This is a genomic window from Deltaproteobacteria bacterium, assembly GCA_016874735.1.
Lineage (GTDB): Bacteria > Bdellovibrionota_B > Oligoflexia > Oligoflexales > CAIYRB01 > CAIYRB01.
Genome location: VGTI01000005.1, coordinates 1 through 57,671, shown reverse-complemented (window position 1 = coordinate 57,671; position 57,671 = coordinate 1). Strand labels below are relative to the sequence as shown.

General features: G+C 53.3%; 51 protein-coding genes (1 of these 51 running past the window's edge). 23 read left to right on the top strand and 28 right to left on the bottom strand.

Translation table 11 applies throughout. The features are described 5' to 3' along the window. Positions 1-447 carry the 5' portion of a PDZ domain-containing protein gene (locus tag FJ146_05025; GenBank protein ID MBM4251310.1) on the bottom strand. It extends 2,148 nt beyond the left edge of the window, so only the first 447 of its 2,595 coding nucleotides appear in the window; the start codon lies at positions 445-447; the stop codon falls past the left edge of the window. 231 nt (positions 448-678) lie between these two features. Here FJ146_05025 and FJ146_05020 point away from each other — a divergent pair, with 231 nt between their 5' ends. Beyond that, positions 679-2,166, top strand: coding sequence for a tetratricopeptide repeat protein (locus FJ146_05020; GenBank protein MBM4251309.1), 1,488 nt, complete (start codon positions 679-681; stop codon positions 2,164-2,166). Here FJ146_05020 and FJ146_05015 read toward each other — a convergent pair. The 5 genes from FJ146_05015 to FJ146_04995 all read right to left on the bottom strand — a co-directional run bounded on the left by FJ146_05015 (position 2,163) and on the right by FJ146_04995 (position 5,734). Further along, entirely contained in the window at positions 2,163-3,365 is a 1,203-nt protein-coding gene (locus FJ146_05015) for a DUF1343 domain-containing protein (GenBank protein MBM4251308.1), read from the bottom strand. The two genes, FJ146_05020 and FJ146_05015, sit on opposite strands and share 4 nt — an antisense overlap. A 20-nt stretch (positions 3,366-3,385) precedes the next feature. Further along, a complete protein-coding gene (locus FJ146_05010) occupies positions 3,386-3,616 on the bottom strand; it encodes a hypothetical protein (GenBank protein MBM4251307.1) in 231 nt (76 codons plus the stop codon). A gap of 102 nt (positions 3,617-3,718) precedes the next feature. Further along, the gene (locus tag FJ146_05005) at positions 3,719-3,973 is read right to left on the bottom strand and encodes a hypothetical protein (GenBank protein MBM4251306.1); all 255 of its coding nucleotides are present in this window, start codon (positions 3,971-3,973) and stop codon (positions 3,719-3,721) included. Positions 3,974-4,110: 137 nt separating this feature from the next. Continuing rightward, positions 4,111-4,557 (bottom strand): PilZ domain-containing protein, encoded by a 447-nt coding sequence (locus FJ146_05000; GenBank protein MBM4251305.1) that lies wholly within the window; start codon positions 4,555-4,557, stop codon positions 4,111-4,113. A gap of 58 nt (positions 4,558-4,615) precedes the next feature. After that, positions 4,616-5,734: a DsbA family protein gene (locus FJ146_04995; GenBank protein ID MBM4251304.1), complete on the bottom strand. Its 1,119-nt coding sequence runs from the start codon at positions 5,732-5,734 to the stop codon at positions 4,616-4,618. 237 nt (positions 5,735-5,971) lie between these two features. On the opposite strand from FJ146_04995, the gene FJ146_04990 reads away from it, so the two are divergent. The 4 genes from FJ146_04990 to FJ146_04975 all read left to right on the top strand — a co-directional run bounded on the left by FJ146_04990 (position 5,972) and on the right by FJ146_04975 (position 9,706). Then, on the top strand, positions 5,972-6,694 hold the full coding sequence (locus tag FJ146_04990; protein ID MBM4251303.1) for a hypothetical protein: 723 nt from the start codon (positions 5,972-5,974) through the stop codon (positions 6,692-6,694). 84 nt (positions 6,695-6,778) lie between these two features. Continuing rightward, the gene (locus tag FJ146_04985; GenBank protein MBM4251302.1) at positions 6,779-7,303 is read left to right on the top strand and encodes an oligoribonuclease; all 525 of its coding nucleotides are present in this window, start codon (positions 6,779-6,781) and stop codon (positions 7,301-7,303) included. Then, entirely contained in the window at positions 7,233-8,015 is a 783-nt protein-coding gene (locus FJ146_04980; protein MBM4251301.1) for a 4'-phosphopantetheinyl transferase superfamily protein, read from the top strand. Before FJ146_04985 ends, FJ146_04980 begins: the two co-directional genes overlap by 71 nt. A 758-nt stretch (positions 8,016-8,773) precedes the next feature. Next, positions 8,774-9,706, top strand: coding sequence for a hypothetical protein (locus FJ146_04975; protein ID MBM4251300.1), 933 nt, complete (start codon positions 8,774-8,776; stop codon positions 9,704-9,706). Positions 9,707-9,727: 21 nt separating this feature from the next. Here the strand turns inward: FJ146_04975 and FJ146_04970 are convergent, their stop codons facing one another. Then, complete coding sequence (locus FJ146_04970) at positions 9,728-10,288, bottom strand: hypothetical protein (GenBank protein MBM4251299.1); 561 nt, start codon at positions 10,286-10,288, stop codon at positions 9,728-9,730. A 176-nt stretch (positions 10,289-10,464) separates the two neighbouring features. Between FJ146_04970 and FJ146_04965 the strand changes: the two genes are divergently transcribed. Genes FJ146_04965 through FJ146_04955 form a run of 3 tightly spaced genes read left to right on the top strand, consistent with a single transcriptional unit; the run spans position 10,465 to position 13,731 of the window. Continuing rightward, positions 10,465-11,994 carry an ABC transporter substrate-binding protein gene (locus FJ146_04965; protein MBM4251298.1) on the top strand — a complete coding sequence of 510 codons (1,530 nt, stop codon included), beginning with the start codon at positions 10,465-10,467 and terminating at the stop codon, positions 11,992-11,994. 17 nt (positions 11,995-12,011) lie between these two features. After that, entirely contained in the window at positions 12,012-12,935 is a 924-nt protein-coding gene (locus tag FJ146_04960; protein MBM4251297.1) for an ABC transporter permease, read from the top strand. Continuing rightward, positions 12,898-13,731, top strand: a complete 834-nt coding sequence (locus FJ146_04955) for an ABC transporter permease (protein ID MBM4251296.1) — start codon at positions 12,898-12,900, stop codon at positions 13,729-13,731. Before FJ146_04960 ends, FJ146_04955 begins: the two co-directional genes overlap by 38 nt. Positions 13,732-13,820: 89 nt before the next feature. On the opposite strand, the gene FJ146_04950 is transcribed toward FJ146_04955, so the two are convergent. From FJ146_04950 to FJ146_04925, 6 genes are all read right to left on the bottom strand, one after another. Next, complete coding sequence (locus FJ146_04950) at positions 13,821-14,249, bottom strand: integration host factor (GenBank protein ID MBM4251295.1); 429 nt, start codon at positions 14,247-14,249, stop codon at positions 13,821-13,823. 128 nt (positions 14,250-14,377) lie between these two features. After that, positions 14,378-16,165 (bottom strand): hypothetical protein, encoded by a 1,788-nt coding sequence (locus FJ146_04945; protein ID MBM4251294.1) that lies wholly within the window; start codon positions 16,163-16,165, stop codon positions 14,378-14,380. A gap of 64 nt (positions 16,166-16,229) precedes the next feature. Continuing rightward, positions 16,230-16,829 (bottom strand): hypothetical protein, encoded by a 600-nt coding sequence (locus tag FJ146_04940; protein MBM4251293.1) that lies wholly within the window; start codon positions 16,827-16,829, stop codon positions 16,230-16,232. 31 nt (positions 16,830-16,860) lie between these two features. Continuing rightward, positions 16,861-17,088: a hypothetical protein gene (locus tag FJ146_04935; protein MBM4251292.1), complete on the bottom strand. Its 228-nt coding sequence runs from the start codon at positions 17,086-17,088 to the stop codon at positions 16,861-16,863. 122 nt (positions 17,089-17,210) lie between these two features. Next, complete coding sequence (locus tag FJ146_04930) at positions 17,211-17,978, bottom strand: hypothetical protein (GenBank protein MBM4251291.1); 768 nt, start codon at positions 17,976-17,978, stop codon at positions 17,211-17,213. After that, positions 17,972-18,667 carry a phosphoribosylanthranilate isomerase gene (locus FJ146_04925; protein MBM4251290.1) on the bottom strand — a complete coding sequence of 232 codons (696 nt, stop codon included), beginning with the start codon at positions 18,665-18,667 and terminating at the stop codon, positions 17,972-17,974. The genes FJ146_04930 and FJ146_04925 overlap by 7 nt, the downstream gene beginning before the upstream one ends. A gap of 214 nt (positions 18,668-18,881) precedes the next feature. Here FJ146_04925 and ftsY point away from each other — a divergent pair, with 214 nt between their 5' ends. The 4 genes from ftsY to FJ146_04905 are packed head-to-tail and all read left to right on the top strand — an operon-like array spanning position 18,882 to position 22,525. After that, positions 18,882-20,000 carry a signal recognition particle-docking protein FtsY gene (gene ftsY, locus FJ146_04920; GenBank protein ID MBM4251289.1) on the top strand — a complete coding sequence of 373 codons (1,119 nt, stop codon included), beginning with the start codon at positions 18,882-18,884 and terminating at the stop codon, positions 19,998-20,000. Between the two features lie 11 nt (positions 20,001-20,011). After that, on the top strand, positions 20,012-20,737 hold the full coding sequence (gene mtnC / locus FJ146_04915) for an acireductone synthase (protein ID MBM4251288.1): 726 nt from the start codon (positions 20,012-20,014) through the stop codon (positions 20,735-20,737). Then, positions 20,734-21,744, top strand: a complete 1,011-nt coding sequence (gene galE, locus FJ146_04910) for a UDP-glucose 4-epimerase GalE (GenBank protein ID MBM4251287.1) — start codon at positions 20,734-20,736, stop codon at positions 21,742-21,744. The genes mtnC and galE overlap by 4 nt, the downstream gene beginning before the upstream one ends. Beyond that, complete coding sequence (locus FJ146_04905) at positions 21,737-22,525, top strand: SDR family oxidoreductase (GenBank protein MBM4251286.1); 789 nt, start codon at positions 21,737-21,739, stop codon at positions 22,523-22,525. Before galE ends, FJ146_04905 begins: the two co-directional genes overlap by 8 nt. Before the next feature lie 7 nt (positions 22,526-22,532). Here the strand turns inward: FJ146_04905 and FJ146_04900 are convergent, their stop codons facing one another. From FJ146_04900 to raiA, 7 genes are all read right to left on the bottom strand, one after another. Next, entirely contained in the window at positions 22,533-24,479 is a 1,947-nt protein-coding gene (locus FJ146_04900) for a tetratricopeptide repeat protein (GenBank protein MBM4251285.1), read from the bottom strand. 1 nt (position 24,480) lies between these two features. Next, positions 24,481-24,666, bottom strand: coding sequence for a hypothetical protein (locus FJ146_04895; protein ID MBM4251284.1), 186 nt, complete (start codon positions 24,664-24,666; stop codon positions 24,481-24,483). 15 nt (positions 24,667-24,681) lie between these two features. Continuing rightward, the gene (locus FJ146_04890) at positions 24,682-25,314 is read right to left on the bottom strand and encodes a hypothetical protein (GenBank protein ID MBM4251283.1); all 633 of its coding nucleotides are present in this window, start codon (positions 25,312-25,314) and stop codon (positions 24,682-24,684) included. Further along, positions 25,295-26,794 carry a hypothetical protein gene (locus FJ146_04885; protein MBM4251282.1) on the bottom strand — a complete coding sequence of 500 codons (1,500 nt, stop codon included), beginning with the start codon at positions 26,792-26,794 and terminating at the stop codon, positions 25,295-25,297. Before FJ146_04885 ends, FJ146_04890 begins: the two co-directional genes overlap by 20 nt. A 4-nt stretch (positions 26,795-26,798) precedes the next feature. Next, positions 26,799-28,760: a hypothetical protein gene (locus tag FJ146_04880; protein ID MBM4251281.1), complete on the bottom strand. Its 1,962-nt coding sequence runs from the start codon at positions 28,758-28,760 to the stop codon at positions 26,799-26,801. 202 nt (positions 28,761-28,962) lie between these two features. Further along, positions 28,963-31,101, bottom strand: coding sequence for a hypothetical protein (locus FJ146_04875; protein ID MBM4251280.1), 2,139 nt, complete (start codon positions 31,099-31,101; stop codon positions 28,963-28,965). Positions 31,102-31,258: 157 nt separating this feature from the next. Beyond that, a complete protein-coding gene (raiA, locus tag FJ146_04870; GenBank protein ID MBM4251279.1) occupies positions 31,259-31,669 on the bottom strand; it encodes a ribosome-associated translation inhibitor RaiA in 411 nt (136 codons plus the stop codon). Between the two features lie 380 nt (positions 31,670-32,049). Between raiA and FJ146_04865 the strand changes: the two genes are divergently transcribed. Genes FJ146_04865 through FJ146_04855 form a run of 3 tightly spaced genes read left to right on the top strand, consistent with a single transcriptional unit; the run spans position 32,050 to position 36,431 of the window. Further along, complete coding sequence (locus tag FJ146_04865; protein MBM4251278.1) at positions 32,050-34,284, top strand: ATP-dependent RecD-like DNA helicase; 2,235 nt, start codon at positions 32,050-32,052, stop codon at positions 34,282-34,284. After that, positions 34,281-35,936: a glycosyltransferase family 39 protein gene (locus FJ146_04860; protein MBM4251277.1), complete on the top strand. Its 1,656-nt coding sequence runs from the start codon at positions 34,281-34,283 to the stop codon at positions 35,934-35,936. The genes FJ146_04865 and FJ146_04860 overlap by 4 nt, the downstream gene beginning before the upstream one ends. An 18-nt stretch (positions 35,937-35,954) precedes the next feature. Next, entirely contained in the window at positions 35,955-36,431 is a 477-nt protein-coding gene (locus FJ146_04855) for a hypothetical protein (GenBank protein ID MBM4251276.1), read from the top strand. A gap of 153 nt (positions 36,432-36,584) precedes the next feature. Here FJ146_04855 and FJ146_04850 read toward each other — a convergent pair whose 3' ends face one another. From FJ146_04850 to FJ146_04830, 5 genes are all read right to left on the bottom strand, one after another. Beyond that, positions 36,585-37,538, bottom strand: a complete 954-nt coding sequence (locus FJ146_04850) for a serine/threonine protein kinase (protein MBM4251275.1) — start codon at positions 37,536-37,538, stop codon at positions 36,585-36,587. Positions 37,539-37,686: 148 nt separating this feature from the next. Next, positions 37,687-38,124, bottom strand: coding sequence for a hypothetical protein (locus FJ146_04845; protein ID MBM4251274.1), 438 nt, complete (start codon positions 38,122-38,124; stop codon positions 37,687-37,689). An 84-nt stretch (positions 38,125-38,208) separates the two neighbouring features. Beyond that, positions 38,209-39,237: a hypothetical protein gene (locus FJ146_04840; GenBank protein ID MBM4251273.1), complete on the bottom strand. Its 1,029-nt coding sequence runs from the start codon at positions 39,235-39,237 to the stop codon at positions 38,209-38,211. A 36-nt stretch (positions 39,238-39,273) separates the two neighbouring features. Continuing rightward, on the bottom strand, positions 39,274-39,711 hold the full coding sequence (locus tag FJ146_04835) for a hypothetical protein (GenBank protein MBM4251272.1): 438 nt from the start codon (positions 39,709-39,711) through the stop codon (positions 39,274-39,276). After that, positions 39,708-41,501: a hypothetical protein gene (locus FJ146_04830; protein MBM4251271.1), complete on the bottom strand. Its 1,794-nt coding sequence runs from the start codon at positions 41,499-41,501 to the stop codon at positions 39,708-39,710. The genes FJ146_04835 and FJ146_04830 overlap by 4 nt, the downstream gene beginning before the upstream one ends. A 74-nt stretch (positions 41,502-41,575) precedes the next feature. Here FJ146_04830 and FJ146_04825 point away from each other — a divergent pair, with 74 nt between their 5' ends. The 4 genes from FJ146_04825 to FJ146_04810 all read left to right on the top strand — a co-directional run bounded on the left by FJ146_04825 (position 41,576) and on the right by FJ146_04810 (position 45,530). Further along, a complete protein-coding gene (locus FJ146_04825; GenBank protein MBM4251270.1) occupies positions 41,576-41,920 on the top strand; it encodes a hypothetical protein in 345 nt (114 codons plus the stop codon). Positions 41,921-42,059: 139 nt separating this feature from the next. Continuing rightward, positions 42,060-42,740, top strand: coding sequence for a guanylate kinase (locus FJ146_04820; GenBank protein ID MBM4251269.1), 681 nt, complete (start codon positions 42,060-42,062; stop codon positions 42,738-42,740). Between the two features lie 98 nt (positions 42,741-42,838). After that, positions 42,839-45,124, top strand: coding sequence for a bifunctional (p)ppGpp synthetase/guanosine-3',5'-bis(diphosphate) 3'-pyrophosphohydrolase (locus FJ146_04815; GenBank protein ID MBM4251268.1), 2,286 nt, complete (start codon positions 42,839-42,841; stop codon positions 45,122-45,124). 10 nt (positions 45,125-45,134) lie between these two features. Next, on the top strand, positions 45,135-45,530 hold the full coding sequence (locus FJ146_04810) for a hypothetical protein (protein ID MBM4251267.1): 396 nt from the start codon (positions 45,135-45,137) through the stop codon (positions 45,528-45,530). 34 nt (positions 45,531-45,564) lie between these two features. Here the strand turns inward: FJ146_04810 and ligA are convergent, their stop codons facing one another. The 3 genes from ligA to FJ146_04795 form a co-directional block, all read right to left on the bottom strand. Beyond that, on the bottom strand, positions 45,565-47,490 hold the full coding sequence (ligA, locus tag FJ146_04805; GenBank protein MBM4251266.1) for a DNA ligase (NAD(+)) LigA: 1,926 nt from the start codon (positions 47,488-47,490) through the stop codon (positions 45,565-45,567). Positions 47,491-47,531: 41 nt separating this feature from the next. After that, on the bottom strand, positions 47,532-49,388 hold the full coding sequence (locus tag FJ146_04800; protein ID MBM4251265.1) for a S9 family peptidase: 1,857 nt from the start codon (positions 49,386-49,388) through the stop codon (positions 47,532-47,534). Between the two features lie 231 nt (positions 49,389-49,619). Beyond that, entirely contained in the window at positions 49,620-49,946 is a 327-nt protein-coding gene (locus tag FJ146_04795; GenBank protein MBM4251264.1) for a rhodanese-like domain-containing protein, read from the bottom strand. A 333-nt stretch (positions 49,947-50,279) separates the two neighbouring features. Here FJ146_04795 and FJ146_04790 point away from each other — a divergent pair, with 333 nt between their 5' ends. The 4 genes from FJ146_04790 to FJ146_04775 all read left to right on the top strand — a co-directional run bounded on the left by FJ146_04790 (position 50,280) and on the right by FJ146_04775 (position 54,836). Then, positions 50,280-51,146 (top strand): MBL fold metallo-hydrolase, encoded by an 867-nt coding sequence (locus FJ146_04790; protein ID MBM4251263.1) that lies wholly within the window; start codon positions 50,280-50,282, stop codon positions 51,144-51,146. Positions 51,147-51,155: 9 nt separating this feature from the next. Beyond that, positions 51,156-52,364: an NAD(P)/FAD-dependent oxidoreductase gene (locus tag FJ146_04785; protein ID MBM4251262.1), complete on the top strand. Its 1,209-nt coding sequence runs from the start codon at positions 51,156-51,158 to the stop codon at positions 52,362-52,364. Continuing rightward, the gene (locus tag FJ146_04780) at positions 52,364-53,332 is read left to right on the top strand and encodes an AAA family ATPase (GenBank protein ID MBM4251261.1); all 969 of its coding nucleotides are present in this window, start codon (positions 52,364-52,366) and stop codon (positions 53,330-53,332) included. Before FJ146_04785 ends, FJ146_04780 begins: the two co-directional genes overlap by 1 nt. A 79-nt stretch (positions 53,333-53,411) precedes the next feature. Further along, positions 53,412-54,836, top strand: coding sequence for a class I SAM-dependent methyltransferase (locus tag FJ146_04775; GenBank protein MBM4251260.1), 1,425 nt, complete (start codon positions 53,412-53,414; stop codon positions 54,834-54,836). The last annotated feature ends 2,835 nt before the right edge of the window (positions 54,837-57,671 follow it).

Below are 57,671 nucleotides of genomic sequence, written 5' to 3'. Positions count from 1 at the left end.
GGTCGCTCTCTTAAGCGGGAAGAACTGTTTCTCGCCATCATCGACCTGCAACCAGACGGCACCCGGGCTGCTACCGACTTTGACTCGCGGACTTGAAGCTATAGCGCTAAGGGCGCGCTCGATGATCTCCCGATTTTCGACGCGTTCAGGGTCGACGTAATAACCCTGAATGATGGATAGGATGGAATCGGTAATGATGCTTTGATTTTTGTCGCCGGCCGAGGGCAACCGCGGCGACTGCTGATAAGCGCGCTCGGTATTTGTCTGCAGGCGCGCCCCAAATTGGCCTAGGCCAAGACGCAGGCTTAAACTCGCTACGCCAGCAAAAATCGCAGCAGTTACGGTGACAAGCACAATTGGTGCCCGACGTTTGCGGCGGCTTTGATCGTTTAGTTGTGGTGGTTTGGTAAGCATAGTTTGCCTATCGACAGAATGGGTGGGCAGCATTAGCGCGGCAAAAAATTCATCGTTGGCAGGTTTGCGTTTTCAGATATTGGTAAACTCATAAAGGTTTTGCATTGCTCTGATATAATTGACAATTGTTTGGTTTATTGTCCCCGCCTGAGGAAACATTTTTTAAATTTTTAAATTTTTTTGCCGAAAAGCATACAAAGGGCGCGCACACGGCGCCGTTTGAAGTCACGAAACCATTGGGCTTCATGGTCTACGGGGTGATCAGTGCAAATCAGTCGCAGCTGGAAATCGCTACTTCTCGGGCTAGGTCTTCTGGCGGGCTATGCTCGTTCCCCGGTTGTGGCCGCACCTGCAGAGATAGTGGATATAAGAGATCTAGAGGTCCGGGTCTGGACTGCTGACGAATCAAAAATACCAGGATTAGAGCGCGAAGTTACCCACCTGATGCAGGTCAATGCTAAGTCAGTTCCTGCGCATCACATGTTGAGCCACATCTTTGTCCGCATCTTTAGCAACGATCCGAGTGATATTTACATGTTGAGACAGGCTGCCGACCTCGCGCAGCAGGCGGTGGATTTAGCGCCTCAGGATCCGGCTGGTTATACGGCGCTCGCCGATATTTTAGATCTGATGGGGAATACTGACGGCGCTCTGAAACTACTGAAAAACGCGGAATCGCGAGGTATCAAACCTAACTGGCGCTTTGCGTTCACGAGAGCGAGGCTGAGTGCTGACAGCGGCACGACAACCAAAGTACTCGATCTACTCGGCCAGGCTTTATCCTATCAAGACGCGTTGCCGGATATCGTCGTACCTTATGTAGTTGCCGTATTGCATGCTGACGCACAGCCGGACGAACTGATTGCGCAGTTAAAATCCTGGAATAAGCATTATCCTTCACAGCTTTTCGATCTCACTTTAGCGATAACTTATTCCGAACAGGGTGCCGTGAAGCAAGCGCATGCCATCTACGAGGCTATGCTGAAGACCAATCCGAAAAACATTGAGGCCAGAATTAACAACGCCATCCTACTGTACCGTGATCTTCAGCAGCCTAGGAAAGCTGTAGTTCAGCTGGAGCAGTTGCTCAGCGATCCCTTGGCAGATCTCACACCGTCCCTACGATCGACAGTAGTCAGTCATCTTGGCGCAGCTTTTGTTGGTGCCAAGAGCTGGGACAAAGCACGCCGCTCCTTTATCGGCGCGATGGATTTGGAGACTGAGCGTCAACAACAGCTGACAGAATTCATAGGTAAAACCTACAAGAGCGCTAACGCTCACGCTAATCTGGCGTCGCTTCTTGCGGAGCTAAGCGAGCATGCCGGTGGCGCAGGTCCACTCTACGCCATGCTAGGCGAGACTTTATCTGAGAGATTGAGTAAGCACGATGCAGCCATTAAAGCCTACACTGATGCCATAACGCTAGACCCAAGCCGCTCCGACTACTACACGGGGATGGGGCTTGCGCTGTACCGCAAGAAGTCCTATCTGGCGGCACTAAAAGTTTTCACGACGGCGTCAGAACTAGATCCTGGTGACGCGGTGCCGCGCTACAACCAAGCCTGTGTTCTTGCTCTTCTGGGGCGTGCTGAGGAGTCGCTGCAAATTCTAGCTGAGGCCATAGCATTAGATCCGCGGCTGGCCATGAGTGCTAAGACCGACCATGACTTTATCAGCATCGCGCATTCAGACAAGTTTCATCACGTTGTCGATACGACAACGCCAGGTCCGACATTCGATGTAGCTCACTAATCAGCGACGCGTAAAGTACGGCGGTATAGTAGGTGTTTCTCAGCCCGCTTTATATAATTTGGGATACCGTGGCTCCAGAACGAATCTGAGGGGTCAAACCGATCGGCGCTGAGGTGTTCAGTGACTTGATGCGATCCTACAATGAGTTTAATCGGTGTTGTCACATGATCGTACTCGTAAGGGGGCTTTTGCCAAGCGAAGCCACCACCGCCCACGTCCCAAGCAGCCTTGATGATCGCTAAGGTTAGCTCATAACTGCGTACTTTGCTTGGATCGATCACGTGAATCTGTAGGCCCTGGCATTCTTTGCCCTGCCATTTTTGTGAGGTGGGCTGGAAGCTGGCCTCGCGCAGATAAACGCCCGGAGGGTTACCAATCAGATCATGAACCCTATTGATAAAACCGATGCTGCTTGAAATGTACGGGGCTCCAATCAATTGGAACGGCAGTCCAGTCCCCCGTCCCTCGGACAAATTCGTCCCCTCAAGCATCACCGTGCCCGGATAGACATAAACCGGATCGGGTGTAGGAAGATTGGGTGATGTGAGCACCCAAGGTCGGGTGAGATGACACCAGTAAGTATGGGGTTCCCACTGTGTCATGGGCACCACGTCTAAAGATGCACCAATTTCATCATTGAAAAAACGGGCAGCCTCGGCCGCCGTCAGGCCGTGCCGCATGGGGATAGGAAACTCGCCGACGAATGAATGCGCATCATCATCGAGCACGCGGCCTTCTACGAGTTCGCCACCCACTGGGTTGGGGCGATCCAGAATGACGATATGTTTGCCGTCACGTTTAGCGGCGCGCAAGCACGCGGCGATCGTCGATTTCCACGTATAAATGCGACATCCAACGATCTGTAGGTCGATGATCAACGTGTCAAGGTCCCGCATCATGTCTGCGGTGGGTTGCCTGGTTTCAGAGTACAGACTATAAATGGGCAGTCCTGTAGGCTGATGACGGGCGTGTCCAGTTTCAATCATATTGTCCTGAACCACGCCTGCGAAGCCGTGTTGAGGCCCAAATAGAGCGACGAGGCGTCGCTGCAAAAGGTCACTTAGGACACGCCAGGCAGGTACAAAAGCCGTCGTCACTGAAGCCTGATTTGAAAGTAAGCCGCAACGGCCCCAGGAGGCCGCTAGCTTGGGATTACTAGCTATTACCTCGAGACCCGAGGATATCCCGCCAAGCGTCATGTGTGGTCACCCGTTCAGATTCACATCTTGATGTTCTTGATGAGTGCCGACAAACAACCTTCGATGTTGTTAGCCGAAACTGAGGCAAGTACCGTGTTCTTGTCAGTCGAGTGTTCACCGTGTCCAGTACAAGTGCCGTCGGCAAATTCGTCAACTTCAAGGTGATAATTAGATCCCTTGTAGACGTAGGTAAAGGTGTGGACCTTGAATAGTTTCGACCCTTCAGGACGGACGACAGCTTTCCAGTTCATCTTCGCGCGCTCCCTCGCAATGATCGCCAACAAGTAAAACCATGTTTCGTACCAGTATGCCAGATCGCGGCAAATTTGCCTGCTAACAAATGTAACTGGTGTTTACTTCACGACCCTAAGGCGTTGCTGGAGGCGTCTGTAATGGTCGGAAGCATCACCGGCGGCGTGTTTGCTAACCAAGAGGCTGTGCAAGCGTCGCACCTGCACTTCAGTCTGAGCTCGGGAGGCAGGGTTAGTGGTAACCGATACTTCTGCAGCTCTCGCCCGCGTCACACCACTCACCGGGGTGACTCCGGCAGCTATCGAGGAACTCATCAGAGCTAGAAAGGCGGTAAGCAAGGCAAAGACAGTGCGCATCGTGTGGTCTCCCGTTACGGACGCCCGCTGTGGGCAAGCTAACCACTACGACACGCTTGCGTTGCTTGAAGCTTTTCGTCAAATCCTCAAAAAACTTGAGATAAAAATTTAAAGCTATGAAATTAATGGTAAATTGGCTAGGCGACGCTGCTATGAGGATCTTTCTTGGCGTCTCTTTCACGCTGCCGGCGTTCGATAAACTCATAAAGAGCCCGCTCGTTTTTGTTATCAATCTGCACAATGCGCACGGCGATGCCCGGGCCAGTTTCGCTGGCCTGAGGGTCACCTGGAAACACGACCCGTGCCATTTTGCCATTAAAAAATATAGTGTTGCCGGGCTCGAGTTCGATCCAGATTTCCATGATACTGGCTGGAGTGAACGGAAAGCGTCCAGGCTTGTCGAAATCTAGGAAAAACCCCGTGTGCGAGATGTTACGCGTTGACATGTCGTACTTAACTTCAGCCCCAATGGATCCCATCACCACCTTCAGTGGTTCAGAAAATTTGATGCGTCCGTTTTTACGACTTTCTTTGCGAGCGGTCATTGAAACAACTCCGGCGCTAGTGCCCATCCGATGAGTCATCGGAAAGTCTAGCGCCGGAGTTGAGGGAGTGAATAAATTAACTAATAATATTGATTGCTTATGATTTAGCTTTACGCTTCTTTCCAGCCAATTCTTCGTCGATCACGCGCTTAAATTCAGCATAAGGCATGGCACCAGATAGGCGTCTACCGTTGATGAAGTAAGCTGGTGTCCCAGATACACCCAGAGCTACACCCGATTGGAAGTTGCGCTCGATCTTGGACTCGACGGCAGCTGGGTTGGCGACACATTTGTCGTATTTACCCTTATCTAGGCCGATCTTTTCGGCATAGGACTTAAGGTCAGCATCGGCAAGATTGCGCTGATTATCGAACAACATGGCATACATGTTCCAATACTTGCCCTGCTCTGCAGCGCATTTAGCACTGATGGCGGCGGGGCGTGCGCGGTCGTGGAAGCTGAGGGGAAAGTCGCGAACCGTCCAGCGAATCTTACCCTTGAACTCAGTGAGAATGCGCTTCATGTCGGGCTGCACGCGACTGCAGAATGGGCATTGAAACTCAGAGTATTCAACGATGGTGATAGCGCAGTCGTCTGCCTTGCAGCTAATCGGCTTGGTGTCACTAATCTCCGGGCCGTAACGCATGACATCATCGGCGGTCACTGGCACTGAGTAAATGGGCTCTTCGGGCTGAGGTGTGACGATCACCAAGTCACCCTTTTTGATGCCGGTCTCAATGATGGTATCGAGTAATTCACGGCGCCCCCGATCCATTAAATACTCACGCACCTGACGCTCTTGTTCCTTGCGGTCTAGCTTGGCCAGTGACGGGTGATCTTTGAATTTCTCTAGCGTCTCCTGTAGCTCACGTTCACTTACCTTGAGGTTCTTGTCCTCATAGGCCTTTTTAGATTCGGCAACCGACTTGCCCGTCTCCTTGGCGCGTTGCTGCCAGAAGTGGTCGATGTACTGCTCTTTAGCCAAGCGCTCGACTAGGTCGTAGCGCTTCTTGTCGAGGTCGTAAAAGGAGGCCTGATCCTGTTTATATAGCTCATCCAGCGTCGTAACCTTGCCATTGATTTTGAAAGCCGCTTGGCCCTTGTCATCCGCGCGAGCAGCCGATCCGGCCAGTAGAAGCCCAGCCAGAAAATACGTCGCGACGGTCCGACCCGCTCTCTCTACGCGTCCTGCCTTGATCTTGATCAACATTAGCATCCTACTCCCGTCGAAAAAGTGCAGCCAAATTAGGCTTGTGCTTGGAAAGATCCATCATAGGTCACATTTTTTACCTTTGTCCACCATTCAGCCGGTGCAGCAAGGGCAACCATCAGCTCAGCCTTAACCAGCTGATGTTATGGCAAACTACAACTTTTTGATGAATTTTTCCTAAACTTCGCTGGGCATCCGCCGATGACTCGTTTGGTCGATACAATTGGCAGGGAGCCAAGACGCATGAAAAAAATTAAGTTGTTCGTGAGCTTAGCTGTGATCACCTTCAGTCTCGGTAGCGGTCACGCAAAGGCGACCGGCGGTTGCGTTCAGTTCCCCGAGCAGGCAGAGGCGCCGGTTGTCCAAGCCTGCGAAGGTGAGACCCACTACACTTTCAATGTGGCCGGTCGTGAGACCAGTTATGCCAAGGACAGTTATCGTGCGCGTCTCGCGCGGGTGCTGAACGACTGGTTCGCGTCTAAAGGATTGGCGCTGCCGCCCGAGGGTGAGGTCGAATTTTGGCTGGCTGTTCCAGAGACCAATCCCGCAGCCACCCAAGCTCGGGCTGCTTTTTATTGGAGCGGTGGAGCTGTTGTAGCCTATCTGCCTTTAGTTCCGGACAGCTGGAAGCTCACGGACAGGCAGGTGGCAGTACTGGACAGTGAGCAGCGCTATCCTGGCAGCTATGGTCACCGACCTGGTACTCTGCTTGTCCACGTGCAAGAAGATGTTCCGCATGCCGCGGTGGTGGACTTTCTCGCAGAACACGGTGTCGATGACCCACGCGCCCTAGGCAAAGATCGCTACGTTTATGAAGTGGATCCATTTTTAGAGCTTCATGCTAAAAGCGCGGTTGAAACCCACCCGCAAGCCAAGCAGCTGATTAAAAACATTAGCGTCAACTCGGTTGTTGAATGGGTGGCGATGCGCCAAAGGGCATTTGCATTTTCCCTGCCAAGCTCTTAAAAATATAGGGAACCCACGGAGCATACTTTGGCAGATTCAAACAATACCGACGCGCATCCGAAAACTAGCAATCGCCTGGTCTGGATGGACATGGAGATGACCGGTCTCGATCCAGACACCGATAGTATCATCGAGATTGCTACTCTAATCACCGATAGCGAACTCAACGTCATTGCTGAGGGACCTGAACTGGCCATTCACCAACCGGCGGACCGGTTTGCCCGGATGGATGCATGGAATCAGGAACACCATACTAAGTCCGGACTTTGGGCCAAGGTGCAAGCATCCACGGTGACTATCGCTCAGGCGGAAGTCGCAACGCTCGATTTTATTCGCAAGCACTGTGGTGAGCGCGAGAGTCCCCTGTGCGGTAACTCCATTTGGCAGGATCGCCGCTTTCTCGTACGCTACATGCCCAAGTTAGATGCTTACTTGCATTACCGTATCCTCGACGTCAGTACGATCAAAGAGCTAGCCAGCCGTTGGTATCCAGGCAGCAAGTTCAAAAAACCCAAGGGAGCTCACAGAGCTCTGGACGATGTCAAAGAGAGCCTCGACGAGCTTCGCTACTACAGGACTCATCTTTTTAAACCCAAGGTCGAGGGCTGATTCTGTGACGATCATCTCCTGTGGCACCACTGAAGTTCACTGGTTGCCACCGGATTTTGCACTCACTGATGCCACACTGGGCCAATGGCTGATCGCGGATGAATGGGCGCGGGCTCAAGGATTCAAATCTGAGAGACGACGATCGGAGTTTCTGCGTAGTCGTTATCTCGTGCGCAAACTTACTGGCAGTCGCGATCCTCTGCCGGCCGATGGGCACGGTAATCCGTCGTGGCCAGAGCCATGGGTTGGGTCTATCACGCATAAGGATGGCTTTGTTGGAGTGGCTATAGTGCCGCGCACTCAATGGCTTAGCGTCGGCATCGATGTTGAAGATCCCAAACGTATGAAAGCGGAATTTGCTGGCAAGATCCTTAGCGCGAGTGAGAATCAGTGGCTACGAGAGCGATGCGACGCAACTCAAGTAGCGTTTAACCTCGCGCTAACTTGCTGCTTTAGTTTTAAAGAGTCTATTTACAAGGCGATCTACCCGCTTGGACTTAAGCCATTCTATTTTCACGATGCCAGGATCGAAGATTTGACGGCAGCCAATGCAACTGGTGATCTTTGGTCAGGTCGCATCACGGCGGAGTTAATGATTGACGCATCACCGGGCACGCCGCGGGGCACGCGGCTGCAAGGTGATTTTTGCCTACTGCAGGAGCGTGATCGTCACTTCATCTTAACGGCATTGAGCATCGGTCGCGGTAATTGAGTTTTACCAAGCTCAGGTGGTGGTACTGGTAACGACATGACCGGATGTCTTCCCTGTAATAGTAAGACTGAATAGTACCAGGGCAGATAACGGCGGCAGCTAGCAAACGGCCAACTATGGGCGTCCCAAAGTGGTACAAGTTTGCGAGCACCGCAATGGGCGGAACTGGGATCTCTGTCGCGGAAGTAGGCCATACTTTTGCGCTCCTTCTCTGACGCGGATTCATACAAACGATATGTTTTGGCTGCTATTTTAAGCATATGTAAACTAGGCGACCGAGGCAAGACACAGCCTAAAAGTTCACCGAATCTTTAAAAATATTCTGCGACCCAAATGCAAATTCTGTTAGAATAGAGTTACAGAACCGGCCAAGTGGCAGTTCTGATGGGCTAGATGCCTAGGAAAGGAGGTGATGCTGTTGGATACGTTAAGTCATTATCCCAGTAGCACGGAGGTAAGTGTCTGTTAGCAATTGCTGACGGAGCATTTATCTTCATGCGGACCGGCACCTCCTTTCGACACAATGTGATTAAGGGTGCCGGTTTTTTTGCGCCCAAAACCTGTCAAAACTTTTGACAGTCATCGCTGCTATGCGCAACTAATCATTTTATGTTTATCTTAAAAAACCAAAGATATTCGGCGTCTCGCGACTTCTCGTAGCTTCTTAAGTCATGGAGCGAAGATTGCAGCGTCCCAAGTAGTAGCGACGACTCGTGGTCGTGCTTCCTGCTGCTACTGTCCCTGCGGAGTTGTAGTTGATGTCGCTGAAGCTGTCGTATCCGGCTGTTATTGCCTTTATCTCAATTGCGTTCACTGCCAATCTAGCGCGTGCCGAGACGTTGTCTCTGCCGGTGGTTGAAGTGACAACTCTAGCTAAAGCCGTTGGTGATCCTCGCGCGAAAAGCCTTGAGAGTCGTGATATCTCGTTAATCTCCGTTCGTGCTCATGCCCCGCGGCAGCATACACCGACACGTGTACTGATCGAAGGTGGCCTGCATGGCAACGAGACTGCGACGACGGAATTTGTGCAATGGATCACAAGGCGGCTAGCACGTGGCGAAGGGCCATTGATCCCTTTTCTGACTAACGGTGTGCAATTTGATCTGTTGCCAGCGGCAAATCCCGATGGTGGCGTTCAGGGACAACGGAGTAACAGTCGCGGTGTTAATTTAAATCGTAATTTTGGCGTGCTTTGGGGCCTGAGTCGGGAAAATCCTGGTAGTGCAAGCTTTAGCGAGCCAGAGACTAGGGCAATACGCAAGCTATTCCAGAACCGTTCTTATACTGTTGCTATCGATGTGCACGGGTATATCAATTGGGTAGTCACTCCCTCGGCACCGAGTCAGCTGAAGGCAACCGGTTACGAGCCCAATCAGGCTAAACTTGCAGCCTACGCTGGTTGGCGCCAGGCCCTGCTCGCACAAAGCGTGCTTTTACCAGGCTATGAGGTAAAAACCGGTGCGGAGCTAGGTGATGGCGGAGCCTTTGAAGACTGGGCATTTTGGGGCCAAGGTACGCTTGCTTATTGTCTGGAGATCGAAGATCCCGATGCCGTAACGACGACCCAAACCGCCCGGGAAGAGCTTTTCAAACGCTATGAAAGATTCATAGCTAAAAGTGTGAAAGCCGCTGTGGTCATCGCTCGTGAATCAGGTTTGACCACGACACTCGCAGCCAAACAAGGGCGATAACGGATCAGGAGCTTTCGTGCCTTAACGGCGCCGCTTCTCTTGATTGCGTACGTATTCAAGGAAGGCAGCCTTGTCATCCATCCAGGCAGTCCCAGTCTGCAGTCTGCCACCGCCTTGTCCACGGCCGTTTCCGCCTCCGGGGCGGCCACCACCATGAGCACCATTGCGCCCCCCGCCCTGACCATGTCTGGGGTTGGAGAACTGGGCGTTAAAGTTGCGATGACCGCCGTTACCGTTGTTACTACTATTGGGCGAAGCCTGACCGCGCATAGCGGATTTGCGCTCGATAATTTCCCAGGCTCGTAAAGTCGCCCCTTCTGCCAGGAGCTCTTGAACCAGGGCCTCTAGCGGCACACCTTCGTCTTGAGCTGAATGCAGGAGCTTCGAATGAAGCTGGCGCGAAAGTTTCACGGTTAAGGTCAGATCGCGTGGCACTAACGGGGCGCCCTGGGCTAGGGCAACGGCCTGTTCATCGGCTAATTGATCCGGGTCAACCGTGGGTTGTTCGCTCACAGGGGCTTCGCTAGTGTCTTTGCGCGCAGCTACCGAAGTGCTGCGGCGCGGCTTCTTCACTCGTTCCATGAATGCCGATCTCTCGTGCGGTTAGGTCAGACGATTAAACGTGACTACGCGGGTGTGTAGTTTGAAGAGATGATCTGCCTCAACTCCCCCATGAGAGTCAAGGCGATTTGCAGCGTGGACTCTCCCCGGTTAGACTGCTATTCTCGTTAAAAACGCACCAATATTAAGAGGTTCGCGTGGTTCCTCGGGATACTGGCAAAGCTCTCCAGTGGCTGCTAGCAGCGGTAATTTCCGGCCTTGGCACCCATGCCCGCGCCGGGACGGAGCTCGTGCTGGCCTGGGAAGCTGAACCCCGCAGTCTAGACCCAAGGTATGCGGTCGATGCTAATAGCCAGTATTTAGAGGACCTACTCCATTGTGCGCTCATAAACTTTGACCGCGATGGGCAAATCACCCCAGGATTAGCCGCGTCCTGGCAGTGGACGACCCCTACGACTTTGCAGTTGCATTTGCGCGAACACATCCGATTTGCCGATGGTCAGGAGGTTGGCCCCAAAGATGTGGTGGCTACGTTTCAGCATTTTTTGAAGCATGACAGCAAGGCTCCGCGACGCGCCGCGTTTAAGAATCTACAGAGCGTTACAGCCACCTCGGAGCGGACTGTGACGATGACGCTGGACAGTCCAGACGCGAGTTTTGTCGCAAACCTAGCGGTCGGTGTGTTGCCGGCCGCCTTTGCCGATGGGCCAGTGATCACAGAGAAAACTCCCGTGGGTGGATGCGGTCCCTTTCAGCTAGTGAGCGCCAACTCACAGGCTACCGTGCTCAAGCCAAATCCGCACTGGGGCTTTGGACCGCCACCCAGCCTCTCAGCTGTCGTGATCAAAATCGTCAAGGACGAAAATACGCGGTACGCCAAGCTTATCGCGGGCGAGCTAGACTTAGTCCAAAACAGTATCAGTCGCGACAAATTAAAAGTTCTGGCGCGGGAGCGACCAGATCTAAAGGTCTACCATCGGCCAGGTCTCAGTACCTCTTATTTAGGTTTCAATGTGAGGAACGCGACGCTCGCAAATCGGCTAGTCAGACGCGCCATTGCTCATGCGATCGATAAGGAGAAAATCATAAAATACGTACTAAACGGCATGGCGCTGAATGCTGACACCTTGATTACCGACTCGAGTCCCTTTCATGCATCAGGTCTCTCAGTCCCGTCTTACGATCCAGTCCAGGCGCGACTCCTACTGGATCAAGCGGGTTTTACCCAAACGGGGGAAAAACCACGCCTAACGCTCAGCTACAAAACCACAACGGATCAGACGCGGATTGTTGTGGCTAAGGCGATAGCCGCCGATCTGCGCCGCGTTGGTATTGCTACTAAAGTGGAGACCCTGGAGTGGGGCCGATTCAAGGCTGACGTGGACCATGGGCGTGTGGAGTTGTGGGGGCTTTCTTGGGTGGGCTTCAAAGATCCCGATATTTACAGGTTTGCCTTCGCTACGAGCAGTATCCCGCCAAATGGAGGCAACCGAGGGTGGTTCTCCTTGCCACCGCTAGACGCGCTTTTGACGGCTGGCATGATAGAGACGGAACAAGCTAAGCGGCAGTCTATTTATAATGAAGTTCAGAAGATCGTTGGTGAGCAATCGCCGTATGTGTTTCTCTGGCATGAAGATGTTTTTGCCGTTGTCAGTAACAAGGTGTCCGGATTCGAGCTTTACGCTGATGGTCGCTTGAGTTCATTAGCTCATGTGCAGAAGCATTAGTATCTAGGGCCAACAGAATGATCGTATTTATCGCAAGACGACTACTCTCACTACTACCAGTGGCGCTGGGCGTGCTGACTATCGTGGCGCTACTGATTCATGTTGTGCCTGGAGATCCGGCGGATGCCATATTGGGCCCTTATGCGACGGCCGCAGATAAGGCTCAGTTACACGCATCTCTTGGTCTTGATAAACCTTTTTTGGAGCAGCTCCTGGATTACTTTAAAGGAGTCTTGCGCGGAGACTTGGGGACATCGCTGATATACACAAAGCCCGTGACCGCGCTCATAGCTGACCGTTGGCTGGCGACGGCGCAACTAGCTGTATTGGCCCTCATCGTTGCCATGATGGTGAGTTTACCCCTAGGTACTATCAGTGCGGTTAAGGCTGGACGACCGCTAGATTATGCGGCAATGGCGCTCGCTATGACCGGTATTGCAATTCCAAACTTCTGGCTCGGTCCGATGATGGTTCTACTATTTTCGCTGCATCTAGGATGGCTACCCGTATCGGAGCGCAGTGGTCTCAGCTCTTACGTCCTACCAGCCCTGACACTTGGGATAGCGCTCGCAGCCATACTTAGTCGCATGACCCGTAACTCGATGCTCGATCATTTGCGCGAGGACTACGCGCGCACAGCTAGGGCCAAAGGCGTTAGCGCATCGGCCGTAGTGCTCAAACATGTGTTACGCAACGCAGCGCTACCACTGATCACAGTTGTTGGTTTACAATTTGGGGTACTCCTTACAGGTGCTATTATCACGGAGCGCATTTTTGACTGGCCAGGCCTCGGTACCCTCATCCTCGACGGCATCAACAACCGGGACTACCCCTTGGTCCAAGGATGTGTCCTGGTATTCTCCTGCACGTATCTACTGGTTAATTTACTTACGGACCTTACCTATGCGCTCGTCGATCCGCGGATCCAAGTGGGTGACTAATCCACGTTTGCTATTTGGTATGGCCGTGATCGTGACGTTCACGGTAGCAGCGTTGCTAGCGCCGTGGCTGGCGCCGACAGCCCCAGATGAGATTGATATCGCCATGCGCCTCATGCCGCCAGGACCCGGCGGCCTTTTGGGCCGGGATTTGACAGGAGGTAGCGTCCTGACAGCGATGCTGTACGGAGGTCGGACCTCCTTATATATCTCTGTGCTTACGGTAGCTCTTTCGGTCAGCGTGGGCACCTGGGTGGGACTTGTGGCTGGGTACAAGCGCGGATGGATCGACACCATGCTCATGAGGTTAGTAGACCTACTCATGGCATTCCCAGGGATACTCCTTGCTATGGCTCTAGCCGCCATGCTCGGTCCCAGTCGCAGCAACGTGATCTTGGCTATTTCAGCAACCGGTTGGACTAGTGCTGCACGGCTGATGCGCGCCCAAACATTGTCGATTAGGGAGCGCGAGTACGTCACCGCCAGCCGGGCGCTTGGGGCCAAAGATGCCCGTTTGCTTTGGCGCCACATCTTCCCTGCTACCTTAACACCGCTTTTGGTCCATGCCACATTTTCCCTATCGGGCGTGATTGTGGTTGAGGCAAGTCTCAGCTTCCTCGGACTAGGTGCTCAGGACGGCGCTCCGTCATGGGGGGCTCTACTCGCCCAGGGGCGAACGGTGCTGGTTGAAGCACCTTATTTAAGTATAGTCCCAGGCATCGCCATAGCGCTTTTAGTGTTGGCACTGAACTTCGTGGGAGACGCGATGCGCGATCTACTAGATCCCAGGAAGCAGTGAAAAAGCGCCCAAAAACAAAAAACCGGATCCAAAATGGATCCGGCTAAGGTGTCATAACACCATCAAAGCGACTGGATTAGACCAATGGATTAGACCATGTCTTTCAGAGCTTTGAGGGGGCGGACTTTGACAACGTTACGAGCTGGTTTAGCTTTGAACGTGGTCTCTTCGCCAGTAAAGGGGTTGATGCCTTTACGAGCTTTGGTAGCTGGCTTGTTGATGCGGCGGATTTTGAGCAGGCCAGGGACGGTGAAAAGACCGCAGCCTTTTTTGCCCACATCTTTGCCGATGAGGTCACTCAAGGAAGCGAAAACCGAGCTGACGTCTTTTTTGCTAAGACCAGTGGTCTCAGCCAAAACGCCGAGGATTTCGCTCTTGGTGCGAGGGGTGCCAGCTGGTTGGATCTTGCTCAGTGGAACTACCACTTTTGCAGGCTTAGCAACTTTTGCAGCGCTAGCAGCGACGTTGGTTTTCTTCTTCGCATGTGCCTTGGTAGGCTTCTTCGTCTTCTTTGCCATGTGAGATGGCCCTCCGTAATGTCAGGAAATCAACAACTCCGTCATTTCACATTAGGCGGCGTCATACTAAAAATCAAGCCTCAAACGGAAAAATCATCCGTATTTTGCTTTGCTCACGGCTTAATTTTTCAATTGTTGCTAGTCCTGCTCACATCTGCGGATCGCCAAGAACCCGGGTTTTCCACCATAAAACGCACAAGACGCTGGCGTAGTTGCTCATCAAACAAGTTTGGCTGAATGCGTTTTTGCACATCTAGTAGAAGTTTGCGACTGGTGTCGTCCAGGCTTGCAAAAAAGGCTTTTTTGAGTTGCTCGTATCGGGTGAGATCGCTGGCACGCATTTTGGCAAGCTCCTCCGATGCTGTTTTCATCATGCGCGCAGCGAGGGCGCCGGACACCGCCGCTGGACGCAGCGGCTTGTCGTTGACCTGCGCGGTCGGTTCCCTTGACGACGCTGCGGGAACCTGTGCGATAAGCCGTGGTTTTGCCTCAGACGGCGATACCATCATGGTGGTGGTATCAGGCCTGGTAGTCAGCCGCTGCCTTAATGCGGTGGCGACCTCGATGACCCCTCTTGTCGCCGCAGATGACAGAGTCATCATCGGCTCGTCATTTAAGGCTTGTTGGAGTTCAAGATCGCTTTCCACATAGGCCCAAAACTTTTCAAAGCGCACAACAAGATCAGGCGCACGGGGATCGCGAATGAGCTCGCCCAGCGGCCCTCCGGCGACTCCTGATGGCAAAGGCCATAGGCAGGCGGGATGGGAACGCAGGCAGTATTCATAAAAGAGGGCCTGTGGCAGCAATATTTGGCCTGGTTGCACGTCGAGTGGCATGGGCTGTCTATCAGCAGGGATTTTGGCTAACTCGCGCCACATCCCTGAGGCAATGGGGGCAACACTGCCAACCGTGGCATCGTCAAAGCAAAGTTGAAGCAATAATGGTTCGCTATCGCCAAACCAACCTTGCACGATGGCATGCGCTGCAGCACGCCGGTAGGCATGCGTGGCATCGGAGGCTAAACGCTCACGCGAGGCCTGCCAAACCATCATGGGACCCGTAGGTCTATGCTCACTCGGTCCACCAAACGCTAAGTACTGATCCTGGACGGTCGAGGCCATAAATCCTTGATCGACGAGTTTGCGCCCGAGTTTGTTAATAACGCGCAAGCGCTTTGCCAGCTCGCTAGCAAGCTCGACGCCCCGCTGTTCTGGAATGCTCATGGAGGCAAAAAGTTCGCCCAGCGGGATACCGAAAATACCTTCAAGTTGTAACCACCGGAACTCCCACTGCATGCCACGCTCTAGGCGCAAGTAAAGGAGCTGCTCCATGCCAGCGAGTTCGAGCCAGATACTCCGCCAGACGGTCAGTGGCGCCAGCCCGCGGAGCAAGGTATGCGCCTCAGTTTGACCTGAGGCAAAGCGCACCAGGTCACTATGTGCATCTGACAGGCCAAGGAGAAGTTCGGCTCCAAGTGGGTTTAGAGATACCCCAAGCTCAAATGCGTCATCGTCGCTAAGCCGGCGCCAGCGATCGGCCGCAACTGGGGAAAAAGATCGCATACTCGCATCACTTGTGGGAGTGAGCAGGCGCAGGCCGACAAGTAGCTGTACGATCTTTTCGAAGATGAAGCGTCGGGTGCGCATGATCGTGCCGGCATGTTTCAGATGCTCCTCGGCCCGAACCCACAAGTTTTGGTAGTCACCGCGTAAAATCTGCTCTTGTAAACTGGCCAGTACCATGGCGAGGGAATTTAATTCGAGCGACCCCAGTGCTGGAGCTAAGCCGGCTGCATAAGCTTGCTGCATCGCAGATAAGCTCTCACCCTCGGCCCGATGAGCTACCTCAAAGGCGTGCACCCACCAACCTGGCAGGTGTAAATGCGTTGCGTTGAAATTTAGGCTATGGTCGCTCACGGCTGGTGAAATACTATAGTCGTAAGCCCCAGGTCGACGACTTAATCGGACCGACCATCGGTATTCATTTTGTTCCTAGTGCCAACACCTGCTTTAGGCGGGCGACTAGGGCCTGCCAATCGGACTCAGGCTCATTGACTAGGCGACGCGCGAGATCGTTATAAATCCCCGTAATTGTTTCCTTTGGTAGGCTAACCAGAACGGCAACTAGGTAATATTGCCGTATGGGGTCTTGAGCGTTTGCCACCTGCCGGGTGATGCCTTCGTAGTAGATGTCACTAACTTTGATCACCGATGTCGCTACCTTGGCCGTGCTCTCGAGCACCATTCTCTGCCACCGCTGTTTGAGTAGTGGTGTCGAATTGGGAGTGAAATCGATTAATTGAGCCTGAATTCTGGTGGCAACAGCCAGCTTTGTCGCATCCAGTGCGGCAATTTCTGTTTGGTTGAGTCCCAAGATGAGATTGCTGAGCCGACTGCGCGTGGTCAGCATCCTAATCTCGCCCCCGGCTGCGAACAGCTGCCCTGGGCTTGCCGTCATCCATTGAGGGCGCACAGCCTTGCTGCGCTCGACGACAACCTCAAGAGGCTCTTCCGCAGTAGCGGGCTGATTGGACATTTGCTGCGTGCAGCTTGTCAGGCTAAGTACTAACGTCGTCGCCACGAAGCACGTGCTTAAAGCACGCTGCGCGATGCTATTTACTCTTGTTTGCCGCCAATTTTGCACCAGGGCTTTTTGCCTCTTTGTCTATACGAGTCTTGGCCTGCTGCAGTTTGTCCATGACGACATTCCTTAGCGATGGAGACTCCTGAATGATCATCCGCAGCAATTCGAGATCGTCACTGACTGATCTGTCTGCGTTTTTCAGTTTGCCCTTAGCGCCGGTATTTTCTCCAGCATTAGTTGCGGATTTTGCTGTCATGGTTACACCCCCATGACCAGACTATCGTCACAAAGCCGCAAATACCTTAGCCTCTCGGGTCCTGTGCTTGGATTAAATGCCAGTATTTTTAGGCGCTTGACCCCTGTTGTTTGGCTCAGGGGTCAGAGCAGGTGGTAAACAACGCCAATGCCGTACCACCGATCCTCGAGGCGAAATAGCGCATCTGCGGCGTAGACGGCAGTATCGCCCGGCTGCTGTAGGGGACGGTAATAATAAACAGCACGCTGATGAGCCTCCAAACGCAGACCCCAATTGAGATCATAAAAGTAGTCGATGGCAACGAGGCTATCGTAGGCCACTAAAGTCACCGAGATATGCTCTGTTTTCGTCGCATCTACGGCATCGTAATAGGTGATGCCGTTAGCGCGGGCCATGTAGACGTCGGCGGCGACGACTGTGCGCCACAGCGGGTTTAGGTTGAGCACGAGGCCGGCAAGGATACCCGGAAACATCACCATCGGCACCGGTTGAAACGGGCGGAGAGCCTCTCGCGGTGAGTACTGGTATCCCAGGGATGATCCAAGTATGTAGCCAAAGCCACGGTAAAGTGGCACGTGGTAGCTGTATTGTAGCTTGGCCCAAGCTGAGCCTGAATCAATTCTGGCACCCTTGAGTGCACCGAAACTTTCGATCAAATAAGTGCCTCTGCCCCCACCGGCTACCAGAGCAAAATTATGATCGGCGCGAAAACGACGCACGTATCTGATCCATGGGTGCTGGCGCAGCTGTTCGTTAGTTTCGCTGTCATCAGTGATTTCGAGTTCGTCGCTGGGCAGGCGCGCCATCGTGTCAGCCGATGCGATACCAGTTGTCATGAGCCATGGCGCCACAGCCAGGGCCGGATAGACCCTTCTCAATATCCTCACCATTGGGACCTCATTGTTTGTATGAGTGTGGCAATTTTGGTGGGATCTTTTTTCCCAGGTGCGGTCTCAACGCCTGAGCAAACGTCCAATAATTGCGGGTTACAAATAGCCGCTAATGCCGGCAGATTTGAATCGTTGAGGCCGCCAGCTATACCGAACCTAGGCAACTTACCCAACGCCGCAGTCTTCGCCAGCAGACTCCAGTCAAAAGTATGACCGCTTCCTCCTGCGACCGTACTTCCCATAGGGATCACCGCCGCATCGAGCAGCACCAGAGCGGCATGTGTTTGCAGTGCAGCGGCCAGGTCCATATCTTGCGCCTCGTGAACGGCCACGCCAGCCCACAGCTCGCGGTCGCCAATGACGGCACGCAGGGACCCTAGCTGCGTAGTGGTTCTTACGTTGTGCACCTGGACGACGCGAGCCTCGGGGAAATCAACTAATGCGGTCGCTAGTTGTTCGGGTGTATGGTCCACAATAACTAGAGTGGCCAATGTCGAGGCTTGGTGTTGATCTCTGGCTTGCAGCCAGATGAGCCTCGCCTGGGCCGGAGCGATGTAGCGCTTTGAGCCCGAGTAAAGGTTGAAGCCAACATAGTCGACGCCTAGTTGTAAGCAGGTGGCGACGTCGCTAGCGACTGTGACCCCACAGATTTTTAAGAGTGGTTTTTTGGTTTTTAATTGCTGGGTCATAGTAGTATCTGTTTTACCGTAAATTGAATCATCGGCCAATGCGCAGACGTGGTAAACCTTTATGGACCCGACGCAACCTATGGATAGCACCACCACTAAAGACCCCTATGACATCCTGATGCATGCGGGCAGTGATCCAGATACGTGGATTCTGATCGGCGGCCCCCTCCTCGTTGTATTGGCGTTTGTCGCCTTCTACGCGGTAGTGGTATGGATGCGCAATCGCCGCGAGGAGCAGGAACTCCGCCAGGAGGCTGACCTTCTCTCTAAGGGACTACCGGAAGTTCCGGAGGACGAGTTTCCACTAGGGGAGCAGGAGGGCGAGGTCACCCTTAACGAGGTGGTAGAGGTCACTGCCGTTGAGGCGAGCGAAACTGCAGCTGAAGCAGCTGAAGTTAAGGCAGTGCGCGCCACGGACCGGGCCTCGTGGCTCGAGCGTTTAAAGGCAGGACTTAGTCGCAGTCGGCAGAGTCTGCAGCAGAATCTTGGTCAAATTTTCGGTGGTCGCGCTAAGATTGACGAGCAGTTGCTGGAAGAGCTTCATGCTGCCCTCTATCGTGCCGACATTGGTGTCGCCGCTGCTGATTCCTTGGTCGATCACGTGCGACGCAGCTTAGCCAATCAGCAGGCTGCAGACCCTGAGGCTGTCACTAGGGCCCTGAAGGAGCGTGCTGCTGCCATATTGTCGCAGAGTGCTACTCATCCGCTCAATCAACCAACTAGTGGTCCCTGGGTCATTTTGGTGGTCGGTGTCAATGGAGTAGGCAAGACAACTACGATTGGTAAACTTGCGGCGCATTTTCTCGCCGCCGAGAAGAAAGTGCTCCTTGCCGCAGCTGATACGTTCCGCGCCGCTGCGATTGAGCAACTATCGGTATGGGGCGAGCGTCTCGGTGTCGATGTGGTCAAGCACAAGCAGGGTGCAGATCCTGCGGCAGTCGCCTATGACGGGGTCAAAGCTGCCGTGGCGCGAGGCATCGATGTGTTGATGATCGACACCGCAGGTCGATTACACGCCAAGCAAGAATTGATGGACGAGCTCGGTAAGATCAATCGGATTATCGGCCGTGATTTGCCAGGAGCGCCGCACGAGACTTGGCTAGTGATAGACGCCACGACGGGACAGAATGCGCTGCAGCAGGTTAAGGCATTCAGTCAAGTGGTCAAGCTGAGCGGTCTCATAGTCACCAAGTTAGACGGCACGGCCAAGGGCGGCGTGCTCCTGAGCATTGCCGAGCAGTTTAAATTGCCAATCCGTTACGTCGGGGTTGGAGAATCAGCCGCGGACTTGCGGCCTTTTAATCCAGCTGATTTTGCCGATTCTTTGTTCTAGTGCGGGGTAATATGCAGAGCGGGGATTGTCCTTTTATACTACTCGATATCGAAGGCACTACGACTCCTGTCAGCTTCGTCCATGAGGTGCTATTTCCCTACGCCAGGCAATATTTGACCGAGTTTCTGGCCACAAACCAAGGCCACCCTGAGGTGGCAGAGGCTTTGGATGTGGTGCGCCGGGAAATTTCTCAGCAGCAGTCGCGCGCAGTCGTCACTGATGATCTCGTTGTATGTCTCCAGAGTTGGATCGACGAGGATCGCAAGCATCCTGCATTAAAGACTATCCAAGGCATCATGTGGGAGGCCGGTTACCGCCGGGGGGATTACTGTGGTGCGGTCTACGACGATGTGCCGCCGCAGCTCAAAGGCTGGGTCCAGCGGGGGCATCCCTTAGGAATTTATTCATCTGGTTCCGTCCAGGCGCAGCGTTTACTTTTTGAGCACACGAATCACGGTGATTTGCGGCATTATTTTAGCCACCACTTCGACACCGGCGTCGGAGGCAAAAAATTGCCAGAGTCCTATGCTGTCATCGCGAATACATTGCAAGTGAAGCCAGCGCAAATGTGGTTTCTCTCGGATGTTGCGGCAGAGCTACACGCAGCCTCCGAGGCCGGTCTCAATACACTTCAAGTCGTGCGACACGGCACCGAGCCAGCCCCTGGTATATCCCATGCCACCGATTTTTACGCTGCTGACGCGATCATTAGCACCAAGAGTAGGAGAATCTCATGAGTCTTACTGGCACCAAGCCCAATATCCTGGTTACCGGAGCCTGTGGTTACATCGGCAGCCATGTGGCTCGCATGCTGTCAGAGCGGGACTTTCAGGTCATAGTGATCGACAACCTTTCCACGGGATTTCGTGATGCCTTAGTCCATAACGAGATCTTTTATCAGGGCGATGTCGGTGACACTGCCTTACTCAAGCAGATCTTTGGTAAGCACAAGATATCCGCGATCATTCATTTTGCGGCGGCGATCCGTGTTGATGAGTCGGTGGCGCAACCGGAAAAGTATTACAGCAACAACACCGTCAATACGCTGCGTCTTGTCACTACGGCCGCTGAGCTGGGCGTTAAAAATATCATCTTTTCCTCCACGGCAGCTGCCTACGGCCAACCGCGCATGGTGCCTGTGGATGAGACGGCTCCCACATCCCCCGAAAGTCCGTATGGATGGTCCAAGTTGATGAGTGAGCAGATGCTGCGGGATATGAGTGCAGCTCACGCCTTACGTCATGTCATACTCCGCTATTTTAATGTTGCAGGAGCCGATCCGGAACTACGCATGGGCCAAAGGACGCCCGAAGCATCGCATTTAATCAAGGTGGCCTGCGAGGTTGCCGTAGGTAAACGCGAGCGGCTTAAGGTGTTTGGTACCGACTACCCAACTCCCGATGGCACTTGTGTGCGCGATTATATTCATGTCGAAGATTTAGCCAGTGCCCATATCTTGGCACTTGAACATTTGCTGCGTGGCGGAGATAGCCAACTACTCAATTGTGGCTACGGTCATGGCTCGTCGGTACTCGATGTCGTGGCGGCCGTCAAACGTGTGAGCGGTAGAGACTTTCCCGTAGATTTAGCGCCGCGGCGTCCAGGTGATGTCGCCAGTATCGTCGCCGACGCCAGTAAAATTCGACGCCTACTCTCTTGGCAGCCACGCTACGATCATCTCGATACGATTGTGAAGCATGCCTACGAATGGGAGCGGAAGCTGCGTGGGCAAAAGCATGCTTGAGGGCTGGCGACTCGACGGCAAGAGGGCGCTGGTCACTGGCGGCAGTAAAGGCATAGGCCGTGCCACGGCCTTGCTTTTGGCAGAGTTTGGTGCCGCTGTGCACGCCGTAGCTAGAGGTGCCGCGGATCTGGCAACTTTAGAGGCAGAGGCCGCAAATCTTGGATTACAGATCACGACACTGCAGGCGGATCTTACAGAAGCTCAAGGCATCGAGTATGTCAGAGCTCAAGTTGGGGACAGCGATGCGCCTTTAGATATCCTGATCAATAATGTGGGTACCAATCTGCGCAAACCTTTCACAGACTACACACGCACAGAAATTGACACCATATTCCGCACCAATCTGATGGCAGCAGTAGAACTTTGCCGCGCGTTATACCCACAACTCAAGGCATCGGGTGCTGGTGCGGTAGTCAATGTGTCGTCGGTGGCAGGACAAACATCTCTGGGGACTGGTGCTCCGTACGCTATGACGAAGGCCGCCCTCGGTCAATTAACGCAAAATTTGGCTTGCGATTGGGCTAGGGATGGTATCCGGGTGAACTGCGTTGCGCCGTGGTACATCACCACTCCGTTAACCGCCGCATTACTCTCTAATCCAGTAAAAACTAATGCCATCGTTGCACGTACACCCATGCGTCGCGTCGGTGACGCCCAAGAGGTGGCGGCAGCGATTGCCTTCTTTTGCCTGCCTGCGGCTTCCTATATTACCGGCCAATGTCTCGCTGTTGACGGTGGCTTCCTGGTGAACGGGTTTGAGTCAGATCCAACGAATTGGTAGGTGGTCTCTAGGGATTCCCGCCGATCGCGCGGCGAGCTTTGGCATGGTTGGGATCGATCTTGAGAGCCGTCCGGTACTTGTCCTGGGCGCCCCCTGGGTCACCCATCATCACTAGAATGTCGGCTAAGTTGACGATAGGTTCAACAAACTCTGGTCTCACCGCGATAGCACGTTCGAATGATATTTTGGCTTGATCGAATTGCCCGACCATCATTTGAATCGCGCCTAGAGTATTGAGTAGCGAGGCGTGATTCGGTTCAAATGCGAGGCCGCGCTTGGCTGTTTCAAGAGCTAGATCAAAATGTCCACGCCGGCTCTCGAGTTGAGCTTTCAGTTCTAAGTTACTCAGGTCGCTCGGGCGCAGGCTGAGAGCTATGTCGTTTAGCTTGGCCGCATCGGCGAGATCGTTTTGGAGGAATTTGATATAGGCGAGGCCATTCAGCGCCTCGTTAGCTTCGGGATCAAGTTCGATGGCAGTAGCAAAATGCCTCGACGCATCGTCAAATTTAGCCTGCTTCACATATAGAATGCCCAAGTTGGTATGCGCTAGGCCATACGCAGGATTGATCGCTACGGCGCGTTTATAGGCAGTCTCAGCCTCTGCGGCGTTGCCGCTTTCGTCAAGGGCCAGGCCCAAATTGTTGTGTACATCTTCGGCTACGTCGCCACCCTTGGCGAGCGCATGGCGCCAGAGCGTGATGGAGTCGCGCCAAATTTGGCTCTGCGATCTTGCAGCCCACGTGAGTGCGAGCAAAATTGGTAGAATCAATATGGTTCTGAAACGACGTTGCGCCGATACCTGAGTGCCGCAGGCAAGGACGCAAATCGCTGCTGCAGTCGCAACATAAGTATAGCGGTCAGAAGCCACTGTGGATCCGATCTGAAAGATACCGAGATTTGCCGCCAAGGCTGCCGTGAATACACCAAAGGCAAGCATTAGGGCAGGGGCACTTTTGCGCTTCCGAACAACGACCATCAGGCAGACTAGCGGCAGGAGAGCCACTACCATGTTCGATGGTTGGAGCAAATCAGGCGGAGGATAGTAGTGGGAAATATTCACGGGAAGGCAAGTTTTGCTAAGGTAAACACCCATCGCATAAGAGCTCATGGCCAGTCTATTTATTAGCGGCAACCGCAATACATAAGGACTCTGATGAATTTCTGATCGTGCCCAGATGGCAAATCCAGCAGTGAGCATCGACACCAAAAAATAAGGGGTCCGGCGCAACAGAACTTCTGGAACTTTAAAAGTCTGCGACTGGGACTTATGCCAGAGATAATCTACGGTGATCAAAAGCACCGGGAAAAAAACAGCAGTAGCTTTGCTGAGGCAGGCTGCGACGTAAAACACCAGCGTGCCTCCAGACCACGCAGCATGCGAGCCTACGGACCACTTGCGCGAGATCGACGCGGCATTGTGCTGTCCTTGATGCTTCTGGCATCGCTTGCTCTCCATAAAACAAACAAGGCTTGCCAGAAGGAAGAAGAGGCAGACCAGATAGGGTTGGCAGGAGGCCCAGGCCACTGCCTCTACGCGTAGGGGATGCAAAGCGAAAAATAACGTGCCAGCGCCAATGTATGAGACCTCAACTGGGGTCAATTCCCGTGCCCGGAATAGAGTCTGGACTCTGAGGGCAAATAATCCGAGGAGCAGCGTATTTGTCCCATGTATGACCAAACTGACGAGATGAAAAGCTTCAGCCTTAAGACCAAACATTACATACTCTAGTTCAAGCATGAGCCACGCAATTGGCTGATAAACACCTAAATGCCGCGTGCTCAATGCCCAAACCAAATGTTCCTGGTTTAGGCCCCGAAAGAAGTAGTTGTTGATGAAATTATAGGGATCGTCCCAGTTAACAAAACCGTTCCCGAGCACAGGCCAAAAGCCGACGAGCATCATGAGGGCGCCGCCCACCAATAGTAGCCATAGAACTGTGGATTGGCGCTGCATGTTATAACCGTGGCTCAATCCACTCTGGGACTAGGCGTAAAAAATATGCGAGCGCCACAAAGCTCAGGAAGAAATAGCTGCCCACTTTGAGGCATGTTGTCCCTGAAATGGTGCTTTGCCGCTGTCCAAGATAGATTCCTGTGACGATGATATTCCCAAGTATTATGAGTGCAATCAGCTTTGCCATAGTAGTAACCTCTCGTCACTCGACGTGGATATAGTCACCGCGTTCGAGCAGAAAGCGATCTAATTGATCTTTGCCGCTAAGTAGTTTGTAAAAGGTCGTTGCATAGCGCTGGACTACGCCATTGCTACTTGATCTCAGCAAAACCACGCGCCCACTGGCAAAGCGTGTTAGACCCCCAGCGATGGCTAAGCCTTGAAGTAACGTGGTGCTGCGCTGCAAATTTATCTCGCCGGGGCGCCCAACTTCGCCCGAAAAATAAACTTGGAAACTGTCACGGCCAGCAACATTGACCGTGACGATTGGATTTTTAACAAATGGCTTGAGAGCTTTCTGTAAAGAGTCTGTAAGCTGCATGCTGGTCCGGCCGGCTGCAGTGACAAACCCCACTAACGGCATGGTCAGCATGCCCGTGGGCGAGACGACATAGGTTCCGGTGAGATTATCCTGGCCAAAGACCTTTACATTAATCTGGTCATTGGCGCTGATGACGTAATCTCCGACGCGATTGAATGTAGATCCCGACAGCGCCTTAGAGAGATCCTGGGCTGGCACTGCGGCAGTGCAACTAACTATGAGTTGTACTGCGATGCCTAGAACCAGCAAGCCTAAATTGCACGAGGTCCGATGCCTAGGTTTTAAGCTGCGCATGGCTTACCCCTCTCTCCGTTTGAGACAATGCTCGTATCGACATGCCTATGATGAGTCCGGTGATTGCTGGCAGGCGAAAGAATGCTAGCCCTAAGTCCGCCCAGCAATAGATTAACCAGCGTACGATCATCCCCCAGCCAATAAACCCCAGGAGACGCGCGCCGTAGGCTTGCCCCTTCCGACTGAGGCGCAGACACACCCCAATCCCGATGGCTGCAGTGGTTGCAAAAGCTGCAAGAGTCAGGGGACCGCCATGGGACCATAAAAACAAAATATTGTTATGAGGCACGATTTCGTAGAGAGGATAGACGGTAGAAATATCGAGTAACGGCATGTAGCGAGCCAACGACACGCCGAAGCCCCGTCCTAATAGCGGTTGATCCATAATCGAGCGATAATTGTTATAGTTTTCGACGTCACGATAGTCAAACTCCCCCGGGGGCGGAGGATTTATAAAGCGCTTCACTGGCCGTGAGAGAGCACCTAGTGGTCCAGGTGTATCCCAGGTAACGAACACCACACTAGCTGCGGCAGCGCCGAGAGCTATGGCTACCACTAAGTGACGAAACTTCACTGCTTTCCGATATAAAAGCGGAATCAGCAGAACAGTCAAGCCAAGTCCGATATATGAGGTCCTTCGTAAATTTAAGACATAGGGACCGATCATCATCAGAGCGGTTAGGAGTGCCACCATGTCATCACCGAGGTGGCGCCTCTTGTGCCACCATGTATAACTGATAAAAACCATGGCCATGGCTATGGACTCGGAGGTGATGTGTTCCATCAAATATTCGCGTGTTTCCAGTTTAAGTCCAAAGTCGAAAATAAATACGTACCAGGCCTCAAGACATTTAAAGACCACGGCAACGGTAAGTAATGTAAAAAGACGCGTCGCCTGTTCAGGAAGGTCATAGACGCAGTAGCCTAGATAAAGCCATGCCCCCAGTACTGGTATGAATCTGTTTTGGGTGAGAGCCATAGACAGGTCTTGGCTATGCCAAAGTCCATAGCTAACGGACGCCAGGCAAGTGAGTGGGAGCATGAAAACCATTGCGGGCATGAGCCCAGCATGTTTTACGGTCGCATGGTCTGCTTTAGTCATCCGTCGATAGACAAAGAGGACGCCAGCCGTCGCAATAGTCAGTATCTCAAAGGTCGTAAACTGGAGCCCTGGAATCTCAAGTAGACTTTGCCACCGGTCAAAGAGTAGAGGACCGAGGAGCTCACTTAAAGGCGCGCCCTCGTAAAAGGGATTATTGTAGCTTTCATCAAAAAAAATAGTGCACACAGCAAAGGCACTGATGACGGCAAAAGACCTCAGCTGCAAAAGATTGGGCAACAGAGAAAAAATGAGAAGCAGCAAGAGCGGAATGCATGCCTGAGCGGTGCCCATGGGACCAAAACTATAGCTAATCATCGACACCGCTGCGGTTAAGACAGCTGCCAATGCTAGAACTAGGTCTCGTCCAAAAATTGCCATGGTTTCAGCTGCCAACCAAAATGAGGCCGCGTAGTCGCGATAGATCCGTAGCGTTCATTAAGGTTCGTAAGGAGGTATATGTGGTCAGATTGCAGTCAACACAGATAAACACGTCAGACGCTTCGTAAATGAGGGAATTGTTGATGACTACCTGCTCTGGCTCACGGCCGCGGACCAAAATGTGTGGGTAGTTTTTGCCTAGTGCTGCAAAGAATCGTGAGAGCTGCTCCCCGGTGTAGGGGCCATTGGTTTTGTCGTCACTTAATACGAGATCGAAAAGACGCTGTGAATTTCGTGAAATGCGCACATCCTTCCAGGCAACCTTGCCGTTCAGGAAATCGCTAAGTTTGCAAGTCGGTAACGACTCGCGCATGACATCTCCGATAGGTTTAGTTTGATTGCAGTCAAAAAACAGGGTGGGTACGGCTGAGTCTGATGCCTGCACGTTAGCAAGATTGAGATGAAATTTATTGAGTGAATCACTTATTGAAGCGTCAAGTAAAAGGACCGTCCTGCCGTGCAGCAACTTTTGCATTGAGCCCACGGCATAGCGGCAGTCAGAAATCTCTACCCCATCTTTTTTTACCGTGATCTCAGCTACAACAGGTACACCGGTCGCTATGAATGCGCGCCACCCGTCACGCACCAAAGGGCTTGAAAGTTCTCGGATGATTCCTGCGCAGAGCGCAAAAATTAGAGCGATCACAAAAAATACGGCGGCGTATTGACGCAGCTTGCGCAGGTCAGATGTGAGATCATAACTAGCTGGCAGGACCGTGCGCAGGCGAGTCCTTAGTGCTGGTGATTCAGCCTGTCGCGACAAGTCCATTTCTTGAAGATTCAGTTCGTTGACGCGATCAGAAAGGTTAGGAACAAAGACACCACCCCGTAGGCCCATCTCGTCCTCTTTACCCTCGCCGATGTCTACCTTCATGCCTAGTTTGCGTTGCGCAGAGCGCACGTCACTGAGTTGTTGACGAAGTGCGACCAGCCGTGAGCGCAGCACGCGATCGTCAAGGCCACGTCCTAGAGCTCGTATCTCTTCTTGCTTTGCGATCACATCAGGGTGCGATGGTTGGAGTCGCGTAATAAGACGTGCCAGCTCTGACTCCAGTGTCGCTCTTGATGCAGATACACGTGCCTTTTCCTGGTCAATCTCTGCCTTTACGATCTGAATTTTGTCGATGATCTCCGCCTCTTGGTCGCGCAGCAGATCTTGTTCAGACCTGGTCTGAGCATTTTCTGTGGCTTTTTTCTCGACATCAATACGCATGTTGTCATCAAGGGCTCGACTGACATCATGGAGATAACTTGCAAAAAGCTCATGCTGACGTCTGTATGACTCGGCTTCAAAGCGTAATTGGCTCTGTATAAACTCTTCCATCAGAGTGTCGGCTAGCTGCCGCGCATGTAAGGGATCGCGAGCAGTTGTAGTGATTTGGAGGAAATTCTTGCGATCATCAACCGTTATTTTGGCCGTTTCTTTGAGTCGGTGCACTACTTCTTCGCGGAGCGTCATGTCGTCGGTTGGTACAGCCACTGGCTCTGGCGTTAACATCCGTCCGAGTGGTGGTACTAAATCGGCTAGCGTTTTTCGCCACGGAGCCGGTGCCATGAGGCGCGCTGGCAGGCCAACCTCCTGCGCTACTTGCCAGAGGAAATCGCTATCAGCGAGCCTGGTGCGGAATGCTTCAGCAACCTGACCAAATCGTGGGAACAGAGGATCCCTTTGTCCCCCCTCAAAGCTCCCGCGATCGTCATAAAATGCCACAACACTTGATGTATAGCTCGCTGATTGAACCCATGCGATAAAGATGGCTATGGGTAGTAAGATAGCGACGATCAGCATCATGAAGGAACGCTGGCGTTGCCAAAATTTTCGCGCATAGTCACTGCGATTGGGGGCGACACTATTTAGTTTTTGAGGGCTCGGGTGGAGAATTCCCTGGGCGTCTTCTTGGCTCATGTTGTGATCCAAAGGAGTGGAGATACTGGCGGATTCATACTGGGGCTAAAGATCGGCTATGGCTAGTTCTTCCAATTATACTGGATTCATGTTCCGGAAAGGATGGGCAAGTTTTGCCCTATTCTGATTGTAAAAAATGCCGTGATCCCATTCAGAGGATCACGGCAACTGATAGCTAAACTTCGATTCTAAATGCAGTCGATCAGTCCAGAGTCGCTTGTGGCGCGTATACGGCAATCTGATCTAGACGCCATCCGGCGGCATTGACGGAGTAATCTGAAACCAGACGGAAGCGCACTTGTAGCGATTCGCCTCCGGCAAGGAACTCAGACACGTCGTACATCTTGGTGGTCCAAGCGCTTTGACCTGAGATCTTATCGACAAGCTGCCAGGTGGAGCCGTCTTTACTTACCTCGACGTAGCCAAAGTCAAAGCCCTTCTCGATTTCGTTCCAGGTGTCGAAGGTTAGGAGGGCTTTGCCGCCTTTGACTACCACTGGATCTAACGTCAATGCAGCGTTGGTGTTTTCTTTGTATTTACTGTCGATGCTGTTCGAGGCAAAAACTTTCTTGTTTTTGCTAGGGTCAGTTGCCAGATTCCAATTACCCTCTGTTTTGACCTTGTCTAGGTTTTTGGCGTCGTTGAAGTAGACAGCTTTGACCGGCTGTGTAGCGTAGGCAATCGACTCAGATATAGGACCGACGATACCGATCAGGTTAACCGCTTTAACTGCTGCGTAACCGTGGCTGTTGAGGCCTAGTCCACTGATCTCCGCTGTTACTACTGAGCTGCTGGTCATGTTTTGGCGGTGGCTGACGCGGCGGGCCGCCTTCCAGTCGTCTTCTGTCAGGATGGGACGATCGGAGAACCTTACTTCGTAGCGTTTGGCCGGTGCTTTGGTGCCCTCGTCTTGGGCTGCGATCCACGTTAGTTTAACGGTGGTGATACCAGCCGCGTTAACGGCTAGGTCGTCGACGGCTGTGGGCGGGTATGGATCGTCAACTAAAGCAGCTGCAACATTAAGGCGGCCGCCGCTTATGGTTTTGCCCGTGAGTGCGGGAACTAGATCGGCGGTATTCACTAGACGCGACTTGATCTCAGCGGCTGTTGCGTTGGGATATGCTGCTTTGATCAGAGCAGCGGCGCCAGAGACATGGGGTGTGGCCATGGAGGTTCCGCTCAAGCGAGTGTAACCACCGCTTGGTATGGAGGACACGATATTGACGCCGGGTGCCGCTAGATGGACCGAGCTTAGGCCGTAGCACGAGAATCCAGCAAGTTGATCGCGGTTATCAGTAGCTGCTACGGCGATGACGTTGTCGAGGTTGTAGGAAGACGGGTAGTGGGGAGAGTTATCGTTATTGACGCCGTCGTTGCCGGCAGCGGCGATGAATAGCACGCCTTTAGCGTTAGCAGCTTGGATGGCCGCTTTCATCGTCTCAGAAAAGCCGCCTCCGCCCCAGCTGTTGCTGGTCATCGTGACACCTAGAGCTGTGCCGTATTCGATCGCTTTCGTGGCGTCAGCTAGTGAGCCCGAGCCGCTGGCATCAAGGAACTTAATGCCTACTATGGATACGTTCCAGTTCACACCGACGACACCGACACCGTCGTTGCCACGAGCGCCAATGGTCCCTGCTACATGGGTACCGTGCTCGTTGTCGTCCATGGGGTTATTGTTACCGTCAACGAAGTTCCAGCCGCGGAAGTCGTCGATATAGCCGTTGTGATCATCGTCGATGCCGTTACTAGCTTTGTCTTTGCCGTTAGCGTCGACACCGGTTTCACCCGAATTTGTCCAATAATTGGGCTTGATGTCGGGATGATTGTAATCGACCCCCGTGTCGATGATACCAACGAGGACCTTCGATGAGCCGGTGGTCTTTTCCCAAGCTTCCGTGGCTTTAATGTCAGCTCCGGCGATGCCGCCACCGCTGCCGGTGTTTTTCAAGCCATAAAGATCACCAAAGCGGGGATCGTTTGGTAGGACCTCATAAGCACGCAGGATTGTATTGGCTTCCACGTACTCGACCTCAGGGCTCTCGAGCAGCGACGCGGCGCGGTCGATGAGCATAGCCTCTGTGGGCTCCTCGTAGAACTCTATGAGTTGGGCACCGTTAGACTTGAAGGTGTGCAGTGCGTGGGCGCCCATGGAGCCAAGAAACTGCGATTGAGCTGTGAAGTCAAAGCTGGGTTTAAACTTGACGATGAGTTGTCCGGGTATATGTTCTTTATCGAGGTTGGCCGGCTTTGCCATGCTAATGGTTGCGTTCAGGATGCAACCAACCAAAACGAATAAGCCGCGACTGACCCATCGTGCCATAGTCATCCCCTTAATAAACATCTTTAGGTGTAGCTAAAGTATAAACCGCTCATGGCCGCATGGCCACCTTGGCACGCCCGAAATTGGGGTCGAGATGTTTTGTATTTAAGCGCTAAGAAAACAAAAAGCCGGCTGTAACGCCGGCTTCTAAAAAACGCATTAAGGGAAAAAAACTTTGTTACCGTGCCATCCGGCGGCGTGCCGCCTCATACTTAAGGATGTCGTCTGCATCAACGCTCTCACCGTCACCATCGGCCTCGGCAATCAGCGTTAAGCTGCGGAACATCCGGTCACCCTTATGATCTTTCAGCTTCTCTTTGTGTTTTTTCAACTGTGTGGCCAGCTTGTCGGACAGTTGATCGATCGAGGCATACATGTCAATCGAAGTGTGTTCGACCTCGATGCCAAAGCCATCGCCCGCATCCAGACTCACGTGCACTGTGTGCTGGTGGCGGATTACTGAAAAGGTCACATGGGCTGCGATAGGCTTGGTCACGAACTTGTGAATGCGCTCCGTCAGTTTCTGCTCGGTGTAGTTCTGTAATGCCTCTGAAGTTTCCATGTGCTTGAAAGAATAGAGAAATTGCATCGTTCAACCTCCGATCGGGTTCAAGAAACAAAATACCCGGTCGCACCGCGCCGGGTATTTCTCGCATAGGATTTAATTTTGACTACTGATCTTGACATGTTAGAGCTCGCCATGCACAGCACCACTTGCACTTCCATCTCAGTCATCGGCTGAATCAGCCGGGGCCTTTAATAAAAAATTTACTCCGCCTTTGATGAGAGCCATCTAAATGTCGCGACCATCACGTTAATTTGATACAAATCAGTGCGTTACGATTTTTCATGCGGACATCTAAGGTGGCTGCCTAGGCTTCAGCGTGTTGGTCTGCTATTTGAGGGGATGCCAATTTTCGGTGGGATGAGAAGCCGCATCGGCGCGTTGTCTGTGAGTGAGTTGAGAGGATGAATCTGGAGCCTAGTCGCGACAAGTCTACACAGCTGCGGGCCGAGATCGAGCACATCTCTTATCGTAACGATGAGAACGGCTGGACGGTGCTCCGCATCCGTAATTGCAATGACCAATCTCAGGTCACGGCTACGGGGTTTTTTGCCGCTGCCCACCCTGGGGCTCAGTTTGAGTTTGTCGGTAATTGGTCGCGGCATCCCCAGTACGGGTTGCAGTTTAAGATTGAGCGCATGGTCCCAGTGCGACCTGATACTGCGGAGGCGCTCGAGCGCTATTTAGCTTCCGGATTGATCAAGGGCATAGGGCCCAAGACCGCGACCAAGATCGTCGCTAAGTTTGGCAGTGACACGTTACACGTGCTTGATCATGAACCGCAAAGACTCAGCGAGATTCAGTCCCTGGGTACCAAAAAGCGGCTGCAGATTATCGAATCTTGGCGCGAGCAGAAATCCGTTGCGGATGTCATGCTGTTTCTCAGTACGCACGGTATTTCGCCCCTTTTTGCCGCGCGGATACGGCGGCACTACGGTGGCGATGCGATTAAAATTGTATCGGCCGATCCCTACCGGCTGGCTAATGACATTCAAGGCATCGGATTTATTGCTGCCGATCGCATAGCGCAAAGTATGGGCATCGCCGGTGACTCGGTTGAGCGATTGCGCGCGGCAGTTATTTATCAGCTACAACAAGGGGAAGAGCGCGGTCATTGTTATTTGACGACAGCTCAGCTGATAAGGGCCTTAGTCACCACGCTCAATTTGACGGAAGCTCAGGTGCTTCAACGTTTTTCCGTGGCATTGGCGGATCTTGCGGATCTTGGTGCTATTGCGCCAGAGACGATGACTATCGATAATGACGACGATAATGGCCCCAAAAAAGAACTCGTTTACTACCGGACTGAACTCCTGGTTGCAGAGTGGAATGTGACCCGTGTAGCTCGGAAGCTACTCGCCAGTGATCTCCCCCATGACATGGATCGCATCGACGCCTGGTTGTCGCGGTACGGCGAAGCCTCAGGCACCGTCCTTGCCGATGAACAGCTAGAAGCGGTGCGCAAGGCAGCGTCGCAGCGGTTATTCATTTTGACCGGTGGCCCAGGTGTGGGCAAGACGACCACGGCCAATACGATCATCAGACTGCTCAAAGCTATGGGCAAGACGGTCGCTTTGGCAGCACCGACCGGCAGGGCCGCACAGCGGTTGACCGAAGTCGCGGCGACGCCGGCGCGAACGATTCATCGCCTCCTTGAGTGGCTGCCCCATTTGCACAGCTTTGCACGAGACGAATCTAATCCCCTGCCTGTCCAGGCGGTGATCGTCGACGAGGCGTCGATGCTCGATATCCGTCTTGCTGACGCGCTGATCAGGGCCGTGCCACCGACGGCACAGCTGATTCTGATCGGTGACGTGGATCAGTTGCCTTCGGTGGGACCAGGTAATGTGTTGCGCGATCTAATAGACTGCGGCGACATACCATGTGTGCGCTTGCAAAAGGTGTTTCGCCAGGCGCAGTGTTCACGCATTATTCAGACGGCCCATGCTATCAACAGTGGTGGTGTTCTGCATGTCGCCAGTTTAGGACGCGACAGTGACTGTCAGTTTGTCGAGGTCGAGAGCGGCGAAGATATTAGGACCACCATTCTGGACCTGGTGGAGCGTCAGTTGCCGCGGGTTTATGGTTTCAATCCCATAAGTGACGTCCAAATACTCACGCCGATGAATCGTGGTGAACTAGGTACCGTATCGTTGAATGAGGCTCTGCAAAAATCGCTTAACCCAGAGGGGCAGGGTAAGCGTGAATATAGGCGTGGCGGTCTCATGCTGCGTCAGGGTGACAAAGTAATCCAAAGCGCCAACAACTACGATCTCGGCGTTTTTAATGGAGACATTGGCTACGTCGTTGATACGCGGGTCGATGGTGGACGGCTTCTCGTTGAGTTTGGCGACGATAAGGTGGTGGCCTACGATGATGAACAAGCGCAGGAACTGCGACTGGCCTATGCCATCACGGTGCATAAATCACAGGGTAGCGAATTTCCTGTTGTCGTCATTCCTTGCACCATGCAGCATTACGTCATGCTGCAACGTAATTTAATGTACACAGCGCTGACGCGAGCGAAGAAGCTGGCCATTTTTGTCGGTTCAAGCAAGGCATTACAGCATGCCATTGGTAATCAGACGAGTGGTCAGCGGCAGACAGGACTCAGTGCTAAACTTAGAGAGACTCCGTGACCAGCCAAGTTAGCCTCAGTCCCGCGGCGAAAGTTATCGGCGGAATTGCTGCCTTTTGGACTCTAGCAGCGACGCTTTTACCGGTCGTGCAGGATGAGGCCTATTATTTTGCATGGGCAAAATACCTCGATCTCGGCTATTTCGATCATCCGCCCGTGGTGGCTTGGATCGGGTGGCCTGCTAATTTCGCAGCGCGTTCGTTCCTCATTGCGCGACTCGGTACTCTGGTTACGAGCGTGCTGACTCTATGCGCTACGCGCCGCCTCCTCCGTATCGTCGGCTTAAGCGCTGGATGGGCACAGGCCACGGGTTTGCTGCTCGCGTTTGGCAATCTGATGGGTTTGGCTTACGGCTTTATTACTACGCCGGACACGGCACTACTGCTGGCCTGGGTTTTAGCTGTGTCGGAAGCCGCACTTGCGCTACGCGGCGCGGAGTGGCGCTGGCTAACAGCGGGTCTGGTCACCGGACTTGGTCTTTGGTCCAAATATATGATGCTCCTGATTGGTCCCGTATTTTTGTGGGCTCTGGTGGCGCAGTTGCGTCAACAAGGGGGCACTCGTCGGGGGCTGCGTGGACCGTGGCCCTATGCTGGCGGTCTCGTTGCCGCCTTGGTCATCGCGCCGCATCTCTATTGGAACGCGCAACATGACTGGATAACCATTCGTTTTCAGGCACGGCATGGTTTTGCGAGCGAACACCTTGGTGTAGGTGCTGCGACTCACTTGCCAGTGCCGCAGGCGGCAAAACCGGGTAGTGCCGAGTGGGAATTGGGCAAATATTGGGGTGATCTCCGCGAGAGTGAGAAGAAGATCGATGCCGCGCCCAAACCGTATGACGATGTATTGAAGTCTCTTAATCGCTATGTGGGTTATTACGGGAGTCAGATTGCTGCGTGGGGGGGGCTCCTAGGAGCTGTCTACGTATCTATGCGCCGCCGTGACGGGGATAAAGATGCGCACACTGGCGAGACGATTTATCCCGAGCTCAAGTCTCTCATGATCGCGGCAACGGCTGTACCTCTCATCGTGTTCGGCTTGATTAGTTTGGGATCGAAGGTGGAAGCTAACTGGTCTGCCATGTACCTTTTAACTGCCGCTGGGCTGTTGACCCCTCACTTGAAATATAAATCTAAATTTGTTTATTTTGGCCTGATGGCCAACTTAGCTGTGATCTTACTTTTGCTCGTTCATGCCCTGACCGGGTTATTACCAGTCAGACCAGACCGTGACCGGTTATTGGCCGAGACCCATGGCTATGCAGCGCTAGCGGCGCGATTGGATCAGCTCGAGCGTCCAGTCTACGCTGACAGCTATCAGATCACGGCTATGGCCAACTTCTATGGCCATTCTCGGACGCTTAAGCAATGGCCGGGTATTACACGAGATTCGGAGTTTGTCCGGCGGCCTGAAATGGCTGGCGGCCAGGATGTGTCGTTACAAAAAGCAGGTGGTTTTTGGTTAGTCACAACCGACCTGCCACGCACCGTAACTGGCTACGTGGCCAAGGAAATGATGCAGCTTAGGGATTGCAAGGACGGTGAGCTTCAGGTAATCAGCTCGTCTGAACCCCGTGAGTCAGCCGATCGCTGCGCTAGGCCGGTCCATCAGTGGTACCTAGTGCGATACGATGTGGCCCTGCATCGCGGGTAACTTTGGGAGCTAGCAGCGTTGCAGAACTACCGTCAGATTATCTGCAGTACTTACAAATCTCTCGAACAGCCTGATTTCAGCTTCGTCAAGCGAGCCTTCGGCTCACGTCCTTACGACCCCATGATCAAGCGGCTCCGTGATTTTGCCGTGATCGAAGAATTGGTTGAGGCCGAAGATGACGTCTGCTTCAGCTATCTCGTGCGTGGACAAAACGCCATGTGGCGCCTGGATCTTTCGATCGTTGGCCCCTTTGGCATTTTCGTCCGCGTCAAGGCGCGGGTGACCGGTGATGACTTCCTTTACCCCGGCCGCTTTGATTTGACCGGGTTTGAAGTCAAGTTACTCGAGATGCTACGCTCTGCTGGCATCAAGCTTATGACCACCGAAGAACTCAACGTCGAAATGCCCATGACGTTGTATAATACGGATAGACACAAGGTGCGTCTTTACCAAGCGCTCTTTTCGGACCGGGAGCTACCTCCATGGGAAGTGTGACGATCGCGAAGGTGCTGGTGCTGGTTTTGACCCTAGGATTTTCGATTAACGAAATGGCGCGCGGCAAGCGCTTCATGCGCAATTCGCAGCGTACGCGCCGTCCGGCCAGAACGTACGACTCCAACTAGCGTAGCAGCCAAGCGGGAGCAGGTTTTAGGGTTTGGGCGCTAAGATCGACCCAAGGTAGATATCTTGCTCCTGGCCTGTGAAAGGCCCGCGTACCAGTTTACGGTCGATGAGGAATTTCTTGATGGCGTGTCTCGCGTAGCGAATGTTATGGCGCTTGAGTATTTCGTAGCAGCCAAACATCATGTGTTCTGCAGTTTGAAGGCGTTTGGAGGCGTTAAATTGCAAGCACTGTTTCAGTAACTTAACCATCATGGCGTTCAGCGCGCGATCGGTGATGTTGAGTCGGTCGAAACTAATTTTTCGCATCGACTGAAGGATTTTTTGGCGGTCAGTCAAACCCGGCACCGCTTTGCGTCCAGCAATCATTTCATACAAGATCAATCCAGCGCAGTAGATATCCGTTTGCGGGCAAATCGCTGCTTCGGATATATGCTCGGGCGAGTAGTAGCCTGGCGTCCCAATCATGTAGTTTTTGTAGTCCTCGATTTCTACCTGACAAGAGAGCCCAAAGTCCGTCACCATCACGCGCCCGCTGCGATCGATCAGAATATTTGACGCCGACAGATCTGAGTGAATGGTGTCGTGAAGATGAAGGTGATCGATACCCTTCATCATATCGATAATGATACTCAGGGCGATGAGCGGTGGCACTAAACCGGCTTGTTTGATGAAGGAGTGTCCAGACCAGCCTTCGACAAACTCCGTCACGATAAAACAGTTTGGCGGTTCGAAGTAGCTATCTAAATACCCAACCACGTGCTTGTGATGCATGCCAGCCATGATTAGGAGCTCACGGTGAAAAATACCGAGAAATCGCCTGTTCTGCGCGTATTTATCGTGCAAGACCTTGACTGCGACGGTCCCGCCAGTTCTCTCATCAATGGCACGAAACACGCGTCCGAGGCCGCCTACACCGACTTCTTCGATGATGCGGTAGTTTCCGAGTTTCTGCGGCATTTTGCTGTTGGCTTGCGACAATTCCGGTAAACCTATGGTTGTCGCCGGAAGGATGATCCTCCTGGCAACCGATTTATCGGGAGATTCAGCCAGCTAATGAGCGCTCACTGCCGAATTTTATTTGGTAACATGCCCAAACACAGACACAGATCTCAATTAATGCGGGTGTTTACGATAGCATTGTCGGGATGTCGTCTAGTCCCCCGGTAGCCAATTTTTCATAGATTTCAGGGGCGATCTCGTCGGCATAGTAGCCCAAAATTCCAAGAACACGCCCTAATGTCTCCAGGCCGAAATTATTGGTTAACACCTGGCACGACAGACTGACTTCGCCTAGCTCAGAGACTGCGATTTTGGCTAGCTGTAGACGACTGTTAAGTTCTAAGAGCTCACGACTAAGCCCATGGTCCCGAGGTGAGTCGACCAAGAGATCGATCAGCGGGCGCACCTCGAACGACACGCAGGTTTGACTTAGTCGAATGCTCAGCGGGAAATAGCGCTGACCGCCCTGAAATCCCGTATGCCACTGCTGCTCGTCAACCTTCTCATAAGACCAGCCATAGTCTTGTAGCATTGACTCAAAATCTTGTGCGGTAAGTTGTTGCATCCCCAGCCGCCCGTGAAGAAGATTGATAATCTCTAAACGCTAACTGTTTGGCGAGCGCTGGTCAACGACAGAGCACGGTTTCGACTAAAACTTCATTTCTTTAATTTCGTCTACGACGTCAGTCTCAGCGGTGGTCCTTTGCAGCTCACCAACCAAAATACCTTGTTTAGGCGTCATATGGCGCCGAGCCGCCTCAAGATAAGCGATCTGTACCCAGCTAGCTTGTTTGGCCAGCAATGCTGCCAGCAAGTCGGTATTTGCTGGGATGTATTCCTCCACAACGCCCTGGGCCTGCTCCGCTAAGGTCAGATTGCGCGAGACGGCGAAGTAGAAAAGGTGCTCAAAACCCACGGCGCCGGCCGTTGGCGGGTAGGATTTCATGTGTTTCAGAATGGCCATGGCCGTATAGAGATTGATGCTTGAGAGCGTGAGCTGTCTGAGTTCCTCTGCTTTAGGGATTGATAAGTAGAGGAGGAAGTCGTCGGATGCCCGTTTGGGATCGAGATGAATCATGGCCTGGGCAAACTCTTCGTCGCCCTTAGACATGAGACCGACGCGCATCATGGTGTATGCACTGTAGAGGTGGTTAGCGCGCACGGCATTAGCCATTTGCGGGATCATGATATTCTGCTCTTCACCCTCCGCCACGGCTCGGGACAACTCGATATCGATAACCTTAGCAAGTGCTGCAGACGGTTTTACGGCAGCTAGTTGCCACCCAAGCTGCTGTGCTAAATTACGCCCCGATCCGATGAGTTCACGAAAGAAGTCGGGCGCCAGGGGCACTGGCATGGCTACGTACAGGTGACCGGCGTTAATGAGCTGGGTATGGTCATAAGTGGCGAGATTTTTGTGCAGCATGTCTCGCACTATATCTGCCGCAGCGACACCCTGCTCACGCCTTTTAACCTCTTTCTTTACTTGCACAAGTGTATCGCCACCGTAATCGACAGCCGCCTTGAGGGCCTGGTCCAGCGGAATTTTGTCGTTAATAGCTGGTGGTGGCGGTAGTGGCTTCCGCTCCGTTTCCTGCGTCTGACTGTCCGTTGTCTTGCAGGCGGTGGGGAGGGCTGTCAAAGCTACGGCAAGTAGTAACATAGAGGCATACTTCATCGTTTACTCCCAGGTCATTTTTGAGCGGAAATTCGCTTACGACGCGCCAGACTTCATGGTGCTTATGATGACGCGGATTTGGTTGCCAAGGGCTTGTGACAGAGCTCTCTCGAGCTCGTTGGTGGCACTATCTGGAACACTAAGTCTAACCTCGACCGTTGCTCCCCCGGGTTCCATCTCGCATCGTATCAGGCGGATGCCGCAGCGCAAAAAGGTTTCCGTCCAGATCCGACTACTGATGCGGGACATTGGTAGATGCACACCCAATTCATTTTCAAATGGGATATGCAACACACGGCTAAACTCGGTGAGGAATTGGCTTGGATCGACTAGTCGGATCCGTTCAGGTCCGGACTGCTGGCTTTGGTTTTTTAAAAGGTCGGTAACGAAGCCTAGCCGCTTTTGCAGGCGCAAGATGAAGATCACTAGCACGATGGACGCTACCGCAGCAAAGAAATGGATGACAGCATTCATAAGAGCACCAGAACTAGCGGTAAAAGGATGAGCCACCATGCTTTTGACTCACTACGCTGTGCGCCCACCGTTCCACAGCCAGGCTGTACGCGGTCGTAAACACCGCCCGAGTAGGAGGCCGACTTGCCGTCAAGGGCCGCTGCCGCATTGACAATTCCTGATCCAAGGAGCGGCCAGCGCTGGGGCGAACCTGCCACCAGGGGGTCGTAGTACAGATAGTTGATGCCGTTATTTATGTCTGGATCATAGACGCGCTTGTCGGCGGTAGCGATGATGCTGTTACGAAGGGCATCAACCGACCGGTCGGGATCGTAAGCTAAGACAAGTCCAGCAACACCAGCCACCACAGGTGATGCCATCGAGGTGCCTTTTTTCAGTTTAGTAGTGCCACCCGGAACGGTCGAATCGATGTCGGTGCCGTTATTTCCACCTGGAGCCGACACTTTAACCCAGGGCCCAAAGTTGGAATAAGTGGCCTTCTCATCTTCGGGTCCGGTAGCCGAAACGCCCACAACGCCGGGGTAGGCCGCCGGATATGAGCGCAGCATAGAGTCTTCGTTACTTGCTGCGGCGACGACTAGAATTTGGCTGGCTGACTGACTCAGCACGTTGACCAGGAGTTCTACGGCACGGTTGGAGGTGTATTTACCAAACGACGAGTTGACAACCCTGACCGCGCCGCGACCGGCGTTGCGAAATAGCGCCACATACTGCATCGCGTTGATAATCGATTCGTCAGACGCTGAGCCCTGACCTTCGATGTTCGAAATAATTTTGACCGGTAGTATTTTGCACACGGGACACACGCCACCGACAAAGGTACTAAGACCGAGTGTAGATTTTTCCGCGGTGTTTATTCCCAACTCAGCAGCAATGATGCCCGAAACATGGGTGCCGTGTTCGCAGACCGAAGCGTCGGCTGGATTGGGTCCAGACAGACAATTTTGATTGTATCCGGCCAACCCGTAAGGAATCACCGTACCGACGCCCAAATTGCCACGCGTTGCTTGTGTCGTATCGCAGCCGTGTACGTCATCGACGCAGCCGGAGACGCCTGGTGTTGGATTGGTGAAGATCTTATCCTTGAGCGCCGGGTGCTCGATATCGACACCGCTGTCGAGAACGGCGATGACAGGGGTCTGACTCGGGTTGATGTTAGCGGTCGACAGCTTCGAGAGGGCCTCAGGTAAGTTGATCTTCTCGTGCCACCAAATGCCTGCGCTCTTGTATCGTTCGGCCAACTCTTCGGTGAAAGGATTATCCATAAGGCGGTTAGTGTAGTTGGGTTCAGCAAACCAGATGGCTCCCTCGGCCTCCCATGCCGCGAGCATCGACTGGGCATCCTCGTGAGAGGCAAAATCCACAGCTGTGATTGCTGCCGGCATCTCGGCCAACGAGGACTGATCCCAAGCTAGACGCAGTGGGCTGGGTATCTTGGCTAATCCGGAGGTGATCCCGCGCTTGGCGGGATTAGCAAGGTCTACGGTCGCCAGGTAGCGTAGATCGCGGACCCTCGTGTCGCCCCGAAAGTCGGATGACAAATAACTGTAATGATGGCTATATTCGTCTCTAAACGAGGCAAACTTTAAGAGTGTGGCTCCGACCTGGGAGCGGAACGTCACGATATAGCTGTGGGGCACGACCTGCCCTGATTTGACCTCGGTCGGGGTTGCCATTCTGACAACCGGTGCAGGGGAGGAGTCAGCCTCGTGCCATGGGTCTCTCAATTGGCCGCATGCCGCTAGGCACCAACCCAACGAGACTATGATGCTATGGGTCACAGTATTCATATTGTACGATCATACGATCGGCGTGGAGCAAAAGCGAGTCTAAGCAGTACAGGTCACATGAGGGTGTCGCAATCATGAGCGTAAGCAACGCAAAGAAGCAGATTATCGTGCGCCAACCAGAGGACGCTCCTCGGACGATGTCCTCTGTAGCGTCCATGTTTGCTGAGGCCAAAGCTCTTGGGTTTCGTTCGACTCTGGTTTTGCATGAGGATAGTCCTGAAAATGGGCAAATCCTCGCCCGGAGGCAGCATGACGTAAGGGCTTCACTTCGGACTCTCGATCTGAGTGTCAAAGCTTTGACATCGGGCTACCGATTCGCGGACGAGCTGGCCCAGGCAAAAATTGCCGCGATCCATCGCGCTGTGCAATGTCTTGAGCGAGAAGTTGCATTGCTTAGCGCTGTCCTGCAGGCCGAATAACAGGCTCCTATCCTGTTTTTTTCTGGCTGATGTGAGACAATACTGCTATGCACTTCAGCTCTGCTGGGCGGTCTTGCCCAGTGCTTGTCCTAGATCCGCATGTAGTTGTTATTAGCTAGCAGTCATTGGGTAGTAGTCATTGATCACTCCAGCACCAATTCCCCCTGTATTCGTCGTTTCAGCTCCTTCTGGAACAGGCAAGACCACGCTTAATCGCCGTCTTGTTAAGGAACATCCAGAGGTCGAGCTCTCTGTCAGCTATACGACGCGCGCCAAGCGGCAAGGCGAGATTGAGGGTGTTCATTATCACTTTGTGACGCGCGAGTATTTTCAGGGGTTAATCGACCGTGGTGAGATGCTCGAGTATGCCGAAGTGTTTGGCACCTTGTACGGGACGCCTAAGGATGAGTTGAGACGTCTGGCGCAGGCCGGCAAGAAGGCGCTACTTGAGATTGATGTTCAAGGGTGGAAGCAGGCTAAGGGACTTCTGCCCGGTGCCGTGTCGATCTTCATTTTGCCGCCCTCGGTTGAGACCCTTTGGCAACGCCTCGAGGGCCGTGGCACGGAACCACTTGCCGTGCGTTGGCGCCGTCTCATGGCGGCCAAGGCCGAGATCGAAAGTGGCGGCAACTACGACCACTTTATCGTGAACCACTCCCTCGAGGGTGCCTACAGTGAGCTTCAAGGTATTATAATAAATGGTGAAAAATCAAAGATGAGTGCCGCCAACGGAGCCGCCCTGTGCCAGGACCTGCTCCGTGAATTTGCGACGGCGCCATGGATCGATGCTCTCCGTGCGGAATTAAGTAAGGCGACGTAAGCCGATGCTTTTATTTTGGTAACGAGAACGGTGCAAATGTAGCGACTTAGTGCGGGTTCTAGAGTTAAACTGCAGATACCAGGCGGGATCCAGACAGCATGAACTCAAATAGCCCCAGTGACAGCCCCAGCAAAACCAAAGAACCGGTGAGTTTTGTCGCCGCCGAGCATGATCCCGACGTCATCTATCGCGAGTTGGTCAGTAACCTGCAGTCCTACATGCGGGACGAAAAGCTCGACATTATCCAAAAGGCCTACCAGTTTGCCGCCGCTCATCACCGCGATCAGAAGCGGCGGTCGGGTGAGCCTTACATCACGCATCCCTTAGCTGTTGCGAATATTCTGACTACCTTGCGCATCGATCTTGCCTCGATAGTAGCTGCTATCTTGCATGACACCGTTGAGGATACGGATGCCACGCTTGAGGATATCGAACGCGAGTTTGGGGCCGATGTCAGCAATCTGGTCGATGGTTTGACCAAAATCAGCAAGATCAAGTTTCGCTCGAGTCAGGAGCGTCTGGCGGAAAACTTCCGCAAAATGGTCTTGGCGATGGCACAGGATCTCCGTGTCATTTTGGTCAAGCTAGCTGATCGTCTGCACAACATGCGGACCTTGGATAATCTGCCAGAAGTTAAGCGGCAGCGTATTGCCGAGGAGACCCTTGAGATTTACGCGCCTCTCGCCAATCGCCTTGGCCTTTACGGGCTTAAGAGCGAGATGGAAGATTTGTGTATGCGGGAGCTCAAGTATGACATCTACCGCGAAATCAGCAAAAAGGTCGCGATTAAGAAAGCTGAGCGCGAAGCCTATATTGCTGAAGTTAGGAATATCCTCGCCAATGAGCTTGCTAAATATGGCTTCACCAATTTAGTCGTTTACGGGCGACCTAAGCATTTCTACTCGATTTATAAGAAGATGGCCGACCGAGGTCTTGAGTTTGAGGATATCCACGATCTCTTCGCTTTCCGCATCATTGTCGACAACGTCAAGGACTGCTACGAGGCCCTTGGTGTGGTTCACGCCATGTGGAAGCCGATGCCTGGGCGGTTCAAAGACTATATCGCCATGCCCAAGGCCAACCTCTATCAGTCCTTACACACCACGGTGATCCGACCTAATGGTGAACCGGCCGAGATTCAGATTCGCACGCACGAAATGAATCAAACCTGCGAGCTGGGTGTGGCCGCGCACTGGGTTTACAAGGAGCGTAATGCACCGCCTCAAGGTGCAAACGCTGACCTTAAGAAGTTTTCCTGGCTGCGCCAGATCATGGAATGGCAAAAGGAAATCAAGGACCCTGACGAGTTCCTCGAGGCGGTCAAGGTCGACCTCTTTGAGGAGGAGATTTTTGTTTTCACTCCCAAGGGTGATGTCATTCAGTTGCCCGCCGGGGCAACGGCGCTGGATTTTGCGTTTAATGTGCACACCAAGATCGGCATCACCACCGTCGGCGCCAAGGTTAATGGGCGCATGGTGCCGATCAAAAAGAATTTGAAGAATGGCGATATCGTCGAGATTTTAACGTCGCCACAACAAAAACCGGGTAAAGACTGGCTGAGCTTTGTTACCACCTCGAAGGCTCGTAACAAAATCAGGTCTTATTTACGCTCGGAGCAGCGCGACCGCAGTCGTGCTCTTGGGCGTGAAATGCTTGCGCAGGAGCTGGAGGCGCTAGGCCTTGAATTTGATAAGCTCAAAAGCGCTGATGTTGAGTTGCTCTGCAAGTTTGGCAAGGAGAGCACGCTCGAGGATGTACTGGTCGCTATCGGCTACGGGAAGGTGAACCCTAAGGAGCTCCTGACCCGCGTTTATCCTAGTAAACAGCCGAAGGTCGCCGTCGATAAACTGGAGACGGTCAAGTCATCAGCGAGTGATAAACAAAAAGCTGCCGGTGGCGATAAAAAAGCCGCACCAAATGGCGGTATTTTAGTCCACGGTATCGAGAATGTACTGATCAATTTCGCTCGTTGCTGCCATCCGCTTCCGGGTGAATCCATTGTTGGATTCATCACCCGTGGTCGTGGCGTGACGGTGCATCGCGGTAGCTGTCCGCGGGCCCTTGATTTAGATCCGCAGCGACGCGTTGATGTGCAGTGGGCGAGTGAGGCCGAGTCTAGTCATGGCCAGCACGCAGCTTTTTTGCGCGTGACTGCCAAGGACCGGCAAGGCGTATTGGCCGAAGTAACGAGTGCAATTTCATCTTGCGGAGCCAATATCCAGCGTGCTCAGATACGGGTGACCCCTGACCTCTCCGGTATCCTTGAATTCGAGATGACGCTGCAGAGTCTGACACAGCTGCAGGCCATCATCCGCAAGGTTGAAGCGATACCGTTTGTGCAGAAGGTCGAGCGGATGAGTACGCATCGCATTAACCGCAACTAGGATTTAAACTATGAGCATAGCTACCTTACTACTCGCAGCCACACTCGCGACCGCCCAGGCGGCGGATAAAAAAACGCACAGCCAAGTCGATGCCCGGGCCGAGGTTGCTGGTGACCTGGTGAAATTTTCCTTCAAAGTGAATGTGGCCGACGGACTGCATCTCAATAAAGATGCGCCGTGGTCCCTCAAGTTGCAGCCAGCGGTAGATATCGAGTTTAAGCAAAATAAACTCGGCCGGACTGAGTTGGACGAGGCGCTGCCAGGATTCAGTGTCCAAACCGTGACCAAACCTAAGGCTGCCAAAGGCACTCTGCCTTATACGCTGACGGCTTTTGTCTGCACAGATGACAAGAAGCTTTGCTACCGCGATGTGCTGCAGGGCGAAGTGGCGTGGCAGCGCCCCTGAGGATCCCAGAGGATTGAAGGCACCTCCGGCGACGTTAGGTGCCTGCGAGTGCCTTTTGCAAATCAGCCTCGTTCCAGATGGGGATACCAAGTTTTTTGGCTTTGACCATCTTGCTTGAGGTTGAGTCGGTATCTTCGGTGATGACGGCATGCGTCGCTGACGACACCGAACTACCAACTTTACCGCCGGCCGCCTTGATCGCTTTTTCGATCTCAGCACGAGGGCGACTGAGCGCTCCTGTGATCACCAGCTGCTTGCCCGAGAGTGGGCCGTCACCGGAAAACGTGGCGCCCTCTTCTACGGTGATACCGACCGCGAGCAGCTCGTCAATGAGGGCTGCTTTGGCCTTTAAGCCGTCGACTAATTGAACGGCAGATTTAGCGGCAAAACCTTCGATGGCGGCAATCTGCTCAGCCGTGAGTGCGCGTAGGTTTTTGAGCGTCGGCGCCTCAGCGATTAATTTTTCCCAGGTGGTAACGCCAGCGCCTTCGATACCGAGGCCACTAAGGAACCGCGCCAGAGGTAACTTGCGGCTACGGTCGATGTTGGCGTGTAACTTGGAGGCCATCTTATCTTTAGTTTGTGGAATCTTGAAGAAGTCCTCAAGTTGCAAACGGTAAAGGTCCGGGATGGAGCGGACCAAATCAGCCTGCATCAGGGCGCTTAGGCGCTTTTCGCTCAGGTCGTCGATCTCAGCTACTTTGATCCAGTTGAGGATGCTACCAAGCTGCTGTGCGGGACATCCCTCAGTATTGGGGCAAATCAGCCTCACATCATCAAACAAGAGACCTGCACCACACGAGGGGCAGTGCGTTGGTAGCTGAGGCGCGCCACTGGCGGCTTCGATTATTTGTAGAAACTTGGGGATCACCTCGCCCGAGCGCACAATTTCGATCTGATCTCCGGCTTTGATGCCGAAAGTATTGACATGCGCAGCATTGTGCAAGGTCACATTGGTGATCATGGCGCCACTTAAGGAGACTGGCTCAATCACCGCCACGGGAGTGACAATGCCCAGGCGCGACGTGGCCCATGTGACATCGCTGATGCGACTGACTGCCGTCTCGCCTTGCCACTTGAAGGAGATTTTGTAGCGGGGGTGATGCGCCGTATTACCGAGCGCGTGCTGCTTAGCTAGGTTGTCGTAGCTGAAGACGGCGCCATCGGCCGGGACTTCGCCCTCGTTCATCGCTTCCCGCACCTGCTCAAGATACCTGCTGACAGCGGCCTCGCCCTGGAGGCGCTCAGGCAGCGGCAGCCTAAAGCCATTGTTACCTAGCCATGTCAATTGCTCCATCTCGCTCTTAAGACCGAGATCCTGCTCAATGCCGGAGAGGTTGAAGCCGAAAAAATTGAAGTGTCGCGCGAGCTCACTGTGTGTCTTGCGCCCAAGAAGTCCCGCCACAATATTGCGTGGGCTCGTCGGCCGGTCGAGACCCAGTGCGGTCATCTCCTCGGCCAGACGGATAAAGTTGGTCTCGCTGCAGTAGAGCTCCCCACGTATCTCAACGGTCCCCTTGAGTGGTACCTGAGGGACAACGTCGCTTACCCAGCGCACCTTAACTGTGACATCTTCACCGACCAGACCGTTGCCGCGAGTCTTGGCCTGCGTGAGCGAACCATCCTCGTAGATAAGGCTCATACTCACACCGTCAATTTTGAGCGTACCGACCACCCAATCGGCGTCGGCCCAGCGCAGGAGCTCAGCGACATCGTAGGTCTTTTGCAAGCTCAGCATAGGCTGCGCGTGCTTCACTTTAGGTAGGTCCGACGTTAGCGCGCCACCCACTAAGCTTAGCGCTGGGTGATTTGGCGCTAGCGTGCGCAGCTCGTCTTCGAGGCGGTCGTATGCAGCATCAGCGATCTCCGGCTTACCGGCATAATAGGCTCTTTTGTGGTGGACTATAGACTCAGCAAGCGCAGCGATGCGGTCTGCCGCATAGGGAGAACGTGATGCCATATTTGACCTCTCGATGATCTCAAGATCCGAGCATGATGCATTTAGCTGCGACGGGGAAACAACACATTTTCGACAAATAAGGCCACCGATTGCAAGTACACCGATTGATTGGCCTTCTTGCGGAAGCCGTGCCCCTCGTCCTTGGCCAGCAGGTACCAAGCCTCATGACCATTGTCGCGGACGGCCTTGACGATCTGCTCGGCCTCACTCACGGGAACTCTAGGGTCGTTGAGTCCTTGAATCACGAATAGTGGTTTGACGATCTTAGCGACATTAGTCAGGGGAGATATGCGCTCCAAGTACGCCTCCATTTCTGGATCACGCTCGTCACCGTATTCCACGCGGCGCAGATCTTGACGGTAGGATTTTGTATTTTTTAGAAAACTCAGGAAGTGGCTGATACCAACCACGTCAACACCGCCAGCGAGTCGATCACTGTAGTGGGTGAGACTCGCAAGTGTCATGTAGCCACCGTAGGATCCGCCCATCACCATCACGCGTGAGCTATCGAGGTCCGGCTGCGTGGCAATCCAGTCAAGCAGGGCGCCAATATCGCGCACGGAGTCCTCGCGCAACGTTCCGTTATCAAGAGTTAGGTAGGTCTTGCCGTAGCCAGAAGAGCCACGCACGTTTGGAGCGATCACCGCAACGCCAAGGTCACTGGCGAAGTATTGAATATTGGCGGAAAATCCAGGTCTAAACTGGGCCTCTGGGCCCCCATGGATATTGATGATGACAGGTAATTTGCCAGTCCGCTTTAGGTCACGGTAGAGAAATGCTGGGATCAGACGACGCTTACCGGCGATTTCATCAAAAGTAGGGAAGTGGATAAGCGATGGCTCCACTAAACGACTCGCGTCTAGTCCACCCATTTCACTCTGCGTCCAAGCAGCCAACTTTTTGTGCTTTAGATCGAGCACATAGGCATCGCTAGACGACTTGGCGCTGCCGTAGGTCAGGGCGAGGAGTTCTGGCTTTTTCGGGTGGAACTCGAGGCCGTGGATTTGTCCAAACGGTAGCTCGGCCACCTCACGATGACGCCGCGACTTCGTGTCTAGGAGGTAAAGTTTGCTATAGCCGTCGGCATTGACGAGAAATGCGAGATTTTTACCATCGCCCGAGAGTCGCACACTCTCCACATCCCAGGGGATAGCAGCGGTTAGTGGCTTGGCTTTGAAACTAGCTACATCGATCTCATAGAGCGATTGAAATTCGCCCGTGCCGTCATGAGTGACAAAAATCCGGCTGTCGTCACGGGCAAAAGTGGCTGCGCCAAAGGCGACTTTTGGTCCTGCAGTTATCTCTCTAAACTGCTTTGTTTTTACATCAACCAGATAAAGCTGCGATTCATTGGCCGAGATCTCCTTGAGGGCCAATAGTTTGTCGCCACTCCAGCTAAACTCAAGTGGCACCCAGTTGCCGCCCTCTTGCAAGATCAGCTCAGCCTTGGCGTCGTCGCGCATGAGATCCTGGACGTAAACATCGACGTCGCGACCGTTGCGTTGATTGCTGGCGAAAGCGATGCGGCGACCCTGGTGATCCCAGTGTGCCGCTTGATGGCGTGATTTGCCGTCACTGAGTAGGCGCGTTTGGCCCGATCTCAAATCGAGCAAATGGATCTGCAGATTTTCATTGCCGCCACTATCACGTAAAAAGAGGATCAGAGGCCTCTCTGGGTGAACTTCAGCCCCGGCAACGGGTTCGTTGAAAAAGGTCAACTGACGCCGATAAAATAGCGGCGCCTGGACGCTATGCAGCTGCGAGGTCTCACCAAATCTAGTCGAGACAACGAGTCCTTCGCTTGCCGGTAACCAGCCGACCACGCCAGCTGCACGGACGTTCTCATACTGGGCTAAACGCTCCTTTAGAGATTCCGGTATCTCTGGGATCTCTTCCATCACCAGATTGCCGCTCTCGCGACGCTGAACCGCATCGGTGGCGGCGGGAGCAACCGCGGCGGCGCTTAGACACATCGCGATACATGAGGCAAGCCTGCCCAGTACAGTAAAAGGCGCTACGAAAAGTGTCACAAGGCACTCCGATTTTGGTGATCAGGTAAGGCGGTCTCGCCTCATGGCGCCGCCTTGGGAGTGTCGTTTTTTATCGTATTACTCCTATTTTTTCCAGGCTTAACCACTCACGGTAGGTAGGCCTTTAGCCTGCCATTCGTTCATGCCACCTGTGACGTTGTATACCGCCTCAAATCCGCTACTCGCGAGCATTTGCGCTGCGTACATGGACCGCGAGCCTGATCTGCAGAGCAGGTACACGGGTGATTTGCGATCGATTAATTTTGCGACGGCAGTGGGAGTAAATGAGCTCAGCGGCATGTTGCGAGCGATCGTGGAGCTCAGCGCGGCGAACTCCTCTGGCTCCCGCACATCGATCACGCCGATGGCCCCTGATTCTTGCTGGAGTCGGTAAAGTTCCGTGGGTGTGATGTTTTTGACTGCCATTGTTTGAGTCTCCTTTTGGTTCAGCCTACAGCCACTAACATTCCAAAAGCTGTGCCAGTCCGGCTCTCTGGAACTTGGCTATTCATGATTGATAGTTAGCAAAAGAAACGTGCGGGGAGTGGTATCCAGACGCCTATGTTGGTATCGAAATGATGATACAATGTTAATACATATTGAAACAATGCCTGGGCGGTCAGGCGCAGTCTCGGCAAAATTTCGCCGTAGTCACTGGAGGTTGACGTTCAGTAAGGGCTGGCACGGATTGTGGTTGGATGTACGTAGGACTTGGTGTGGGGTCTGAAGGCTTAGGGCCAAAGGAAAATGGGGGGCACCATGGAAATCAAGGCATTTTACGATCCGACTACATTCACCCTAACTTATGTGGTGTTTGATCCTGCAACGAGGGACGCGGTCATTATCGACCCCGTATTGGATTACGATCCGGCGTCAGTATCCACGTCAACTGCCTCACTGGAAAAACTGTACGCGTTTATTGATGCGCATCAGTTGCGTGTTCATTACATACTGGAAACCCATGCTCACGCCGATCATTTGTCTGGGGCCCTTGAGCTTAAGAATCGCTACGTCAACGATGCGAAGATAGCTATTGGCGAGCGTATCACGAGGGTACAAAAAACTTTCAAATCCGTTTTTAACTTCCCTGAGTCATTTCATGCGGACGGAAGTCAGTTTGACCGCCTCTGGAAGGATGGCGAGACTGTAAGAGCAGGTTCTCTTGCATTTCTCGTATTATTCACACCAGGTCATACACCGGCTTGTGTTAGTTACCTATGCGGCGACGCTGTGTTTACAGGTGATGCCCTCTTTATGCCTGACTACGGTACAGGACGATGTGATTTCCCCAATGGTGACTCCAAAGCTCTGTTCCACTCCATAACAGAACGACTTTACAAACTCCCCGAGTCGACGCGTGTATTCGTCGGCCATGACTATCAGCCCAATGGGCGAGAGTTGGCTTATGAGACTACTATTGGAGCCTCTAAAAACACCAATGTCCAGCTCAGGGCAACAACAACGGAATCTGAATTTGTCGCGTTCCGAGATAAGAGGGATGCGACTCTCGCGGCTCCTAGGCTTCTCTTCCCAAGTGTGCAGGTAAACATTGCCGCAGGTAAATTTCCAGAGCCAGAATCGAACGGAACGGTATACTTGAAGCTACCCGTTAAAAAAGCAAAGTGAGGATTCCGCATGATGCAGCAAAAATTTAAGGTCCTCATTCTAGGCGGCGGCACTGGTGGCATTGCGGTAGCGGCGCGCTTAATGCGTGACGGGCTAGGTGGTCACATTGCAATCATCGACCCAAGTGAGTTTCATGATTACCAGCCTTACTGGACTTTAGCTGGCGTTGGCCTCGTATCAAAAAATTCAAGTCGTCGTTCCATGACCTCCGTCGTTCCGCCTGGAGTCACATGGATCAAGGCCTCCGTTAAGTCCATCGACCCCGATAACCGTGAGGTTGTATCTGCCGATGGTCAGAGGTTTAGCTACGATATCCTCGTGGTTGCTCTCGGTCTTACACTAAACTACGATCATATGGCCGGTGCTCAGGAGTCTTTGGGGAAACAGGGAGTGATCTCCGTTTACCAATTTGATCAGTTAGATGCAGCTAGAGAGGCGATCGAGAACTTTAGCGGTGGCACGGCGATCTTCACAATGCCACCGGTACCTATCAAATGCGCTGGAGCCCCACAAAAGGTCATGTATCTCGCGGATGATATTTGGCGGCGTCGAGGTGTGCGGGCGAAATCACGCATTATTTTTGCTAGTGCCGGTGCAGCAATCTTTGGCATTCCGGAGTTTGCAGCCTCACTAAGTAAAGTCATCGCGCGCAAAGAGATTGAAACTTGGTTCCAGACTAAACTGGTTGGCGTGAGAGCCAGTGATCAGGTGGCGGTTTTTGAACGAGTCACCAATGGCGAGGTTATTAAAGAAGAGGTCAAGTTTGACCTGTTACACGTTGTGCCGCCCATGAGCGCTCCGCGCGTTATCAAGGATTCGCCGCTGGCTTCTGACGAAGATGCACAACGTGGCTGGCTAGCTGTTGATAAGCATACCTTGCAGCATCTGAAGTTCCCCAACGTCTTTGGTGTCGGTGATGTTACAGGAGTGCCAAACAGTAAGACGGGTGCCGCCATTAGGAAGCAGGCACCCGTTGTGGCAGCCAATATAGCGAAGCACCTGGCCGGCCAGAGCGACTTCCTACGCTATGACGGATATTCGTCATGTCCTTTGATTACAGATATCGGCAAGGTGATACTGGCCGAGTTCGGTTATGACGGTAAGTTGATGCCATCATTTCCACTGGACCCTACAAAAGAGCGCCGCCTTTACTGGCATCTTAAGAAGGATCTGCTCCCGACTCTATACTGGCAGGGCATGATGAAGGGACGGATGTAATGGCAAAATTACACAAGCGTCCAAAGATCCAGCCTACCGTATTCCATGGCATGGTCACTGTATCTGAGAACATGATCGCATTTGTAAAGCTCTTAGAGCGCGCGGCCAAATGCGAGGCTAACATTCTCATTCGCGGTGAATCGGGTACGGGTAAGGAGCTCGTGGCACGCGCTATCCATGATCTGAGTCCGCGGTCGAAAGGACCTTTCCAGGCTCTCAATTGTGCCACGCTGACGGCAGAGCTGATGCTCTCAGAGCTTTTTGGTCATGTTAAGGGGGCGTTCACTGGCGCTCATGCAGATAAAAAAGGTGTCTTTGAAATTGCTCATCATGGCACGCTATTCTTAGATGAGATTGCCGAACTGCCCCGTGACCTGCAGCCACGTCTGTTGCGCGTATTGCAAGAGCGTCAGTTTTCACCAGTTGGATCTTTTAAATTGATCAATGCCAACACGAGATTAGTCTCCGCCACTCATAGGTCTCTGCGCAAGATGGTGGACGACGGAGAGTTTCGTGCTGATTTAATGTACCGGGTCCGTGTAGTGCCACTGTTTCTCCCGAGATTGGCGGCACGAGGTCGGGATATAGAGGTGCTGACTTGGTTATTCATAGATGAGTTTAATCGTCACCGGCAACGCATCATCACCGCCATTGATGACGATGCGATGGCTGCGCTGCTGAAATATTCATGGCCAGGTAATATTCGGGAATTACGTAATAATATCGAGTATGCGTCGGTAATGGGTGAGGGTGAAATCCTGCGGTTAAGCGAGTTGACGCCTGAGGTGCAGGGAGCCCCAAGTCCTCAGCATGAGGCTCAAACCGGCCTCAGCGTTAAACAGCAGGAAATTAATCTGATCTTGGAAGCGTTGAGAGCGACAGGCTTTCACAAAGGTGAGGCGGCTAAAAAACTAGGCTATAGCCGCGCAAAACTTTGGCGCAAGATTCGAGAATACGCGATCCAGTGACCCATAGTATGTTGGGCTTGTATATCAATGGGTTCGTGTATGATTGGTTTTGTGTACGATTGGGTGAGCGGAGGTGCTTATGAATGCGATCGACGCTAGGTCCGGAGCTCTGGGTGCACACATCGTCAAGGCGGTGCGCGCCCTCTATGAGGTTCACCCCTATCCGCATTATCCTCTCTTTGCCAAACCGCGCTGGCAAGATGGATACCTGACACATTCGCATTTTGCTGCACGTTTAGCCGGGGACCTGCTCGGGGGAGCTGCGGGAGTTGATCCCGCGCAGTTTAGCTTGCCGGCGACCAATGTCCTGATCGGTGGAGGCGGCGAAATCCTGCCCTATATCATGCGGAAATGGGAGTCACAGGATCACCGGATCGTGACCGTAGATCTATCGGCATCCAGTTTGAGACGAGCCCGGTGGCGGTGCAAATGGTATCCCCGCTCCATCCGTTTTGAACATGGCGACCTAGATCAGTATCTAAAGCGCTGCAGTCAGCCCTGCAGTGCGGAGGCCTTTAGTCATATCGATGTATACGGCGTGCTCCATCACATGGCTAATCCCAGTGAGACCCTGAAGCTGCTCGGTGAGTCGCTACTGCCGGGTGGCACGGTGCGGTTAATGGTCTACAACACTGCGGCGCGATCTTGGATTCACGAATTGCAACGTGTGTTTCAGCTGCTAGGCATCGATCCCGCTTCAAACGCGGATATCGCTTTTGCCCTGCACATACTCAGATTGGCGGCAGCTAAGCTGCCTGCAGTAGCAGATAGGCTAGGCCAAATGGGTATGGGCACGATGAGTAACCGCGCGCGTTTTGCCGATACTTTTTTGCATCCGCGCGAGGCGCGTCTTCCTATCGCTACGTGGTATCAGGCTATTGCGCGCGCTGGACTTGAGGTCGTTGGTCTTTTTGATCGTTACGCCGAGCTCGATGATCTCGCTAATCCGCTATGGCACCCACCTACAACGGAGGAGCTTGAGGCGCGTCTTGCGGATCGACGGTTTGAGAATAATTTGGAGCTCTTTCTTGTGCGGCGGCGCGATGAAGGTGCGGGGACCAGCGCGATCAAGAGGCCTAGGCCCAAGAGTTGGCTATGGCCTTATATGCTGAAAGCGCCTCCATCGCAGTGGTTCAGCTACCGGGAGACGAGCGAGATCCCGCTGCCGCTGCGTCTTACTATCTGGCATGCCCACTTGCGGTGGGTGATGCATGGCTCTACCGAGGGTGTATCTGCGATGTTGTCGAGGCTCAGCGGTACAGCTCTGCAACGATTGGTCCGCATCGGTGCCATACTACCCGGTCAGATTAGCGACCCCGGACGCAAGGCTAGCCTTGCTACTGCTTTAGTGTCAGCGATGCCGATACCTGATGCGCGTCCCTTAGCTCAGATTCATGATGCGGCCCTAGAACGGCTCATTTATGAGCGGCTGCAACATCGAGGGTGTGACCCAAATCGCTACGGTCCAGTGATTTGGGAGCGGCTGCATCGGGCGCAGAGGTGAATGTTGCAGATGGTAGATCGCAAACCGCTTGGATCGTGCTAATTAACGGGGAACGCCACGACTTCAAGGTTGGGGCGTGAATATGCCTGTGCGCCATCGATGAAGCATACACTTGAAGTTGAGCCGGCCGGTTGGCTGCGTCCTTGTATCTTGATCGTATAAGTGCCAGCAGCTTGTGGTCTGATCCAAAGTGTACGGGACACAGAATTCCAATGACTGCCAGTCGTGCCCATTTGAATGATGTTGCCGTAGGTGCCATGCCCTTGATTGATTCCATCAAGAACAAAGGCTATGTTGCAGAGGACGCTGTCCTGGCTAGCTTGCATCGATGCATCGAATTGGAAGCGCACGTCAGCTTTAGCAGGCAAGGTGTAAGTTATCGATACACCGAGGTCAATCCATGAAGTGGTAGCAAACGAAACTGAAGTCGTACCAGTCGCTATCCAGTGCCAGGGGAAAGCGTGGCCTTTGGCGTATATGGGGCCATCTACATCGAGTTTAGCGACGGGATCTCCTGATCCGATACCGACGGCACCATTCGAAGCAACAAAAATTCTATCGAGCACTGCTCCGTTGCTCCTGTCCAGAGTTCCGAGGGTGACGAAACCGCCGCCACCATTTGCATTATCGTGTCCCCACGTCAGAGACGCCCGCGAAACACCGTTGGCCGCAAGATCGATCCAGCTTCCGTTGCCAGCGGTAGCATCGGATGCATTAAAGTTTGCGACAGGATAGTCCCAGTACCCCGGAACTGCGACTTGTAATTTGCCGAGTGGTGATGTCGTTCCGATCCCGACGTTACCATTTGAATTGATGGCCATGCGAATCGCGCCGGCAGTATCATCTTGGATGGCGTAGTTACTGCTCGTGTCACCCCGTACCCCTGCACGCCACTGCCGCGTGGCGTTCTGTGAAATGTACCCTAAGTTTGCGGTAGCGCCAGAGTTATAGATATGCATCAAATCGCCTGGAGCAGTCGTTCCGACACCAACCAATCCTCCTGTAGTGATGGTCATCCGTGTATTAGTGCCGAGCGAGCTCCAAGAATTTGCAATTTTATACTTCTGACTATCAGCGTTATCCAAACCAGCAGACCATCCGGCAACACCAGCAACATCGTAAGACACGAATGGGCTACCGGCAGAGGATCCAGCCACTCTGGCAGCCAGTATAGCGTTGTTATTAGCTGAGTTGGTTGGGTTATAGACGTAGAGACCGTTGTTATTAGGCGCCGTGTTGCCGGTGGCCTTGATCTCCATCGGTGCGCCTGGCGCGGTGGTACCAATCCCAACATTCCCGTTACCAAGGATCGTCATCTTGGTCGAAGGTGAGGAATCCGTCGCACCAGTCGAACCACCGGTTGCTGTTTTAAACTCAATTTTCGAAGTACCCGTACCCGTGGCTACACCAGAGGCTAGTGTCAAAGTGCCACCGTTATAGTTGCTACCGCCACTGATGGCGCCGCCAGCTTGCAAAGTGAGGCCACCACCAGTTGTGCCAGCACCTGTGTTTCTATCAACCTGGATGGTTCTTGCGAGACTACCACCAAAGCTCAGATCGGCTGCTGGTGTTGAAGTGCCGAGGCCTAGTTTGCCCGAGGCTAAATACGAGTCGCTGCCAGTTGTCGCCCAGTTGCCGCTGCCACCACTTGGCCAGGAGGTGATGCAGTTGGCGCCGTTTAGGCAGATAGAGCCAGCGACGTCCAGTTTACCGGCTGGGGAGGTGGTGCCGATACCGATGTTGCCGCTCGATGTGATACGCATGCGCTCTGACCAGTTGTTAGTAGTCGATCCCGCCGTAAACACAATATCGGTGGGAATCGAACCAGTCGCAACATTGCCTGATACCCTAGATAAGACCGCGGCCGTATTGAGATATCCAGAGCCGTCGTGTCCACCGAGCACTAGACCGCCCAAAAAATCCCCGTCTGCCACAGCTGTCGGGGCTGCGGAGTTACCTCGCGCTTTGTAGGCACTGACCCCCCCACCAAGATTGTTGTTCCCAGGAAAGTAGAAATTCGCTATGCCGCGCTCCGGCATAGTTGCAGTTCCTGAAGAAACGATGTGGAGCGGAGCGACCGGAGCCGTCGTCCCAATCCCGACATTTCCACTTCCGAGTATCGTCATCTTCGTCGTCGGAGCTGCATCGCTCACTCCGCTCGCACCGGCACTAGCTGTTTTGAATTCAATTGATGAAGTCCCGGTACCCGTAGCCACACCAGATGCGAGCGTCAAGTTGCCACCGTTGTAATTACTGCCGCCGCTGACGGCACCACCGGCTTGCACTGTTAAACTGCCGCCGTTGGTACCTGCTCCGGTATTGCGATCGACTTGTATAGTTCGTGCAAGCGTTCCACCAAAGCTCAAATCTGCGTCGGGAGTAGCAGTGCCAACGCCCAATTTACCGGATGCGACGTATGAATCACTTCCTGACGTCGCCCAGTAACCGCCGGCGTTAGGCCACGACGTGATGCAGTTAGTGCCGTTAAGGCAGATAGAGCCTGCGACATCAAGATTGCCGGCAGGGTTTTGTGTACCAATCCCGACGTTGCCACTCACTGCGAGGCCATTAGCTGGACCTGCGGTCGCGGCTGAATAGCCAATTGCAGCATTACCGTTCACCTGAAGTTTGGATCCAGGCGACGTTGTTGCGATCCCAACATTGCCACCATCGTAAACAAAACTCGCGCTACCAGAAAGCAAACCAGAGCTGTTGTACTGTATCTGGTTGCTAGACCCCGCAGCCGTCGCATCCGGCGTTGCCCATGTGCCGTCGCCGCGCAAAAACTTCACGTTGTCTGTCGCGGCCGGTCCAGGGACCGCTCCCTTACTGCCA

What these genes read in the sequence shown, in the direction of transcription:
- FJ146_04800 (MBM4251265.1), bottom strand. Translation starts at nt 49,388, where the DNA reads ATGGAAGAGATCCCAGAGATACCGGAATCTCTAAAGGAGCGTTTAGCC.
- FJ146_04835 (MBM4251272.1), bottom strand. Translation starts at nt 39,711, where the DNA reads ATGAATGCTGTCATCCATTTCTTTGCTGCGGTAGCGTCCATCGTGCTA.
- FJ146_04970 (MBM4251299.1), bottom strand. Translation starts at nt 10,288, where the DNA reads ATGGAACGAGTGAAGAAGCCGCGCCGCAGCACTTCGGTAGCTGCGCGC.
- FJ146_04985 (MBM4251302.1), top strand. Translation starts at nt 6,779, where the DNA reads ATGGACATGGAGATGACCGGTCTCGATCCAGACACCGATAGTATCATC.
- FJ146_04890 (MBM4251283.1), bottom strand. Translation starts at nt 25,314, where the DNA reads ATGCGCAGCTTAAAACCTAGGCATCGGACCTCGTGCAATTTAGGCTTG.
- FJ146_04980 (MBM4251301.1), top strand. Translation starts at nt 7,233, where the DNA reads ATGTCAAAGAGAGCCTCGACGAGCTTCGCTACTACAGGACTCATCTTT.
- FJ146_04935 (MBM4251292.1), bottom strand. Translation starts at nt 17,088, where the DNA reads ATGACAGCAAAATCCGCAACTAATGCTGGAGAAAATACCGGCGCTAAG.
- FJ146_04845 (MBM4251274.1), bottom strand. Translation starts at nt 38,124, where the DNA reads ATGCAACAACTTACCGCACAAGATTTTGAGTCAATGCTACAAGACTAT.
- galE (MBM4251287.1), top strand. Translation starts at nt 20,734, where the DNA reads ATGAGTCTTACTGGCACCAAGCCCAATATCCTGGTTACCGGAGCCTGT.
- FJ146_04830 (MBM4251271.1), bottom strand. Translation starts at nt 41,501, where the DNA reads ATGAATACTGTGACCCATAGCATCATAGTCTCGTTGGGTTGGTGCCTA.
- FJ146_05005 (MBM4251306.1), bottom strand. Translation starts at nt 3,973, where the DNA reads ATGCGCACTGTCTTTGCCTTGCTTACCGCCTTTCTAGCTCTGATGAGT.
- FJ146_05015 (MBM4251308.1), bottom strand. Translation starts at nt 3,365, where the DNA reads ATGACGCTTGGCGGGATATCCTCGGGTCTCGAGGTAATAGCTAGTAAT.
- raiA (MBM4251279.1), bottom strand. Translation starts at nt 31,669, where the DNA reads ATGCAATTTCTCTATTCTTTCAAGCACATGGAAACTTCAGAGGCATTA.
- FJ146_04990 (MBM4251303.1), top strand. Translation starts at nt 5,972, where the DNA reads ATGAAAAAAATTAAGTTGTTCGTGAGCTTAGCTGTGATCACCTTCAGT.
- FJ146_04795 (MBM4251264.1), bottom strand. Translation starts at nt 49,946, where the DNA reads ATGGCAGTCAAAAACATCACACCCACGGAACTTTACCGACTCCAGCAA.
- FJ146_04885 (MBM4251282.1), bottom strand. Translation starts at nt 26,794, where the DNA reads ATGGCAATTTTTGGACGAGACCTAGTTCTAGCATTGGCAGCTGTCTTA.
- FJ146_04930 (MBM4251291.1), bottom strand. Translation starts at nt 17,978, where the DNA reads ATGGTGAGGATATTGAGAAGGGTCTATCCGGCCCTGGCTGTGGCGCCA.
- FJ146_04925 (MBM4251290.1), bottom strand. Translation starts at nt 18,667, where the DNA reads ATGACCCAGCAATTAAAAACCAAAAAACCACTCTTAAAAATCTGTGGG.
- FJ146_04995 (MBM4251304.1), bottom strand. Translation starts at nt 5,734, where the DNA reads ATGCTAATGTTGATCAAGATCAAGGCAGGACGCGTAGAGAGAGCGGGT.
- FJ146_04785 (MBM4251262.1), top strand. Translation starts at nt 51,156, where the DNA reads ATGATGCAGCAAAAATTTAAGGTCCTCATTCTAGGCGGCGGCACTGGT.
- FJ146_04815 (MBM4251268.1), top strand. Translation starts at nt 42,839, where the DNA reads ATGAACTCAAATAGCCCCAGTGACAGCCCCAGCAAAACCAAAGAACCG.
- FJ146_05000 (MBM4251305.1), bottom strand. Translation starts at nt 4,557, where the DNA reads ATGACTCATCGGATGGGCACTAGCGCCGGAGTTGTTTCAATGACCGCT.
- mtnC (MBM4251288.1), top strand. Translation starts at nt 20,012, where the DNA reads ATGCAGAGCGGGGATTGTCCTTTTATACTACTCGATATCGAAGGCACT.
- FJ146_04960 (MBM4251297.1), top strand. Translation starts at nt 12,012, where the DNA reads ATGATCGTATTTATCGCAAGACGACTACTCTCACTACTACCAGTGGCG.
- FJ146_04950 (MBM4251295.1), bottom strand. Translation starts at nt 14,249, where the DNA reads ATGGCAAAGAAGACGAAGAAGCCTACCAAGGCACATGCGAAGAAGAAA.
- FJ146_04955 (MBM4251296.1), top strand. Translation starts at nt 12,898, where the DNA reads ATGCGCTCGTCGATCCGCGGATCCAAGTGGGTGACTAATCCACGTTTG.
- FJ146_04790 (MBM4251263.1), top strand. Translation starts at nt 50,280, where the DNA reads ATGGAAATCAAGGCATTTTACGATCCGACTACATTCACCCTAACTTAT.
- FJ146_04825 (MBM4251270.1), top strand. Translation starts at nt 41,576, where the DNA reads ATGAGCGTAAGCAACGCAAAGAAGCAGATTATCGTGCGCCAACCAGAG.
- ftsY (MBM4251289.1), top strand. Translation starts at nt 18,882, where the DNA reads ATGCGCAATCGCCGCGAGGAGCAGGAACTCCGCCAGGAGGCTGACCTT.
- FJ146_04840 (MBM4251273.1), bottom strand. Translation starts at nt 39,237, where the DNA reads ATGAAGTATGCCTCTATGTTACTACTTGCCGTAGCTTTGACAGCCCTC.
- FJ146_04900 (MBM4251285.1), bottom strand. Translation starts at nt 24,479, where the DNA reads ATGCAGCGCCAATCCACAGTTCTATGGCTACTATTGGTGGGCGGCGCC.
- FJ146_04775 (MBM4251260.1), top strand. Translation starts at nt 53,412, where the DNA reads ATGAATGCGATCGACGCTAGGTCCGGAGCTCTGGGTGCACACATCGTC.
- FJ146_04905 (MBM4251286.1), top strand. Translation starts at nt 21,737, where the DNA reads ATGCTTGAGGGCTGGCGACTCGACGGCAAGAGGGCGCTGGTCACTGGC.
- FJ146_04975 (MBM4251300.1), top strand. Translation starts at nt 8,774, where the DNA reads ATGTCGCTGAAGCTGTCGTATCCGGCTGTTATTGCCTTTATCTCAATT.
- FJ146_05010 (MBM4251307.1), bottom strand. Translation starts at nt 3,616, where the DNA reads ATGAACTGGAAAGCTGTCGTCCGTCCTGAAGGGTCGAAACTATTCAAG.
- FJ146_04875 (MBM4251280.1), bottom strand. Translation starts at nt 31,101, where the DNA reads ATGTTTATTAAGGGGATGACTATGGCACGATGGGTCAGTCGCGGCTTA.
- FJ146_04895 (MBM4251284.1), bottom strand. Translation starts at nt 24,666, where the DNA reads ATGGCAAAGCTGATTGCACTCATAATACTTGGGAATATCATCGTCACA.
- FJ146_04810 (MBM4251267.1), top strand. Translation starts at nt 45,135, where the DNA reads ATGAGCATAGCTACCTTACTACTCGCAGCCACACTCGCGACCGCCCAG.
- FJ146_04865 (MBM4251278.1), top strand. Translation starts at nt 32,050, where the DNA reads ATGAATCTGGAGCCTAGTCGCGACAAGTCTACACAGCTGCGGGCCGAG.
- ligA (MBM4251266.1), bottom strand. Translation starts at nt 47,490, where the DNA reads ATGGCATCACGTTCTCCCTATGCGGCAGACCGCATCGCTGCGCTTGCT.
- FJ146_04780 (MBM4251261.1), top strand. Translation starts at nt 52,364, where the DNA reads ATGGCAAAATTACACAAGCGTCCAAAGATCCAGCCTACCGTATTCCAT.
- FJ146_04880 (MBM4251281.1), bottom strand. Translation starts at nt 28,760, where the DNA reads ATGAGCCAAGAAGACGCCCAGGGAATTCTCCACCCGAGCCCTCAAAAA.